This is a genomic window from Klebsiella sp. GG_Kp173, from assembly GCF_040062415.1.
Classification (GTDB): domain Bacteria; phylum Pseudomonadota; class Gammaproteobacteria; order Enterobacterales; family Enterobacteriaceae; genus Klebsiella; species Klebsiella quasipneumoniae.
On record NZ_JBEAFZ010000004.1, the window covers coordinates 115,344 to 159,125 of the forward strand.

The following is a 43,782-nucleotide window of genomic DNA, read 5'->3' on the forward strand; positions in this document are numbered from 1 at the left end:
GCAGCAACTACAGCGAGCTGAATGAATACCAGGAACTGAAAACCAGTGAACACGTAAGGAAAGCCTGATGAATAACTGGCCCAACCCCTTTATTGAACAGCGCGCAGATCCCTTTATTCTGCGCCACCTTAATCACTACTACTTTATTGCCTCGGTGCCGGAATACGACCGGCTGGAGATCCGGCGCGCGGCGACCCTTGAAGGATTACGCGATGCGGAGCCGGTAGTGGTCTGGCGCGCACCGCAAAGCGGGCCGATGAGCCAGCTGATTTGGGCGCCGGAGCTACATGAGATAGACGGTAAGTGGTATATCTATTTTGCCGCCACCCATACCCACGATCTGGATGCGCTGGGCATGTTCCAGCATCGTATGTTCGTTATCGAGTGCGCCGACAACGATCCGCTGACCGGCCGCTGGCAGGAAAAAGGCCAGGTGATCACGCCTTTCGATACCTTCGCCCTCGATGCCACCACCTTTATCCATCAGGGCAAACGCTGGTACCTGTGGGCGCAAAAATCGCCGCATATCGAGGGCAACTCAAACCTGTATCTCGCTGAAATGGCCAACCCGTGGACGCTAAAAGGCGAGCCGGTCATGCTGAGCAAGCCGGAGTTCGACTGGGAGTGTCGGGGATTTAAGGTCAATGAAGGACCCGCGGTGCTGGTGCATGGCGATAAGCTGTTCATCAGCTATTCCGCCAGCGCCACCGACGAAAACTACTGCATGGGGTTGCTCTGGATTGACCGGCAGGCCGATCCGCTGCAGCCGGCAAACTGGCATAAAGCCCCGCAGCCGGTGTTCCGGACCAGCTATGAAAACCGCCAGTATGGCCCGGGCCATAATAGTTTTACCCAAACGCCGGCGGGGGAAGATGTGCTGGTCTACCACGCGCGGAATTACACCGAGATTGAAGGCGACCCGCTGTATGACCCCAATCGTCATACCCGGCTAAAACTCGTCAGCTGGAGAGAGGACGGCATGCCCGACTTCGGCATCCCGCCGGCGGATACGCTGTAGCGGTTCGGTATGCGGCCCGCGGGCACGGATTCTCCAGGCCGGGTCAGGCGAAACCGCCGCCCGGCAACATGCCAGGTACGGCGTCTGATATAGAACCCGGCGCCGCTGTTGCTTGCTGGGCCTGCGCAGTGTGGGTCTCCAGGCCGGATAAGCGCAACGCCATCCGGCAAATAACGCCCCAGATGTAAGGGTATCGTGGCAGGTAGAGTACGAGCGCAGGCCGTTACACCAGGGTGCCGTAAATCGTCAGCAGCGCCATGATCACCACCACCACCAGCGAGGTTTTCTTGGCCATCGACACCGCGGCCTTCGGGGTCGCCACTTTATCCACGTGCGGTTCACGAGCCAGGGAATACTGCGCCAGGCGGGTCAATACCTGATACTGCGACGAATGGCGGTCGCCTAACGATGCAAACCACGCCGGGAGCGCTTTCTCTCCATGCCCCACCAGAGCATAGACAACCCCCACCAGACGCACCGGCAGCCAGTCCACAATATGCAGGATACCATCGATTCCGGACTGCAAACGATGATGCGGCGTCTGGTAGCGCGCCAGCCACGTCTGCCAGGCACGCAGGACGCTATAGGCGATAAGCGTCAGCGGCCCCCACGCCCCACCGACCACAAACCAGAAGAGTGGCGCCAGGTAGTAACGATAGTTAATCCATAGCAGCGCATTTTGCAGTTCGCTAAGGTACTCGCGCTCATCACAGCCCGGGGGGACGCCGTGTATCAACGTCAGCTCGCTAGCCATCGCATCGCAGGCGCGGCTGTCATTGCGCGACGCCGCTTTCAGATAGGCATGATAGTGCAGCCGAACCTTACCGGCGCCGATGCACAGCAGGCCTAGCAAAATCCAGAACACCAGCAGCGGTACGTTGAACAGCTGCCCCTGCAGCAAGCGCTGAATAATGTAGACCACCGCGACGGCGACCAGGGTCATCAGCAGCGTTCCCGGCAACGAGAAATGTTTTATCCGGCGGAACGCCACCTCCAGCCGATGATCAAGCTGCCAGTGTTCGCCCAGTTTAAACAGGCGTTCAGCGATAAGCACCAGCAGCGTAGTAAACAGCGTCATGAGGTCTCCTTTTCGGACGGCGCGCTGAGCAGCGCACGAAATTTTTTCCAGTCAAAGGCCGGTCCCGGGTCCGTCTTGCGAACGGGCGCGATATCGCTATGGCCCGTGATGTTTGCGGCGATGGCAGGATAAATCGCGATAAGCAGATCCGTCACCGCCGCCAGCTGCTGGTACTGCGCATCGGTATACGCCAGGGTATCCGTGCCTTCCAGCTCTATACCGATGGAAAAGTCATTGCAGCGTTCACGCCCCTGATAGCTGGAGACACCCGCATGCCATGCACGCTTATCGAAAGGCACATACTGCACGATTTCACCATCACGGCGAATCAGACAATGCGCCGAAACGCGCAGATGAGCGATCTCGGCAAAGAAAGGATGCGCGTGAGGATCCAGGGTGCCGGTGAACAGCGCGTCAATCCATGGACCACCAAATTCACCTGGCGGCAGGCTGATATTATGCACCACCAATAAGGAAGGGGCCTCTTCATCCGGACGGCAGTCATGGTGCGGCGAGGGAACCCGCCGCGCGCCGACCAGCCATCCCTCGTTCAACTGCATGCGGGATCTCCTTTCGCGAACTCATGCTTCCGGGCCACACGCCGGCCCAAAGGATGAAGTGTGTATGGTACTGAAACGTCGTTCAGGTTAGCATGTTTCCCACTTCTGAATCTTATCTATCTGGAGCTTTATCATGTCGCCTCGTCGTTACAACCCCGACCGCCGCCGTGACGTGCTGCTGGAACGTATTAATCTCGATATTACCGATGCTGTCGCACACTCCCTGCGGGAAGATTTGGGCGGCGAAGTCGACGCCAGCAACGATATTAGCGCACAATTATTGCCGCAGGATGCACGCTCCCATGCGGTGGTCATTACCCGCGAAGATGGCGTCTTCTGTGGTAAACGCTGGGTGGAAGAGGTCTTCATTCAGCTCGCCGGTGACGACGTGAATATCACCTGGCACGTCGCCGATGGCGATGCGGTCAAAGCCGATCAACCCCTGTTCGAGCTGGAAGGCCCATCGCGCATTCTGCTCACTGGCGAACGTACGGCGCTGAACTTTGTACAAACCCTCTCCGGCGTCGCCAGCGTTGTCCGCCGCTATGTCGACCTGCTGGCGGGCACCAAAACCCAACTCCTGGATACGCGCAAAACGCTGCCAGGGCTGCGTACCGCTTTGAAATACGCGGTTCTCTGCGGCGGCGGCGCCAACCACCGCCTGGGGCTGTTCGACGCTTTCCTGATTAAAGAAAACCACATCATCGCCTCCGGCTCGATCCGTCAGGCGGTGGAAAAGGCGTTCTGGCTGCATCCTGATGTGCCGGTGGAAGTGGAAGTGGAAACGCTGGATGAGCTGGAGCAGGCGTTAAAAGCCGGGGCCGATATCATTATGCTCGATAACTTCACCACCGACCTGATGCGCGAGGCGGTGAAAATCACCGCTGGCCAGGCGGCGCTCGAGGTCTCCGGCAACGTCACCTTTGACACCATCCGCGAATTTGCCGACACCGGGGTCGACTATATCTCCGTCGGGGCCCTGACCAAACATGTGCAGGCGCTCGACCTGTCGATGCGTTTTCGCTGAAGATTGGGCCTTCACGTTTCCGGCGTGAAGGCCTGAATTTGCGACCCGACTCGCAGCCGCTCTTGCTCACCATGCAATCCCGCTAAAAACCCTGGAACCCGGTTTCCCGGATCGTTTTCGTCTCCTCGCCTGTCCCCCTGAATCCCGTCACAGTGCTTCTGTCACAACAAGGAGCGACTTATGGATAAACAACGAGGTTTTACCCTGATTGAACTGATGGTGGTCATCGGCATCATCGCCATTCTCAGCGCCATCGGCATCCCGGCCTACCAGAACTACCTGCGTAAAGCCGCCCTCACCGACCTGCTGCAGACCTTTGTCCCCTACCGGACGGCAATTGAACTTTGCGCGCTCGATCATGGCGGCCTGACGACATGCGACGGCGGCAGCAATGGCATCCCCTCGCCAACCACCACGCGCTACCTCTCCGCCATGAGCGTGGCAAAAGGGGTCGTTACCCTCACCGGCCAGGAAAGTCTCAATGGACTGGGCGTCACCCTAACCCCGACCTGGGATAACGCCGAGGGCGTCACCGGCTGGCAGCGGGTCTGCACTATCACCGACAACAGCGCGCTTCAGCAGGCCTGCGAAGACGTCTTCCGCGTGAAGTGAGGGCGACAACATGAAAACAGAACAGCTGCTCCCTCTCTGTCGTCGCCATCACGCCCTGCTGCTGCACAGCGATGAGCAGACGATATCCATTGCGGTGGTCGATACCCCGCCGACGGAGCTAATGGAGGCGCTACGTTTCGCGACGCAAAAACGGATCGATATTGAATGCTGGAGCCAGGAGCAGATGGATAAGCGCCTGCAAGTCCAGGAAAAGCAGGCGCTGCTGGCGCAAAATGCAGGCCCGGAAAACATCGCCGAACGGGTCAATCAGATCCTCGAGCAGGCCCTGCGTCAGCGGGCCTCCGATATTCATATCGAACCCACGGAAACGCACTTACGGATCCGCCTGCGTGTCGATGGCGTGCTACACGCCCTGCCGCTGCTGGCGCCCGAGCTGGCCGCGCCGGTTATCGCACGACTCAAAGTGATGGCCAGTCTCGATATCGCCGAGCATCGTTTGCCGCAGGATGGTCAGTTCGCGCTGAACCTCGCCGGACGGCCGCTCTCCTTTCGCATCGCCACTCTGCCCTGCCGCTATGGCGAGAAAATTGTCCTGCGCCTTCTGCATCAGGTTGACCAGGCGCTGGATCTGGAGGCGCTCGGCCTCTCATCCTCTCAGCTGGCGGCCTTCCGCCAGGCGCTGAATCAGCCGCAGGGGCTGCTGCTGGTCACTGGCCCAACCGGAAGCGGGAAAACGGTGACCCTCTACAGCGCTCTGCAGGTGCGAAACCGGGAGCAAGTGAACATCTGTAGCGTCGAGGATCCTCTGGAGATCCCCATCGCCGGGATGAACCAGACGCAAATCAACCCGCGCGCCGGGCTGACCTTTCACAGCGTACTGCGCGCCCTGTTACGTCAGGACCCGGATATTGTGATGGTGGGTGAAATCCGCGATGCCGAAACCGCTGAAATCGCGCTGAAAGCCGCCCAAACGGGTCATCTGGTGCTCTCTACTCTGCACACCAATTCCACCAGCGAAACCCTCACCCGCCTGCAGCAAATGGGCATCGCCCGCTGGATGATCTCCTCTGCGCTCTCGCTGGTTATCGCCCAGCGTCTGGTCCGCAAGCTGTGCCCCCACTGCCGGCGCAATGCCGGCAGTGCCGCCGACCTGCCGCACAGTCTGTGGCCCCGCCCGCTGCCGCGCTGGCAGGCTGCGGGCTGCGAACACTGTTATCACGGGTATCACGGCAGGCTGGCGCTGTTCGAGGTCTTGCCTGTCACTCCGGGGCTACGTCAGGGGATAGTCCAGGGGCTCAACGCCATTGAGATCGAATCTCTGGCGCGAGCCGCGGGCATGATGACGCTCTTCGAAAGCGGATGTCAGGCTATCGAACAGGGCTTGACCAGCCTCGAAGAGGTGGTGCGGGTGCTGGGGATCCCCCATGGCGACTAAGCGTCTCTGGCGCTGGCGAGGCGTTGATGCGCAAGGCGCTCCTTGTCAGGGGATGCTATGGCAAGCCAGTCGTCCGGAGGTGCTGCATCACCTCCAGCAGCAGCGCATCCTGCCGCTGGCTATACGCCGCTGTACGGTGAAGCAAAGCCTGTGGCACCCGCGCTACAGCAGCGAAACAATCCGCCAGCTGGCTACCCTGCTGCAGGCCGGGCTACCGCTGGCGGAAGGGTTATCGCTGCTGGCTCAGCAGCAACCGCATGCGCAGTGGCAGGCGCTGCTTGAGGCGCTGGGCCGCGAACTGGCCCAGGGCGTGGCTTTCTCTGCCGCACTGGCGCAGTGGCCGCAGGCTTTTCCGCCACTGTATCTGGCGATGATTAGCACTGGCGAACTGACGGGCAAGCTCGATATTTGCTGCCAGCAGCTGGCCAACCAGCAGCAGGAGCAGCAGCGGCTCGCCGGCAAGGTCAAGAAGGCGCTGCGCTACCCGCTGATCGTGCTCACACTGGCGCTGCTGGTGGTGCTGGGGATGCTTTATTTTGTCCTTCCTGAATTCACTGCCATCTACCAGACGTTCAATACGCCGCTGCCGTTATTAACGCGAATGGTTATTGCGGCAGGGGACATGCTGAGCCGCGGCTGGCCGTTACTGCTGGCCTTTCTGCTGGGCCCGCTGCTGCTCAACCAGCTGGTCCGGCAGCGCGCCGACTGGCTGCTGCGTCGCCAGCAACTGCTTAACGCGCTCCCTCTCATCGGCCCCCTGATCGGCGGCCAACAGCTAAGCCTGATATTCACCGTTCTGGCGTTAACCCAAAGCGCCGGCATCAGCTTTCTACAGGGGCTGCAAAGCGTTGAAGAGACCCTGTCGTGCCCGCTGTGGCGCCAGCGCCTGGCGCAGGCCCGCGCGCTGATCGTTCAGGGGGATCCGATCTGGCAGGCGTTAAGCCGCTGCGGCGGTTTTACACCGCTGTGTCTGCAGCTCATCCGCACGGGGGAAAGCGCGGGGGCACTGGATCAGATGCTGGAAAACCTGGCGCATCATCATCGTGAGCAGACCCATCAGCGAGCCGACAATCTGGCTGCGCATCTGGAACCCCTGATGCTGGTGATAACCGGCTCGCTGGTCGGGATCCTGGTGGTGGCGATGTATTTGCCCGTTTTTCATCTGGGCGATGCCATTGGCGGGGCGGGAGGATAAGCAACGCTGGCACCGCGCAGGCGCCAGCGCAGCCGGTTACAGGCTATTGAATACCCGGTTCTCTTGTTCCTGAACGCGGATAAAGGTGGTGCGTTTGGTCAGCTCTTTCAATCGCGAGGCGCCAACGTAGGTGCAGGCAGAGCGCAGGCCGCCGAGAATGTCGCGCGCGGTATTGTCCACCGGGCCACGCAGCGGCAGCTTAACGGTTTTCCCTTCCGCCGCGCGGTATTTCGCGACACCGCCCACGTGGCGGGTCATCGCCGATTCGGAGCTCATACCGTAAAACAGCATGAATTTTTCACCGTTCTCTTCAACCACAGTACCGCCGCTCTCTTCGTGGCCCGCCAGCATACCGCCGAGCATCACGAAATCAGCGCCGCCGCCGAAGGCTTTCGCCACATCGCCCGGCATGGTGCAACCGCCATCGCTGATGATCTGGCCGCCAAGGCCATGTGCGGCATCAGCACACTCGATCACGGCGGAGAGCTGCGGGTAGCCGACCCCGGTTTTGACGCGGGTGGTGCAGACGGAGCCCGGGCCAATGCCAACTTTGACGATATCGGCGCCGGAGAGGATCAGCTCTTCACACATCTCACCGGTGACCACGTTCCCGGCGATAATGGTTTTTTGCGGCCAGGCTTCGCGCGCCTTCGCCACAAACTGGACGAAGTGTTCAGAGTAGCCATTGGCGACGTCAATGCACACAAAGTTCAACTGTGGGTTCTGAAAGAGGATCTGTTGCGTTTTATCGAAATCCGCATCGGAAGTACCGGTGGAAACCATCACATGCTTGAGAACGTCTGCGGATACGCTCTGGACAAACGCCTGCCATTCTTCCGCGGTGTAGTGCTTGTGTACTGCCGTCAGAATGCCAAAAGTGGCCAGCGCTTTCGCCATGCTGAAGGTGCCGACGGTGTCCATGTTAGCCGCAATAATCGGCACACCGGACCAGGTCAGGCCTGAATGTTTAAAGGTGAATTCACGTTCCAGCTCAACATCAGAACGGCTTTTGAGGGTAGAGCGTTTCGGGCGGATAAGAACGTCTTTGAAACCAAGCTTCAGATCTTCTTCAATACGCATGTGCGAATTCCTGGGGTTAATGGCATTAATGTGAGAGCACAACTCCAGTGACGTTATCATACGCACGAATCAGGCCCGCGCAAGACTGCGATTTTCACTTTTTTTACGCTACAATCGTATAAATTTACCTGGTGAATGGAGAAAAAAGCGCTTATATCTCCACCCGCCAGCGCATTATTTTTAACCATTTGATTTGCTTGATTAAAAGAAACAGAATAGCGGACGGCGCTCCCGGCTGGCACGGGGCCATCACGATAAGATCGCTGTCGCCTCTCCGGCATACTGCCCGTCCTCGCTGTCTGAATACTAAAAATACGAGCAATCCGTTTCAGGGTCAGAAGATATGGGGTACACAGTCGCGTTAACAGGCGGGATTGGCAGCGGTAAAAGTACGGTCGCCGACGCCTTCGCGCAGCTCGGGATTAAGGTTATCGATGCCGATGTTATCGCCCGCCAGGTGGTCGAACCCGGCACCCCGGCGCTCCAGGCCATTGCTGACCACTTCGGGCCACAGATGATTGCCCCCGACGGCACGCTAAACCGCCGTCTGCTGCGGGAAAAAATTTTTGCTCAGGTGGAGGAAAAAGCCTGGCTCAACGCGCTGTTGCATCCGCTGATTCAGCAGGAAACGCGCCGCCAGATGCAGGCCGCCACCTCCCCTTATCTCCTCTGGGTCGTACCTTTGCTGGTCGAAAACCGCCTGTCCAGCCAGGCCGATCGCGTACTGGTCGTCGATGTGCCAAAAGAGACGCAAATCGAACGCACCATGCTGCGCGATAAGGTCAGCCGCGAACATGCTGAACATATTCTTGCCGCCCAGGCCACGCGCGAGCAGCGCCTGGCCATCGCGGACGATGTTATTGAAAACACTGGCACGCCGGATGCAGTGGCATCGGATGTTGCCCGCCTGCACGAAAAGTACTTAACGCTGGCATTGCAGGCCGCCTCACAGGAAAACTCGTAATGCATACCCCCGTTCTGTTTGAACATCCTCTTAATGAGAAAATGCGCACCTGGCTGCGCATCGAATTTCTGATCCAGCAGATGGCTTTCCATCCGCAGATTGCCAGCCATGCCGATGCGCTCCATTTTTTCCGTAACGCCGGCGATCTGCTGGATGTCCTGGAGCGCGGCGAGGTGCGCACTGACCTGGTTAAAGAGCTGGAGCGCCAGCAGCGTAAGCTCCAGTCATGGGCAGAAGTGCCGGGAGTCGATCAGGAGCGCATTAACGCGCTGCGCCAGCAGCTCAAGCAGTCTTCCAGCACCCTGATGGCCGCGCCGCGCATTGGTCAGTTTCTGCGTGAAGATCGCCTGATTGCGCTAGTGCGCCAGCGCCTGAGTATCCCTGGCGGCTGCTGCAGCTTCGATTTACCGACCCTGCATATCTGGCTCCATATGCCGCAGGCGCATCGTGACGAGCAGGTGGCCAGCTGGCTTGCCAGCCTCGATCCATTGGTCCAGTCCCTGAGCCTGATCCTCGATCTGATTCGTAACTCCGGACAGTTTCGCAAACAGACCAGCCTCAATGGCTTTTATCAGGATAATGGCGAAGATGCCGATCTGCTGCGCCTGCGTCTCGATCTGGCCCACCAGCTTTATCCGCAGATCTCCGGCCATAAGAGCCGTTTCGCCATCCGCTTCCTGCCGCTGGACAGTGAGTATGGGATCGTGCCGGAGCGCTTTGATTTTGAACTGGCCTGCTGTTAAGGAGATAACATGTCAGAAGAGACCATCGTCAATTGTCCGACCTGCGGCAAAAACGTGGTATGGGGCGAACAAAGCCCCTATCGTCCGTTTTGTAGCAAACGCTGCCAGCTGATCGATTTGGGAGAATGGGCAGCAGAGGAGAAGCGCATCCCCAGCGCGGGCGATCTCTCCGACAGCGATGACTGGAGCGAACAGCAGCCCTGATTTGACGGCACGCTAACCCAACGCCAGTTGGGTTAGCCTCCCAACCTGGGGTTCAGCCCTGGGCGATAAGTTTGCGGATAACCGGTTCATTCGCCGGGGGAAACGCTTCCGGATCCAGCGCCTGCCGCGTCATCCACTGTCCCGGCTGCCCCTCTTTACCCCAGGGCTCGCCTTCCCAGCTTTCCACGAGGAAAAACCACAGCGTAATGTGGCGATCGGGGAACTGATACTCCAGCTTATCAAATAGTGAAAAGGTAGTGGCCGTAATTCCCACCTCTTCCTGCAGCTCGCGGATCAACGCCTGCTCCGGCGTTTCATCAGATTCAATCTTCCCGCCCGGGAACTCCAGCTTATTCGCCATATGGGCATCCGCGGCGCGCTGGGTAATAAAGATGTCGCCTTCTGGATTGCGAATTATCCCTACGGCGATTTGCAGTTTTTTCATTGAATCAGCTCCATAAAAAAGGCGCAGAACTCTGCGCCTTTGTTTTTTTATCAGCCCTTAGCTCAGACGGCCATGGCACTGTTTGTATTTTTTACCGGAACCGCACGGGCAAGGATCGTTACGCCCCACTTTACGTTCGCCGGTTTGTGCCGCCAGATCCTGTGCAGCGGCTTCATCATCGCTCTGATGGCTGAGCTGCTGCATCTGCGCCAGGCGCTCGGCCTCTTCACGACGTTGCTGCTCCATCGCCTCGACTTCTTCCGGCATCCGCACCTGCACTTTGCTCAGGGTGCTGATCACTTCATACTTCAGTGACTCCAGCATCGCGGCAAACATAGAGAACGATTCGCGCTTGTACTCCTGCTTCGGATCTTTCTGCGCATAGCCGCGCAGGTGGATACCCTGGCGCAGGTAGTCCATCGCCGCCAGATGTTCTTTCCACAGTGAATCCAGAGTCTGGAGCATCACGCCTTTCTCGAAGTGGCGCATCATTTCAGCGCCGACCACTTCTTCTTTACGCTGGTAGGTCTCTACCGCGCTCTGCAGAATACGTTCGCGCAGGGTCTCTTCATGCAGCTCCGGCTCTTTATCCAGCCACTCTTTGATTGGCAGGTCGAGGTCGAAGTCGTTTTTCAGACGCTCCTGCAGGCCTTCGATATCCCACATCTCCTCCAGCGACTGCGGCGGAATATGGGCATCGATAGTCGCCTTAAACACGTCTTCGCGGATGCTGTTGATGGTTTCGCTGACGTCAGACACGTCCAGCAGTTCGTTACGCTGGGTGTAAATTGCCCGGCGCTGGTCGTTGGCCACATCATCATATTCCAGCAACTGCTTACGAATATCGAAGTTACGGCTCTCGACTTTACGCTGCGCGTTGGCGATAGCCTTGGTGACCCACGGGTGCTCAATGGCTTCGCCGGGTTTCATTCCCAGTTTACGCATCATGCCGGAAACGCGATCGGAGGCGAAGATACGCATCAGGGCGTCTTCCATCGACAGGTAGAAGCGGGAAGAACCGGCATCCCCCTGACGACCGGCACGGCCGCGCAGCTGGTTATCGATACGGCGTGATTCATGACGCTCGGTACCGATAATGTGCAGGCCGCCTGCGGCCAGTACCGCATCGTGGCGCACCTGCCAGTCGGCTTTGATTTTTTCAATCTGCTCAGGCGTTGGATTTTCCAGCGCCGCGACTTCCGCCTGCCAGCTACCGCCGAGCATAATATCGGTACCACGGCCCGCCATGTTGGTAGCGATGGTCACCGCGGAAGGATAGCCTGCCTGAGCGACGATATCCGCTTCGCTGGCATGGAACTTGGCGTTCAGAACGTTGTGCTTAATGCCGGCTTTGGTCAGCTCACGGGAAACCACTTCCGATTTTTCGATCGAGATTGTCCCCACCAACACCGGCTGACCGGCTGCGGTACGGGTTTTGATATCTTCGATAATCGCCTGAATTTTTTCCGCTTCGGTCATATAGACCAGATCCGCCATGTCTTTACGGATCATCGGACGGTTGGTCGGCACGACCACGGTATCCAGCTTATAGATAGAGCTGAATTCAAAGGCTTCGGTATCGGCGGTACCGGTCATCCCCGCCAGTTTCTCATATAGACGGAAATAGTTCTGGAAGGTGATAGAGGCCAGGGTCTGGTTCTCGTTCTGGATCTCCACGCCCTCTTTGGCCTCAACGGCCTGGTGCAGACCATCGGACCAGCGGCGGCCCTGCATTGTACGACCAGTGTGCTCATCGACGATGATAACTTCGCCATCTTTAACAATGTAGTCAACGTCGCGGGTGAACAGCGCATGGGCGCGCAGCGCGGCGGTGACGTGGTGCATCAGCATAATGTTGGTCGGGGAGTACAGGGACTCACCTTCATCCATAATGCCTTCCTGTACCAGTAGCTCTTCAATCAGCACCAGACCACGTTCGGTCAAGTTAACCTGACGCGCTTTTTCATCCACCGAGAAGTGGCCTTCGCCGGTGAAGGTGTCCGAATCTTCTTTTTCCTGACGGATCAGGTGCGGAATGATCTTGTTGACCTTACGGTACATTTCAGAGCTGTCTTCCGCCGGGCCGGAAATGATCAGCGGCGTACGCGCCTCATCGATCAGGATGGAGTCCACCTCATCCACCAGCGCATAGTGCAGTTTACGCTGAACGCGCTCTTCCGGGCTGAAGGCCATGTTGTCGCGCAGGTAGTCGAAGCCGTATTCGTTGTTGGTGCCATAGGTGATATCGGCAGCGTAGGCTTCACGCTTCGCCGGCGCCGGCAGGCCGGACATGTTGATGCCAACCGTCATGCCGAGGAATTCAAACAGCGGGCGGTTATTTTCGGCGTCACGCTGCGCCAGATAGTCGTTGACGGTCACCACGTGAACGCCTTTGCCGGTCAGCGCATTGAGGTAGGCCGGCAGGGTCGCGGTCAGGGTTTTACCTTCACCGGTACGCATCTCGGCGATGCAGCGATCGTTAAGCACCATACCGCCCAGCAGCTGGACGTCGAAGTGGCGCATGCCGAACACACGCTTACTGGCTTCGCGAACGACGGCGAACGCTTCAGGGATCAGGTTTTCCAGCACTTCGCCTTTTTCCAGGCGCGCGCGGAATTCAGCGGTTTTCGCTTTCAGCTCGTCATCAGAGAGTTTTTCCATCGCCGGTTCCATACCGTTGATGATATTGACGACTTTGCGCATACGACGCAGCGTACGGTCGTTACGGCTGCCGAAAACCTTAGTTAACATTTTAATAAGCATAATAAAATCTCAAACGCCCCGCGGTGCGGAGTCACAAAAAATAGGATGGTCCGTGGTTATTTTCAGCTGAGACGTTGAGGGCCTGCGCGGATCCCCGCTACCTGGCTTATCCAGGCGCTGACGCGGAAGGCAGAATATGAGGAAGGGATATACGCCGCCTGGCGGATCACTACCGGCGGCGTACTGTCCTGCGTCAGCAGCGCGCTGAGCGTGTCGAGCAGCGCCAGATGCTGCGCCTGCAGCGGAGACGCTTCTTCCACCACCGGCAACGCCTGCGGCGCCATGGCGAAAGAGAGATGACGAATAACGGTGCGAATGGCATGCTGATGCCAGTAGTCGACGGTAAAGTTGGGCCGGCGATTCGTCTCCAGCAGCGCCAGCTGGGAGAAATTAACTTTACTCGGGTTGTGGTTGCTGGCGGTCGCCTTTGCTGGCGTCGCGGTCTCATGGCCGTTGCTAAGCGCAGGCAGGCCGAGGCTGGCCGCGACCATCCCCAACAGGAGATGCGGCCAAAAATACCGTCTGCCAAACTGTCGCCAGCGCGTCAGCAATCCACTCACGTTCATTACCTTTCTTTGGTATACCCGTCGTCGTTCAGGCTGTCTCTTTATTGACGTTTTTCGCAGGACAACCTGATGTCCACGGGGTAAAGCAACCCGGAGAAATAATTTTGCGCTCAAATACTAACATTAATAGCGCGCTGAGGCAGCATGAATGAAGGCCGTTGCCCTGGGAAAACGCTTAATAAAGCAGCGAACGCGCGCTAATTATTACCCAGCGATCGCAGCGAAAAATAACGGGAAGAGGCTATAAAAGAAAAACGACTGGTTCCCTGGTCGGAGAGAGTACCAGGTTACCAGTCGAATTTACTGAATGGTCAGGCTTACGCCAGAACCATCGACGGTGCGCGGAACGCCATTGGCAATTTTGCGTCGTCTTCGAAGGTCACATACTCCCAGGCTTCCTGTTTTGCCAGAACAGCCTGCAGCAGTTTGTTGTTCAACGCGTGACCCGATTTGTACGCCGTGAATGCGCCGATAATGTTGTGACCACACATAAACAGGTCACCGATCGCATCCAGCATTTTGTGGCGAACAAATTCGTCTTCAAAGCGCAGACCGTCTTCGTTCAGTACGCGATAATCGTCAACAACGATGGCACAATCGAAGCTGCCGCCCAGGCACAGGCCACGGGACTGCAGATATTCGATATCGCGCATGAAACCGAAGGTACGCGCACGGCTAATCTGACGCATGAACGCATCGGCCGAGAAGTTCAGCGTATAGCGCTGGGTGCTGGCATCAATCGCCGGATGGTTAAAATCGATGGTGAAGTCCAGCGAAAAACCATTGTACGGTTTGAATTCAGCCCATTTGTCGCCATCTTCGACGCGAACCGTCTCTTTGATACGTACAAATTTCTTGGCGCAGTTCAGTTCATCGATGCCGGCGTCCAGCAACAGATAAACGAACGGAGCCGCACTGCCGTCCATAATCGGGATTTCCGGTGCATCGACTTCAACAATAATGTTGTCGATACCCAGGCCAGCCAATGCGGCGTTCAGGTGTTCAACCGTAGAAATCCGCACGTCATGCTCATTAACCAGGCAAGTACAGAGCATGGTATCACGCACAGATTTGGCATCAGCCGGAAAATCTACCGGTGGATTCAAGTCGGTGCGACGATAGATGACCCCGGTATTTGCCGGCGCAGGGCGTAACGTCAGTGTTACTTTCTTGCCGGTATGCAAACCGACACCAGTCGCCTGAACGATACGTTTAAGAGTCCTTTGTTTGATCATCGTATAATCTCGCCAATTTACCTATCCAACCGAAGTGTACAACACTATCGGGAGGCCAGTTTAGCACAAAGAGCGCAGATGCCCAACTTCCAGTCGATTCTTAATCGGCTTGCTTACGCAGGAAGGCTGGGATATCCAGATAATCCGGCTCTTTCGCGGTTTGCGGCGTATTGTCGTTCACCACTTTTGCCGCCGGCTTCTGCTCTTGCGTCAGCGGGGACATACCGTGCTGCTGGTAGCGATCCATCACCGGCTGCTGAACCTGTTTGTTGGTCACCAGGGTAATTTCCGGACGCTTGTCCATGCCGATACCGGTCGCCACTACGGTGACGCGCAGTTCGTCGTTCATATCCGGGTCCAGAGAGGTACCGATAACCACGGTGGCGTTATCCGAGGCAAATGCGCGGATAGTGTTACCCACGGTTTCGAACTCATCCAGACGCAGGTCGAAGCCCGCGGTGATGTTAACCAGCACGCCGCGCGCACCGGACAGGTCGATATCTTCCAGCAGCGGAGAAGAGATGGCCATTTCAGCCGCTTCTTCCGCACGGTCTTCACCGCTCGCCACGCCGGAGCCCATCATCGCGTAGCCCATTTCAGACATCACGGTACGGACGTCCGCGAAGTCAACGTTCATCAGACCCGGACGGGTGATCAGTTCAGCGATACCCTGCACCGCGCCTTTGAGGACGTCGTTTGCCGCGCCGAACGCGTCAAGCAGAGAAATACCGCGGCCAAGTACTTTCAGCAGCTTGTCGTTTGGGATGGTGATCAGTGAGTCAACGTGCTTGGACAGCTCGGTGATCCCCTGCTCAGCAAACGCCATGCGCTTCTTACCTTCAAAATTAAACGGCTTAGTGACCACCGCAACGGTGAGGATCCCCAGATCCTTAGCCACTTCGGCAACAACAGGCGCCGCGCCGGTACCGGTACCGCCGCCCATGCCTGCCGCGATGAACACCATGTCTGCGCCATCAAGGGCCGCACGCAGCGCTTCACGGTCTTCGTCCGCCGCATTACGGCCGACTTCCGGGTTCGCGCCAGCGCCCAGACCTTTGGTAATACCGCTACCGATCTGGATAGTCTGGCCAACAGCCGTTTTACGCAGCGCCTGCGCATCGGTGTTCACCGCGAAGAATTCAACACCCTCAATGCGCTCGCGCACCATGTGTTCAACGGCATTACCGCCGCCGCCACCGACGCCGATGACTTTAATCACCGCGTCGTTGGTCAGTTCCATAGGTTCAAACATAGTTTCTCTCCGTCTTGTGCCTGTCGCCTGAGAACGCTAATTGTCTGCGTTCTCTTAAAAAATTAAAACTCTTTTCGCAGCCAGCTGTTGAGTCGCTTAATCCACGAGCCCACCGACGCCGTCACGCGTTTTTCGACTTCCGCTTCACCACTCAGATGTGACTCTTTTCCGTAGTGCAGCAGCCCCACCGCCGTCGAATAATACGGCTCCTGGGCATAGTCCGTTAAACCGGTGATGTTCAGCGGCGCGCCAATGCGCACCTGGGTATGGAACACGCGCTGCGCACAGGCCGCCAGACCTTCAATTTGCGCCGCGCCGCCGGTTAACACAATCCCCGCCGCCAGATGGTGTTTCACCCCCTGCTGGCGGAGCTGTTCCTGCAGCTGCAGGATCTCTTCATTGACCAGATTAAGCAGTTCGGTATAGCGCGGTTCAATCACCTCAGCCAGCGTCTGACGTTGCAGGCTACGCGGCGGCCGTCCGCCTACGCTCGGTACTTCGACGTTTTCGTCCTTACCGACGATGGAACCCAATGCGCAACCGTGACGAACCTTGATGGCTTCGGCGTCGCTCGGCGGCGTCCCGAAGGCATAGGCGATATCGCTGGTCACCACGTTGCCCGCGTACGGGATCACTTTGGTGTGACGCAGCGCGCCGCCGGTATATACGGCGATATCCATTGTACCACCACCAATATCCACCACGCAGACGCCCAGCTCACGTTCGTCTTCTGTTAATACGGAATAACTGGCCGCTAAACCGGCGAAAATAAGTTGGTCAACTTTCAGACCACAACGTTCCACCGCTTTAACAATGTTTTTCGCCATATCGTTATGGCAGGTAATCAGATGCACCTTCGCCTGCATGCGCACGCCGGACAGCCCAACCGGGTTTTTAATCCCTTCCTGGTAGTCAATGGCGTATTCCTGCGGAATCACGTGCAGGACGCGATGCTCATCGCGGACGCGAACCGACTTCGCGGTATGGACCACGTTTTCGACGTCGTCCAGCGTCACTTCTTCTTCCGAAATCGGTACCATCCCGATTTCATTCTGACAGCTTATATGTTTACCCGAAAGAGCCAAATAAACTGATGAAATCTGGCAATCAGCCATCAGTTCGGCCTGGTCGATGGCGCGCTGTACGCATTTCACCACCGACTCGAGGTCGTTCACACCGCCTTTATCCATACCACGCGATGGGCAACTGCCCACGCCGATGATATTAATCATGCCGTCGGGCAGAACTTCCCCTACTAAAGCGGCCACCTTGGCGGTGCCAATCTCCAGTCCAACTACCAGTTTTCTGTCCGTCGCCTTGATCATTGTTGTTCTGCCTGTGCCTGATTCTGTTGTTGATTAGTTTCCTCTGCGGGAGCAGGTACCCAGCCCACTGCCGCACCCGAGTCATAACGCAAATCAACGTAGCTAATCCGTTTGCCGTCGGTCTGCGCCTGCTGCTGAAGAACCGGGTAGAGTTCCATAAAGCGCTGAAGCCGTTTCATGGTGTCGCCACGACCAAGGTTGAGCTTAATGTCATTATTAAGCGTCAACTGCCAGGAGCGACGGGCGGTCATCGCCGCCACTTTCAACGTGAATTTATCCTTTGCCAGCACCTGCCCCATGTCACGATACCCTTGCAGCACTTCGTTCTCGCTGCCTTCCGGGCCGTATAACATCGGTAAATTCTGTTTGCTGGTGCGATCCGCCGGCACGCTGAAGGCATTTCCCTCTGCATCCACCATATGTTGATCATTCCAGCGCGCAATCGGCACATATTCAACCAGATGAATCTTCAATTCATCGGGCCACTGCTTTCGGACGCTCGCCTGCTTAATCCACGGCAGACGTTCAATCTGACTCTGAATGATGTTCACGTCCTGAGTCATAAAGGTGCCCGGCGAACCCAGCGCCAGGATCGCCTGGCGGATGTCATCATTGCGCGTATAGTGACGCTCGCCGGTCACCACCATCTTCGACAGCGGTAAACGCTGCGCGTCTTCCATCCAGCCAAGAACCATCCACCCGCTGACCAGCACGGTAAACAGCACCGCCAGCAGGAAAACGATCCCTGCCAGCCGCGTTCCATTACTCCGACGCGAAGAAGAAACGTCCTCTTCATGGTTCCGCGTATTCAGCGCAGCCTGCGACATATCACCCCGCCAGGTCCAGAATTCGTACAACAAGCTGGGAGAAGCTCATTCCTGCCTGACGCGCCGCCATCGGTACAAGGCTATGGCTGGTCATGCCCGGAGAAGTATTCGCTTCCAGCAGATAAAACTGGCCATCGCTGTCCAGCATGACGTCAATACGGCCCCAGCCTTTGCAACCCAGAACATTCCAGGCTTTAAGCACCAGGCTTTGAATGGCTGCCTCACGCGCTGGATCCTCCAATCCTGGGCAGAAATATTGCGTCTCATCAGAGAGATACTTCGCCTCATAATCATAGAAGGTTCCAGCCGTCTGGATACGTATTGACGGTAAAATTTCTTCACCGACGATGGCGACGGTAAATTCCGGCCCACTGAGCCATTTTTCGACTAAAACTTCATCATCATGCTGAAAAGCCAACGCCAGTGCACTCGCTAAATCACAGCTTTCGCTGACTTTCGACATCCCAACGCTGGAGCCTTCGCGGCTGGGCTTGATGATGAGCGGCAGACCCAGCGCCGCAATCTGCTGTTCGACATCAGCAGACAATCCGGCGCTAAACTGGCCGCGGCTCAGCGCCACCCACGGCGCGACCGGTAATCCGGCCCCCTGCCACAGCCATTTGCTGCGCAGTTTATCCATTGAAATCGCCGAAGCCATCACGCCGCTGCCGGTATAAGGCAGCTGGATCAGATCCAGCAGCCCCTGCAGCGTGCCATCTTCCCCGCCGCGGCCGTGGAGGGCAATAAACGCTTTCTTAAAGCCCAGCTTTTTCAACTGGGTAATATCGACATCGCGCGGGTCAACCGGATGGGCATCCACCCCGGCTTCACGCAGCCCGGCCAGCACCGCGGCGCCTGAATTCAGCGACACTTCACGTTCAGCGGAGGTTCCACCGAAAAGCACCGCGATTTTATCAGCCATGGCGCTCCTCCTCCGTTTTTTGCGGGATCAGTTTGATTTCAGCCAGGTGACGGGCGATTTTTCCAATGTTTCCGGCCCCCTGCACCAGCACTAAATCGTTGCCGGTCAGCACCGACGCCAGCATCGCCGCGGCCTGCGTCGGGTCGGACACCAGAATCGGGTCAACTTTACCGCGACCACGGATTGTACGGCACAGCGAGCGGCTGTCGGCACCCGGGATCGGCGCTTCGCCTGCCGGGTAGACATCGAGCATCAGCAGCGCATCGACCTGGGTCAGCACGTTGGCGAAATCATCGTACAGATCGCGAGTACGGGTATAACGGTGCGGCTGGAATACCATGACCAGATTTTTATCCGGCCAGCCGGCACGCGCCGCTTTGATAGTGGCGTCGACTTCCGTCGGGTGGTGGCCATAGTCATCGATCAGCATCGCGCTGCCCGCTTTGCCGTTGACTTCCGTCAGCGGATATTCGCCAAGGAAGTCGAAACGACGGCCGGTACCCTGGAAGCTTTCCAGCGCGCGCAGGATAGCCTGATCGTCAATCCCCTCTTCCGTCGCCACGGCGACCGCCGCCGCCGCGTTCAGCGCGTTATGGCGTCCCGGGGCATTGAGCGTCACCTGCAGCAGTTCTTTATCCTGACGCACCAGGCGGAAATGCCCCTGCGCTCCAACCTGACGGTAGTCTTCTACGCGGACGTCGGCGTCGTCGCTAAAACCGTAGGTGGTGATCTGCCGGCCGACGCGCGGCAGCAGTTCTCGGATCACCGGGTCATCCACACACATCACCGCGCGTCCGTAGAACGGCAGGTTGTGCAGGAAGTTAATAAAGGTCTGCTTCAGATTCTCGAAATCGCCATGGTAGGTGTCCATGTGGTCGGCTTCGATGTTGGTAACAATGGCCACCATCGGCTGCAGGTGCAGGAACGATGCATCGCTCTCATCCGCTTCCGCAATCAGGTAACGGCTATGGCCGAGGCGCGCATGGACGCCCGCCGCTTTCACCAACCCGCCGTTGACGAAAGTCGGGTCCAGCCCGGCTTCGGCGTAAATACTGGATACCATCGCGGTGGTGGTGGTTTTGCCATGGGTCCCGGCAATGGCGATCCCGTGACGGAAGCGCATCAGCTCCGCCAGCATTTCCGCACGACGGATCACCGGGATACGCGCCTCGTGCGCGGCGACGATTTCCGGGTTATCGGCGGAAATCGCGCTGGAAACTACGACCACGCTGGCATCGCGCACGTTTTCCGGGCGATGGTTGAAATAAATAGTGGCGCCAAGCTGCGACAGCTGCTGGGTCACCGGATTCGGCGCCAGGTCGGAGCCGCTGATCTGATAACCTTCGTTAGCCAACACTTCGGCAATACCGCCCATACCGGCACCGCCGATGCCGACAAAGTGAATGTGCCGGACGCGACGCATCTCGGGCACTATGGAACGCAGTTTTGCCAAATCTTGTGTATTCATTCTTTACGCCATCAACTTCTGTATTCGGGCGGTGAAAATCACCGCAATTAGCGCGCCAAAGCTACGGCGCTGACCTCTTCTGCTACCCGCTCGGTAGCGTCCGGAATCGAAGCGCCACGCGCTCGTTCCGCCATATCCAGCAAGGTTTCCCGATCCCAGCTCGCCAGAGTAGAGGCTACCGCCTCAACCGTGAACGCCGGCTGTTCGAGAATTTTCGCCGCGCCGGCTTTCTCCAGCGGCAGCGCATTCCAGTACTGCTGACGATCTTTGTGCTGGAACGGTACAAACAGCGCCGGTAAGCCCGCAGCCGCGATTTCGCTAACCGTCAGGGCGCCGGAACGGCATACCACAACATCTGCCCAGGCATACGCCGCGGCCATATCATCAATAAATTCCGTCACTTTATGCTGCGGCTGCCCCGCGGCGGCATAGGCCTGCTGTACGGTTTGCTGGCCGCCTTTACCGCTCTGATGCCAGATGGTCACCGTATCGCCGAGCTTCGCCGCCACCTGCGGCATGGTCTGGTTCAGGACGCGCGCGCCCTGAGAGCCACCGACCACCAGCACGCGAATCGGCCCCTGACGGCCCACCAGACGCTGCCCCGGCAGCGGCAGCGCCAGCACATCTGTGCGCACCGGATTCCCGACCACGTCCGCATGCGGAAAGGCGCCGGGAAACGCCTGCATCACTTTCTTCGCAATCTTCGCCAGCCATTTGTTGGTCAGGCCGGCAATGCCGTTTTGTTCGTGGAGGACCACCGGGATCCCCAGCGACCACGCCGCCAGGCCGCCAGGCCCGGACACATAGCCGCCCATGCCCAGCACCACGTCCGGCTGGAAACGCTTCATGATCGCCCGCGCCTGACGCCAGGCGTTGAAGATCCGCACCGGCGCCAGCAGCTGTGCTTTAATCCCTTTGCCACGCAGGCCGGAGATACGGATAAAATCAATCTCGATGCCGTTTTTCGGCACTAAATCCGCTTCCATACGATCGGCGGTACCCAGCCAGCGAACCTGCCAGCCCTGGTCCATTAGATAGTGTGCGACCGCCAGTCCCGGGAACACATGCCCGCCGGTACCGCCCGCCATCACCATCAACCGCTTTTCCTGACCGCTCATCGAACACCCCGTGTAAACGCCTGGGCTTTTTCCAGACGCGTTTCATAATCAATTCGCAACAACAACATGATGGCCGTCGACATAATCAGCAGACTGGAACCACCATAACTGATCAGCGGCAGCGTCAAACCTTTCGTCGGCAGCATCCCCGCCGCCGCCCCGACGTTAACTAACGCCTGGAAGCTAAACCAGATACCAATCGCACAGGCGAGGAAGCCGGAGAAGCGATGATCGATCTCCAGCGCTTTTCGGCCAATCGACATGGCGCGGAAAGCGACGAAGAATACCATTAAAAGCGCCAGTACCACACCGATATAACCGAGTTCTTCGCCGATGATGGCGAAGATAAAGTCAGTGTGCGCTTCCGGCAAATACTCCAGTTTTTGCACCGAGTTGCCGAGTCCCTGCCCCCACATCTCGCCGCGGCCAAAGGCCATCAGCGACTGGGTCAGCTGATAGCCGCTGCCGAACGGGTCTTCCCACGGGTTCCAGAAGGAGGTCACGCGGCGAATACGGTACGGTTCGGCGAGGATCAACAGGACCACCGCCGAGATGCCCATGCCGATAATAGCGATGAACTGCCACAACTTGGCGCCGGCGAGGAACAGCATCGCCAGCGTGGTGACGAACAGCACCACCACCGTACCGAGGTCAGGCTGCGCCAGCAGCAGGATCGCCAGCACGAAAATCACGCCCATCGGTTTTAAGAAGCCGCGCAGATTGTTGCGCACTTCGTCGGCTTTGCGCACCAGATAGTTGGCGATGTAGCAGAACAGCGACAGCTTGGTGAACTCCGCCGGCTGGATGCGCAGCGGACCGAGGGCGATCCAGCGCGATGCGCCGTTTACCGAGCTACCCACCACCAGCACGATCAGCAGCATGACGATCGAGGCGATCAGCATCGCGGTACTGTGGCGCTGCCAGAAATCCATCGGCAGGCGCAGCGTCACCAGCGCGAGGACAAAGGCCAGCACAATGTACAGGCCGTCACGTTTGGCGAAGAGGAAAGGATCGTTCGCCAGGCGCTGTCCCACCGGCATTGACGCCGAGGTCACCATAATAAAGCCGATCGCCGCCAGGCCGAAGGTCAGCCACAGCAGCATCCGGTCATACATCACCAGACTGTCGTTATCTTTTGGGCGCGAGCCCATCACCCAGCCTTTCAGCGCGGCGAACAGCCAGGCGAAGATAAACATCCCCGGCAGTCGCGGCAGTCTCAACCGAGGCAAGCTCAGCTGCGGCATTCTCAGGCGTGGGAGAGAGAAACGCATCAACCTAACTCCTTCGCCAGGCGGGCAAACATCTCGCCCCGTTGTTCAAAGTTCTTAAACTGATCCAGGCTGGCACAGGCTGGCGACAGGAGAACCATATCGCCCGCCTTCACCAGGGGCGCTATCTGACGCATCGCCTGCTCCATGGTTTCAGTTTGTACCGCCACCTCAGGACGCAGCTCGGCGAGCTCGGCGCCGTCGCGACCAAAGCAGTACAGACGGATACGATCGCCGCCAAGGTAGCGCTTCAGCGGAGTGAAATCAGCGGACTTGCCGTCGCCGCCCAGCAGCAGATACAGCGTGCCATCAAGCTGCAGGCCGTTCAGCGCCGCCTCGGTACTGCCGACGTTGGTTGCCTTCGAGTCGTTAATCCAGCGCACGCCGTTGTGATCCAGCACCAGCTGGAAGCGATGCGCCAGGCCGGTAAAGGTGGTCAGCGCCTTCAGGCTGCTGGCACGCGGCAGACCCGCGGCATCGGCCAGCGCCAGCGCCGCCAGGGCGTTGCTGTAGTTATGCTGACCCGTGATAGACATCTCTTTCACATTGAGGACTTTCTCACCTTTTACGCGCAGCCAGGTCTCGCCCTGCTGACGGTTAAGGTGATAGTCACCGACGTCGATACCAAAGCTGATGCAGCGATCGTCCGCGCCGCGTACCGGCATGGTGAGCGCATCGTCCGCGTTGACCACGCAGGTCTTCGCATTCTCGTAAATCCGCAGCTTCGCCGCGCGATACTGCTGCAGCCCCAGCGGATAGCGGTCCATATGGTCCTCAGTCACGTTGAGGATGGTTGCCGCCACCGCCTGCAGTCTGGAGGTGGTTTCCAGCTGGAAGCTGGAGAGCTCCAGGACATACAGCTCACGATCGGTATCCAGCAGCATCAGCGCCGGCAGGCCGATATTGCCGCCCACGCCGACGTTAATCCCGGCCGCTTTCGCCATCTCGCCCACCAGGGTGGTGACGGTGCTTTTGCCGTTCGAGCCGGTAATGGCGATGATCGGCGCCTGCGCTTCGCGGCAGAACAGTTCGATATCGCCAACGATCTCTACACCAGCGTCTGCCGCCGCACTCAACGAAGGATGGGCCAGCGCGATGCCAGGACTGGCGACAATCAGATCCGCCGCCAGCAGCCAGGTATCATTGAGGCCGCCGACATGGCATTCGACCGATTCAGGCAATTTATCCAGCCCAGGAGGCGCGACGCGGGTGTCCATCACGCGCGGGGTTACGCCGCGCGCCATGAAAAAGTCCACGCATGACAGGCCGGTCATGCCCAGCCCAATAATGACGACTTTTTTACCCTGATAATCTGCCATGATTAACGTACCTTCAGCGTCGCCAGGCCAATCAGCACCAGCATCAGCGAAATAATCCAGAAGCGCACGATAACGCGCGGCTCCGGCCAGCCTTTCAGTTCATAGTGGTGGTGGATCGGCGCCATGCGGAAGATACGCTGACCGCGCAGCTTAAAGGAGCCAACCTGCAGGATCACCGACAGGGTCTCCACCACGAAAACGCCGCCCATAATCACCAGCAGGAATTCCTGACGCAGCAGCACGGCGATAATGCCCAGCGCGCCGCCGAGCGCCAGCGAACCGACGTCGCCCATAAAGACCTGCGCCGGGTAGGTGTTAAACCACAGAAAGCCCAGCCCCGCGCCGACGATCGCCGTACAGACGATCACCAGTTCGCCGGCGTGGCGCAGATAAGGAATGTGCAGGTAGTTGGCGAAATTCATGTTACCGGTCGCCCACGCCACCAGCGCAAAACCCGCCGCGACGAAGACGGTGGGCATGATCGCCAGGCCGTCGAGACCGTCGGTCAGGTTAACCGCGTTGCCGGTGCCGACGATCACGAAGTAGGCCAGCAGGATATAGAACAGCCCCAGCTGCGGCATGACGTCTTTAAAGAACGGCACCACCAGCTCGGTCGCCGGGGTGTCTTTCCCCGCCAGATACAGGGCAAAGGCGACCCCAAGGGCAATCACCGACATCCAGAAGTACTTCCAGCGGGCGATCAGGCCTTTGGTGTCTTTGCGCACCACTTTACGGTAGTCATCAACGAAGCCGATGATGCCGTAGCCGATCAGCACCGTCAGCACACACCAGACATACGGGTTGGACGGGTAAGCCCACAGCAGCACCGACACGGTGATCGCGGTGAGGATCATGATCCCCCCCATGGTCGGGGTACCGCGCTTACTGAAATGAGACTCCGGACCGTCGTTACGAACCACCTGGCCGAAGGAGAGTTTTTGCAGACGGGCGATCATGCGCGGGCCCATCCACAGAGAGATGAACAGCGCGGTCAGCAGGCTGACGATGGCGCGAAACGTCAGATACGAAAAGACGTTAAAGCCGGAATAATATTTGACCAAATGTTCGGCCAGCCATACTAACATGTCCCAGTCTCCTGTAATGCGCGTACTACCTCTTCCATGGCGGCACTACGTGAACCCTTCACTAAAATGGTCATTATCATATGCTCAGCCAGCAGCTCGCGCAGGCGAGCCACCACGGCGGCTTTATCGTTAAAATGTTCGCCCACGCCGCTGGCGTGGCTGATATCCGCGCTCAAGGCGCCGACGCTGAGAACGCGATCCAGGCCTGCCGCTTTCGCCGCTTCGCCGACTTCACGGTGGCAAGCCGCGCTTTCCGCGCCAAGTTCGGCCATATCGCCGACCACCATCGTCCGGAAGCCGGGCATCTCTGACAGGACCTGCACCGCCGCGGTCATCGAACCGACGTTAGCGTTATAGGAGTCATCCAGCAGCAGCTGGCTCTCGGTCAGGCGGATCGGGAACAGACGTCCCGGAACGGCCTGCAGCTGCGCCAGACCGGCTTTCACCGCCGCCAGATCGGCGCCTACCGCCATCGCCAGCGAGGTCGCCGCCAGCGCGTTAGCGATGTTGTGGCGTCCCGGCAGCGGCAGCAGTACATCAACGTTACCGGTTGGAGTCTGCAGCGTAAATTCGGTGCCGTGGCTGGTGATCTGCACGTTAGTCGCAGTGAAATCGCTGTTGGCCGCATTCGGTGAGAAGCGCCACACTTTGCGATCGCCAATCACTGCCTGCCAGTTCAGCCAGTCGTTGTTGTCGGCATTGAGAATGGCGATGCCGTTTTCCGGCAGACCGGTATAGATTTCGCCCTTCGCCTTCGCCACGCCCGCCAGCGAGCCGAAACCTTCAAGGTGCGCGGCGGCAAGGTTGTTGACCAGCGCCGCTTCAGGACGCGTCAGGCTGACGGTCCAGGCGATTTCGCCCTGGTGGTTGGCGCCGAGCTCAATCACCGCGTACTGATGTTCTTTGGTCAGACGCAGCAGAGTCATCGGTACGCCGATATCGTTGTTCAGGTTGCCGGCGGTATACAGCGTGTTGCCGCACTGGCTGAGGATCGCCGCGGTCATCTCTTTGACCGAGGTTTTACCTGACGAGCCGGTTAGGGCGACGACGCGGGTCGGCACCTGCTGACGGACCCAGGCGGCTAACTCGCCGAAAGCCTGCCGGGTATCTTTCACGATCACCTGCGGGAGATCGCAGGCCAGCGGACGGCTCACCAGCAGCGCGCCGGCGCCTGCCGCTTTCGCCTGTTCGGCAAAATCATGGGCGTCGAAACGCTCGCCTTTTAGCGCCACAAACAGGCAGCCCGCTGTGACTTTACGGGTGTCGGTGGTCACCTCATCGATAGCGATATCGCTACCCTGCCGTTCGCCATGGGCGATCGCGGCGAGCTGGCTTAACGTAAAGCGAATCATGCTACCGCTCCCAGCAGACGCGCGACGGTGACGCGGTCGGAATAATCCAGACGACGGTTACCGACGATCTGGTAATCTTCATGGCCTTTACCCGCCACCAGCACCACGTCGTTCTCCTGCGCCTGCATCACGGCGTTGGTCACCGCTTCCGCACGGCCTTCCATCACTTTTGCATGACCTGCATCGAGCATGCCGGCCAGAATATCGTTGATAATCGCCCGCGGTTCTTCGGTACGCGGGTTGTCGTCAGTGACGACCACGATATCGGCGAACTCTTCTGCAATCGCCCCCATCAGCGGACGCTTGCCTTTGTCACGGTCTCCGCCGCAGCCGAAGACGCACCACAGCTTGCCGCTGCAGTGCAGGCGCGCGGCCCGCAGTGCTTTTTCCAGTGCGTCAGGGGTATGGGCATAATCCACCACCACCGCCGGTTTACCGGGCGCGCTGAACACTTCCATACGGCCGCATACCGGCTGTAAACGCGCCGCAGTTTTCAGCAGATCGGCCAGCGGATAGCCCAGCGCCAGCAGCGTGGCCAGCGCCAACAGGAGGTTGCTAACGTTAAAGGCGCCCATCAGGCGGCTTTCGATTTCACCGTTGCCCCAGCTGGAGTCAAACTGGATGGTGGCGCCGCTGTCGTGATAGTTGACCGCGGTGGCCTTCAGCCAGCGGCCGTGGCAGTTCGGATTGATATGATCTTCCATCGACACCGCCACCGCGTCCGGCAGCTTCGCCAGCCAGCGACGACCGACTTCATCGTCAGCGTTGACGATGGCCTGACCGCAATGGTGGGTGGAGTACAGCAGCCATTTTGCCGCTTCGTAGTGCGCCATGTCGCCATGGTAGTCGAGGTGGTCGCGGCTCAGGTTGGTAAATACCGAGGCGGCAAACTGCAGGGCCGCCACGCGGTGCTGCACCAGCCCGTGGGAAGAGACTTCCATCGCGCCGAAGGTTGCACCCTGCTCGACCAGGCCGGAAAGCACGTGCTGAACATCGACCGCAGAACCGGTGGTGTTTTCGCTCGGCACCACTTTATCCAGCAGGCCGTTGCCGACGGTCCCCATCACCGCGCTGGTTTCGCCGAGCAGTTTCGCCCATTGCGCCAGAAGCTGGGTGGTGGTGGTTTTGCCGTTGGTACCGGTCACGCCCACCAGACGCAGTTGCTGCGACGGCTGATGATAAAAACGCCCGGCCAGCGCCGATAAGCGTTCGTTAAGCTGGCTCAGGTAGATAACCGGCACGCCGTGCATTTCACGGATCTCACCGTCTTTAGCTTCGCCCTGGGCTTCAGCAATAATGGCAGCCACACCTTGCGCTATCGCCTGCGGGATATAACGACGCCCGTCCGCCTGATGACCCTGTACCGCGATAAAGAGATCGCCGGAAGCAGCCACCCGGCTGTCCAGCGTCATCTCTCGCAGAATGCGCTCCGGTGCGTTTGGCACCCATGGAGCGAGAAGGTCGCGCAAATTACGATCTGCCACCTGTTCCCTCGCCTTGATTAATTACAAATTCACTTTTTTCGCCCGTTGCCAGCGCATCAGGCTCGATGTTCATGGTGCGCAATACGCCGCCCATGATGGCACCGAACACCGGCGCGGAAACGGCACCACCGTAGTATTTACCTGCCTGCGGGTCGTTGATCACCACCACCAGCGCAAAGCGCGGATGGCTGGCGGGCGCAACGCCTGCGGTGTAAGCAATATATTTATTGATGTAGCGGCCATCCGGCCCCACTTTTTTCGCCGTACCGGTTTTAATCGCGATGCGATAGCCTTTGATCGCCGCCTTCACGCCGCCGCCGCCAGGCAGCGCCACGCTTTCCATCATATGAACGACGGTACGAACGAGTGATTCCGGGAAGACACGTTCGCCCGGAACCGGTGGATCAACTTTGGTAATCGACAGCGGGCGATAGATGCCGTAGCTGCCAATCGTTGCGTAGACTCGCGCTAACTGTAACGGGGTTACCATTAGCCCGTAGCCGAAAGAAAAGGTGGCCCTCTCTATGTCAGACCACCGTTGTTTTTGAGGATATAAGCCACTGCGTTCTCCGACCAACCCCAAATTGGTCGCCTTTCCAAGCCCAAAACGTGAGTAAGTATCTACTAACGCTGAGGACGGCATCGCTAACGCCAGCTTAGAAACACCGACGTTACTCGACTTCTGTAGCACCCCGGTCAGGGTCAATTCGCTGTAGCGCGCCACGTCTTTAATTTCGTGGCCGTTAATTCGATAAGGCACGGTATTGAGCACGGTATTTTCGTTGACGATACCGCGCTGCAGCGCCGTCATCACCACCATCGGCTTCACCGTCGAACCCGGTTCGAACACGTCGGTGATGGCGCGGTTACGCATGGTGTCTTTCGCCGTGCCGGCAAAGTTGTTTGGGTTGTAGGACGGGCTGTTGGCCATCGCCAGCACTTCGCCGGTGTTCACGTCCACTAACACCGCGCTGCCGGACTCGGCTTTGTTAAAGGCCACGGCGTTGTTCAGCTCACGATAGACCAGCGCCTGCAGGCGCTCGTCGATGCTCAGCGCCAGGTTGTGCGCCGCCTGGCTGTCGGTGGAAGAGATGTCTTCAATTACCCGGCCATAGCGGTCTTTACGCACGATACGCTCGCCCGGCTGGCCGGTAAGCCATTTATCAAAGCTCTTTTCGACCCCTTCAATCCCCTGGCTGTCGACGTTGGTAAAGCCGATGAGGTGAGCGGTCACTTCCCCGGAAGGATAGTAACGACGGGATTCTTCACGCAGATGAATGCCCGGCAGCTTCAGTTTTTTGATGTAGTCGGCCATGTCAGGGTTAACCTGACGCGCCAGATAGATGAAACGCATCCGCGGATTGGTATTGATGCGCGTCGCCAGCTGATCCAGCGGCATATTGAGGGCATCCGCCAGCGCCTTCCAGCGCGTATCCAGGGTTACCCCGCCGGCATCATGAAGTTCTTTTGGATCGGCCCAGATAGCCTTCACCGGCACGCTGACCGCCAGCGGACGACCGGAGCGGTCGGTAATCATCCCGCGCGCGGTGGATACTTCCTGTACGCGCAGAGAACGCATATCGCCCTGGCGCACCAGCATGTCCGGGCTGACCACTTGTAGCCAGGCAACCCGCCCCAGCAGAAAAGCCAGCGCCAGTAGAATACAGCCGCACAGCAACGCAAAACGCCAACTGATAAAGTTGGCCTGTTCTTCCTGACGTTTTGCTTTAGGCGTTTTTGGCGCTGCTTTCATCCGTCGCAATAATCCTTATTTCTGTACAACGATATTTTCTTGGGATGGATCGACGTGCTGCATCTGCAACTTCTCGGTCGCGATCCGCTCAACCCGACTGTGATCGCCGAGCGCGTTCTCTTCGAGGATCAGGTTGCGCCATTCAATGTCCAGGGCGTCGCGTTCCAGAACCAGTTGTTCACGCTGCGCGGTCAGCAGGCGCGTGTGGTGCGCGGTGGTGACCACGGTAATCGCCGTAATAATGATGCAAATGAACAGGCAGAGTGGCAGTTTCCCAAACCGCAGAAGGTCGTCCCCGATCACGCCAGGCAAAGCATGGCGCTCGTTGCTTCCAATCGACCCTTTAACCTTGCTTAAGGCCTCTGTCACTCTGCCGATCATGCGTTCGTCCTCTCTGCAATACGCAGCACTGAACTACGGGCGCGTGGATTCTCTGCCACCTCTTCTTCGCCCGGCATCAACTTGCCTAGTGCTCGTAACTCACGGCCGCCCAGTTTTTTGAGCTGCGATTCGGTCATCGGTATTCCCGCCGGAACCTGCGGACCGCGGCTTTGCTCGCGCATAAAGCGCTTTACAATGCGATCTTCCAGCGAATGAAAACTAATGATCGACAGCCGCCCGCCCGGGGCCAGCACGCTGAGCGAGCTTTTTAGCGCCTGCTCTATCTCCTCCAGTTCACTGTTTACCCAAATGCGCACCGCCTGGAAGGTACGGGTCGCGGGATGTTTGTGCTTATCTTTTACCGGCATAGCCGCGGCGATGACCTCCGCCAGCTCTTTGGTGCGAGTCATCGGTGCAATGCGATTACGTTCGACGATCGCGCGGGCGATCCGTTTGCCGAAACGCTCTTCGCCGAAGGTTTTAATCACCCAGGCGATATCCGCTTCTTCAGCGGTCTGCAACCATTCGGCCGCAGACTGACCGCGCGTCGGATCCATGCGCATATCCAGCGGTCCGTCGCGCATAAAGGAAAAACCGCGTTCCGCATCGTCAAGCTGTGGGGAAGAGACGCCGAGATCGAGCAGAATGCCGTCGATCTTACCGGTAAGATTGCGCTCGCCGACATAATCAGCAAGCTGTGAAAATGGACCATGTACGATGGAAAAGCGGGGATCATCGATGGTTTGCGCGACGGCAATCGCCTGTGGATCGCGATCGATTGCCAGCAAGCGTCCTTCCGCTCCCAGCCGGGAGAGGATCAGGCGCGAGTGACCGCCGCGACCAAAGGTACCATCAATATAGATACCGTCTGGACGAATATTGAGGCCGTTGACGGCTTCATCCAGAAGTACCGTAGTGTGTTTAAAATTTTCCATCATTTTTATAAAGACAAATCCTGCAGGCGCTCCGACAGTTCACCGGTCGCGGACTGCTCAGCGTCGATATCTTCCTTGACCCGTTGATACCAGGTCGTTTCGTCCCACAGTTCAAATTTATTAAACTGCCCGACCAGCATCACTTCTTTTGTCAGCCCGGCATGCTGCCGTAACACCGGCGCAATCAGCAAGCGACCGGCATTATCCATCTGACATTCGCTGGCATGACCCAGAAGCAAACGCTGTACGCGCCGCTCAACGGGATTCATGCTCGATAAACGCGACAATTTCTGCTCGATGACTTCCCATTCAGGCAATGGATAAAGCAGCAGGCACGGGTGATGAATGTCAATGGTGCATACCAATTGACCGGCAGCGTCCTCGATCAGCCCATCGCGATAACGCGTTGGCACGGCCAGGCGGCCTTTGCTGTCGAGATTGACTAACGTTGCTCCACGGAACATGCCAGCCTCACCCCTTTTCGCCACTTTATCCCACAAATTCCCACCAGAAGGAGTTTACGGAGCGGAGGAAAAGCTTGTCAAGCCAGCACGAATGCCAACGGAGCTCAAAAACCCATTATTTACAGCCGACATTAGCCCTGATGAAAAAATCATCAACAGGCGAGGCAAATTAACGTTATGAATACGTGTAAGAAAATAACCAACAAACTCGTAACAGTTATAAACAACAAAATATCTTCGGCGGGAAAATATAAAGTGTCAGTTTGCGACGCGAGCGGCATTTTAGGCCATTATGCCGGCCGTTAACAGTACCTGTTGCTGCCTGAGGGGTGGACCAGGCGCGGGATAAGGCAGGGGAGAACGGTAGTGGCGAACAAAATGGGTGTTAATTCAGCAATTAACCTGGTGAATGTAACAAAATAATACAATTAAAGCCTGCACAATCATTTTTTGTGTCCCGTTTTGAGTCACAAAACGATTGCCAGGGAATAAAACAAAATAACGCGTAAAGAAGTTTAGGGATTTGTCTGAAATATATTCAGTTTTGCATTCTGGACGTCAGTTGCCTGATTTATCGCCAGCGGCCTGCTCTCTGGCAGGCCTGCCAGGAATAATCCTGGATGCTGACGATATTGCGCCCTTAACGGCGATTCAGGCTGCCGCGGCGATAAAGATTACGACGAATACGGCTGAGGCCTGGCTTCGGCTTGCGCGGTTCATCGAGGCTAGCGAGGACGATCTCGAGCACCCGCTCAGCAACATCACGATGGCGCTGGGCCACGGCCAGTACCGGACACTGCAGGAAATCGAGCAGCTCATTATCGCCGAAGGTGGCGATCGCCAGCTCGGAAGGCAGTTTACCCTCACGGCGCAGCGTCACATCCATGACGCCCTGCAGCAGCGGGAAAGAGGTGGTAAACAGCGCCTGCGGCATCGGATGGGTTTCAAGCCATTTTTCAAACAGCTGGGCCGCCGCTTCTCGCTCATAGCTGTTGGCATAGAGATAATGCACCTCACGCGGATCGTCCTGCCAGGCTTTACGGAAGCCTTGCTCGCGCAGGAAGCTCACTGACAGTTCCGGCAGCGCGCCAAGATAAAGCACCGTTTCGCCTGGAAAAGTCCGCAGCTCGGCGGCGAGCATCTCGGCGTCATCCTGATCAGCGCCGACGACGCTGGTGAAGTGCTCGCGATCAAGGGCGCGGTCGAGGGCGACAATCGGAAACGGATCGTTAGCCCAGCGCTGGTAGAAAGGGTGCTCCGGCGGCAGCGAGGTGGAAACAATGATGGCGTCCACCTGGCGCTGTAGCAGATGCTCGATACAGCGCATTTCGTTATCGGGCTGATCCTCCGAGCAGGCAATCAGCAGCTGATAGCCGCGCTGGCGCGCCTGCCGCTCCAGATAATTTGCAATGCGGGTATAGCTGGTGTTTTCCAGATCCGGGATCACCAGACCGATAGAGCGTGTGCGTCCTGCACGCAGGCCAGCAGCGACCGCATTCGGATGATAGTTGTGCTCTCGCACGACAGCCATCACCTTTTCGACCGTCTTGTCGCTTACGCGGTACTGCTTCGCTTTGCCATTAATCACATAGCTCGCGGTGGTTCTTGAAACACCGGCCAGCCGGGCGATTTCATCCAGTTTCACAATTGCCCCTTGGGTAAGAAGTGCCAAACATAACCATTATTCAGGTATGGAACCCTTTTTATAACATCTAAACGCAGAATAGTTAGCGCAGCAACCGCTTTCGCTTACAGTTCCTACTGATTTCGCAAAAAAAAAGCCCGACAGTCGCTGCCGGGCTATTTTTGCATCAATTCCCGATCCTCAGCGCATGATTTTATCACCGCGAGACAGGCCGACCACGCCGGAGCGAGCCACTTCCACGATCCGAGCGACATCGCGCAGCGAGGCCAGGAAGGCGTCGAGCTTATCGCTGGTGCCGGCGAGCTGGACGGTATAGATAGAAGGCGTCACGTCGATAATCTGTCCACGAAAGATTTCGGTGTTGCGCTTCACTTCTTCACGGCCGTAACCGCTGGCCTGGACCTTCACCAGCATGATTTCACGTTCGACATGAGCCCCCTGCCCCAGTTCGCTGACCCGCAGGACATCCACCAGCTTGTGCAGTTGCTTTTCAATCTGCTCGATCGCTTTTTCATCGCCCACGGTCTGGATGGTCATCCTGGAGAGGGTCGGATCGTCTGTCGGCGCGACAGTCAGGCTTTCTATATTATAGCCGCGCTGGGAAAAGAGGCCGATAACGCGGGACAATGCGCCCGATTCGTTTTCCAGTAATACCGATAATATCCGGCGCATAATCAGGTCCTCTCCGTTTTGCTCAACCACATTTCATCCATGCCGCCGCCGCGGATCTGCATGGGGTACACATGCTCACTGCCGTCGACGGTGACATCGACAAACACCAGCCGGCGCTGTCGCACCTGCTCCAGGGCTTCAGCAAGCTTCGTCTCCAGCTCCTGTGGCTCACTGATGCGGATGCCAACGTGGCCATAGGCTTCCGCCAGACGCACAAAGTCCGGCAGCGACTCCATATAGGACTGCGAGTGGCGCCCGGAATAGAGCATATCCTGCCACTGCTTCACCATCCCCAGATAGCGGTTGTTGAGGTTAAGCACCAGGACCGGCAGTTCATATTGCAGCGCGGTAGAAAGTTCCTGAATATTCATCTGGATACTGCCGTCACCGGTCACGCAGACGACCATTTCGTCCGGCAGAGCCATTTTGACCCCCAGCGCTGCCGGTAGGCCAAAGCCCATGGTGCCGAGACCACCGGAGTTAATCCAGCGCCGCGGTTTGTCGAAGGGGTAATAAAGGGCGGCGAACATCTGGTGCTGACCCACATCGGAAGTGACATAGGCATCGCCCTGGGTCAGTCGCCAGATCGTTTCAATCACCGCCTGCGGTTTGATCTTATCGCTCTGGTCGTCGTAGCGCAGACAATGGCGGGCGCGCCACTGCTCAATCTGCAGCCACCAGTCGCGAATATCGTCCAGCGGCTGCTGCGCCTCTTCCTGTTCCAGCAGCTCCAGCATCTGTTCCAGCACCAGCCGGGCATCGCCGACGATCGGCACATCTGCCGGCACGGTTTTCGAGATTGAGGTCGGATCGATATCAATATGCAGCACAGTCGCGTTCGGACAGTATTTGGCCAGGTTATTGGTGGTCCGATCGTCAAAGCGAACGCCGACGGCAAAAATCACGTCTGAATGGTGCATGGTCATGTTGGCTTCATAGGTGCCGTGCATGCCCAGCATCCCCAACGCCTGCGAGTGCGTCGCCGGGAAAGCGCCCAGCCCCATCAGGGAGGAGGCCACCGGCAGCTTCAGCTTTTCCACCAGTTCGCGCAGCTGTGGTTCGCATTGCGCATTGATCGCCCCGCCGCCGACGTAGACGACCGGCTTACTCGCCGCCACCAGGGTCTGCAGGGCGCGTTTAATCTGGCCTTTATGGCCGCTGGTCGTCGGGTTATACGAGCGCATGCTGACCGCGTCTGGCCAGACGTACGGCAGTTTCTTCGCCGGATTGAGTATATCCTTCGGCAGATCGACCACCACCGGCCCGGGGCGACCGCTGGCCGCTAACCAGAAGGCTTTCTTCAGCACGCCGGGAATATCTTCGGTCTGCTTCACCAGGAAACTGTGCTTCACCACCGGGCGGGAAATCCCCACCATGTCGCACTCCTGGAAGGCATCGTAGCCGATAAGCGATGTCGCCACTTGCCCTGAGAGGATCACCAGCGGGATAGAGTCCATATAGGCCGTCGCGATACCGGTGATGGCGTTCGTCGCCCCAGGCCCTGAGGTCACCAGCACCACACCTACCTCCCCGGTCGCTCGCGCCAGACCATCCGCCATATGCACCGCCGCCTGCTCGTGGCGAACCAGCACATGATCGATACCGCCAAGGGTATGTAACGCATCATAGATATCGAGGACTGCGCCTCCGGGATAGCCGAATACTTGCTTGACGCCCTGATCGACAAGCGATTGGACGACCATCTCGGCTCCTGACAACATCTCCATGGTTTGCCTCCAGGCTTATTGTTTTACGACAGCGGAACTCAATTTCCGCGCGCTCGCACGATGCGAAGGGGTACCCCTCCGCACTGAGGTGAATGGACTGCATGCCACTACCATAACTGCTCGCCAGCAGGCAGGCAATTCGCCACGACAGGGGCTTTCTAAGTGGAATAAGAAGAAAAACAAGCGGAGAGAGGAAAATATGGTGGAATGCTTCAGAGATAAGAAAAGAGAATAGTAAATACTCGGAGAAAAGGCGCGATAGCAGGAATTGATCCATTTTTTGTTAACGGGAGGAGAGCAACTGAAAGAGTAAACAGCATAAAATTCTGCATTCTTGTAATTCAATCATATAAAAAAAGGAGCCGAAGCCCCTTTCATGATCATTGCCATCGGCTCAGCGCTGACAAATATCCACCAGCAGCTCTTCCATCCACTGATGGCCTTTATCGCGACCCGCCGCTTCGTGCCAGGAGAGATAGCAGGTCCGGCTATTCACCTTCAGCGGTAGAGGTAATATTTGCAGCGCTAACTTATCGGCAAACTCATTTGCCAACCAGCGCGGCGCAATGGCCACCATCTGTGTTTGTGACACCACGTTTAATACGCTGACCATCGCATTACCTTGATATGCGATGCGCGCTTGTTTATCGGCCGTGTCATACCACGGCAGACTGAATGAGGCATACCGATCGAGAGCCACCGCGGCATGCTCCTCGCGATAAATATCAGCCTCCATCACCGGTCCGGAGATACGCGGATGGTTGCGACTGGCCACCAGAACCATTTCATCTTTGAATAGCGGCACACAGGCAAACTCAGGGCGACGGAACTCTTCATAACCGATCACAAATTCCGTTTCCTGATAACGTAGCTGATGTTCCGTATTTTGATTAAGCGCTGATTTAAAGACTAAATGAATATTGGGCGCGATTTCAGCGACTTTATTAAATATCACCGACGTCAGGATGTTATCCAGCGGGCTACAGACGCACAGATTGAAAACACGCTCACTGCTCAGTGGTTCAAAACCGGAGCCTGGCAATTCGTTTTGCACCAGCTGCAGCGCCTGGCGCACTGAGCCAAAGAGCTGATAGGCCCGCGCCGTCGGCTGAATACCGCGACCATAGCGCACAAACAGTTCATCATTAAACATCACTTTCAGACGTGAAACCGCGTTGCTCACCGCCGGTTGAGACATGCCGAGCGTATGGGCGGCACGGGTAATATTCTGTTCCTGCATAACCGCATCAAAAACGGTAAGCAGATTGAGATCAACCATCCGTAGTTGAGGTTTTACGACTTCCTGTCCGGGGGCTGATTTATATTCTGGACTTTCAATTAACATATCTAGTTCCGCCGTCACGATGAATTCCCTTTACTAAACCGCTATGATTAGCGGCGAAAATATCATTTATCATGCTAATGACATTTGCAAAATAGCAAAGGTGTATTTTAGGAATATATCAAGGCTATGAGTGGCAGTGTAAATCCGGTACCGCCGGAATAGGTGAACTGCTCAAACCATACTAGTTACTTAATGATGATGAGTTTAACCATAATTCAGAAAAATAAAAACAACACCAATGATTAACTGTAACTTAAGCAATAATAAAGCATTTTATTTTCCACCCCATAAAATTAACAACCATTTATCATTGAAAAAAGAGCCGCTAAGGGGTGGAGATATTCACACGAAAAATAAATATAATCTTTTCATTTAGATAGCGATTTTTTGCCGCCTCGCTCGCGGCGCATCGTGAGCGAAGCCTTTAATGCAAAGTACATTGTCAAATGAAACATATCCCAGTGCGCTCCCGCAGGGCCAAAAAAGGATCTTCGGCAAAAAAGGGCAAACATCAGCACAATTAGCTAATTCACGCCGTGGACCAAAAACGCTTTTTCCATGCCAGGGGTTGACTTTGAAACGGCTATCCAGTAACTCTAAAAGCATAACGATTTCATCTGGAGTTTGACGCAATGATTCGCACCACTCGTATCACCAGCCTACTACTACTAAACGCATGCCATTTGCGCGGTAGGCTGTTGGGCGACGTTCAGCGTTAAGTCATCTTCCAGCAAGACTATAAAACCCGCGCCTTGGCGCGGGTTTTTTTATGCTCGTCAACAAGGCGCCAGGACACAGACTAAGGATCCAAACCATGAGCCAGCAAGTCATTATTTTCGATACGACCTTACGTGATGGCGAACAAGCGTTACAGGCAAGCCTGAGTGTCAAAGAGAAGCTGCAGATCGCTCTGGCCCTCGAGCGCATGGGTGTTGACGTGATGGAAGTCGGTTTCCCGGTTTCTTCTCCGGGCGATTTTGAATCCGTGCAGACTATCGCGCGCACCATCAAAAACAGCCGCGTATGCGCTCTGGCGCGTTGCGTTGAGAAAGATATCGACGTGGCGGCGGAATCCTTAAAGGTGGCCGAAGCGTTCCGTATCCACACCTTCATCGCCACCTCGCCGATGCATATCGCCACCAAACTGCGCAGCACCCTGGATGAAGTCATTGAGCGAGCGGTTTATATGGTGAAGCGGGCGCGCAATTACACTAACGATGTCGAATTCTCCTGTGAAGACGCCGGCCGTACGCCAATAGCTGACCTGGCTCGCGTCGTGGAAGCAGCGATTAACGCTGGCGCCACCACCATAAATATTCCGGATACCGTCGGCTACACCATGCCGTTCGAGTACGCCAACATTATCAGCGGCCTGTATGAGCGCGTACCGAATATCGACAAAGCCATTATCTCCGTTCACACCCATGATGACCTGGGCATTGCCGTCGGCAACGCCCTCGCCGCGGTCCACGCCGGAGCTCGCCAGGTAGAAGGCGCGATGAACGGTATCGGCGAGCGCGCCGGCAACTGCGCGCTGGAAGAGGTCATCATGGCGATTAAAGTGCGCAAAGACATCATGAACGTGCACACCAATATCAACCACCATGAAATCTGGCGCACCAGCCAGACCGTCAGCCAGATCTGCAACATGCCGATCCCGGCGAACAAAGCCATCGTCGGCACCGGCGCCTTCGCACACTCCTCCGGTATCCACCAGGACGGCGTGCTGAAGAACCGCGAAAACTACGAGATCATGACCCCGGAATCCATCGGTCTGAACCAGGTGCAGTTGAACCTGACCTCCCGTTCCGGCCGCGCGGCGGTGAAACACCGGATGGAAGAGATGGGCTACCAGGAGAGCGATTACAACCTGGATCATCTGTATGACGCGTTCCTGAAGCTGGCGGACAAAAAAGGACAGGTCTTCGATTACGATCTGGAAGCGCTGGCCTTTATCAACAAGCAGCAGGAAGAGCCAGAGCATTTCCGCCTGGATTACTTCAACGTTCAGTCCGGCTCCAGCGATATCGCCACCGCCTCGATCAAACTGGTCTGCGGGGATGAGATCAAAACTGAAGCCGCCAACGGCAACGGTCCGGTCGATGCTATCTACCAGGCGATTAACCGCGTCACCAATTACAACATTGAATTAGTGAAATATGGCTTAAGCGCGAAAGGCCACGGCAAAGACGCCCTGGGCCAGGTGGATATCGTCGTTGACTACAACGGCCGCCGTTTCCACGGCGTTGGTCTGGCAACGGATATCGTAGAGTCGTCAGCCAAAGCGATGGTTCATGTGCTGAACAACATCTGGCGCGCCGCCGAAGTCGAAAAAGAATTGCAACGCAAAGCTCAGAATAAAGAGAACAATAAGGAAACCGTGTAATGTCGAAGAATTACCATATTGCCGTTTTGCCGGGTGATGGCATTGGCCCGGAAGTGATGAACCAGGCGATGAAAGTACTGGAAGCCGTGCGCCAACGTTTTGCCATGCACATTACCACCAGCCAGTACGACGTCGGCGGCGCGGCCATCGACCGCCAGGGAACTCCCCTGCCGCAGGCGACGGTCGCCGGATGCGAGCAGGCGGACGCGATCCTGTTCGGCTCCGTTGGCGGCCCGAAGTGGGAACACCTGCCGCCCGCTGAACAGCCAGAGCGCGGCGCCCTGCTGCCGCTGCGTAAACACTTCAAACTGTTCAGCAACCTGCGCCCGGCCAAACTGTATCAGGGGCTGGAAGAGTTCTGCCCGCTGCGCGCCGACATCGCCGCCAACGGCTTCGACATTCTCTGCGTTCGCGAACTGACCGGCGGCATCTACTTCGGCCAGCCGAAAGGCCGCGAAGGCAGCGGTCAGCATGAGAAAGCTTTTGATACCGAGGTGTATCACCGCTTTGAAATCGAACGAATCGCGCGCATCGCTTTTGAATCCGCCCGTAAACGTCGTCACAAAGTGACCTCCATCGATAAAGCCAACGTTCTGCAGTCCTCTATTCTGTGGCGCGAAATCGTCAGTGAGATCGGCAAAGAGTATCCGGACGTTGAGCTGGCGCATATGTATATCGATAACGCCACCATGCAGCTGATTAAAGATCCGTCTCAGTTCGACGTGCTGCTGTGCTCCAACCTGTTCGGCGACATCCTCTCCGACGAGTGCGCAATGATCACCGGCTCGATGGGTATGCTGCCGTCCGCCAGCCTTAACGAACAAGGTTTCGGCCTGTACGAGCCTGCAGGCGGCTCGGCGCCGGATATCGCTGGCAAAAATATCGCTAACCCGATCGCGCAGATCCTCTCCCTGGCGCTGCTGCTGCGCTATAGCCTTGACGCTGACGAGGCGGCGAGCGCAATTGAAAGCGCGATTAACCGCGCTCTGGAGGAAGGGGTTCGTACCGGCGACTTAGCGCGCGGCACGGCGGCGGTCAGCACTGATGAAATGGGCGATATCATTGCCCGCTATGTCGCAGAAGGGGTGTAATCATGGCGAAGACGTTATACGAAAAATTGTTTGATGCGCACGTGGTGTATGAGGCGCAAAACGAAACCCCGCTGTTGTATATCGACCGCCATCTGGTGCATGAAGTTACCTCCCCGCAGGCCTTTGACGGCCTGCGCGCCCACGGCCGCCAGGTGCGCCAGCCGGGTAAAACCTTCGCCACCATGGATCACAACGTCTCGACGCAGACCAAAGACATTAACGCGTCCGGCGAGATGGCCCGCATTCAGATGCAGGAGCTGATTAAGAACTGTAAAGAGTTCGGCGTTGAGCTGTACGACCTGAATCACCCGTACCAGGGCATCGTTCACGTAATGGGCCCGGAACAAGGGGTGACCTTGCCGGGGATGACCATTGTATGCGGCGACTCCCATACCGCCACCCACGGCGCGTTCGGCGCGCTGGCCTTCGGCATCGGCACTTCCGAAGTGGAACATGTGCTGGCGACCCAGACCCTGAAACAGGGTCGTGCGAAAACCATGAAAATCGAAGTGCAAGGCAAAGCGGCGCCGGGCATCACCGCCAAAGATATCGTGTTGGCGATCATTGGTAAAACCGGCAGCGCCGGCGGCACCGGCCACGTGGTGGAATTCTGCGGCGAAGCGATCCGCGATCTGAGCATGGAAGGTCGCATGACCCTGTGCAACATGGCGATCGAGATGGGCGCCAAAGCGGGCCTGGTCGCGCCGGATGAAACCACCTTCAATTACGTACGCGGCCGTCTGCACGCGCCGAAAGGCAAAGATTTTGACGATGCGGTGGCGTACTGGAAAACCCTGAAAACCGACGACGGCGCCACATTTGACACCGTGGTGACGCTGCAGGCGGCGGAAATTGCTCCGCAGGTGACCTGGGGCACCAACCCAGGCCAGGTGATTTCGGTCACCGATAATATCCCCGATCCTGCGTCATTCAGCGACCCGGTGGAACGCGCCAGCGCTGAGAAAGCGCTGGCCTATATGGGACTGAAATCCGGCATCCCGCTGACGGAAGTGGCTATCGATAAAGTGTTCATCGGCTCCTGTACCAACTCGCGTATCGAAGATTTGCGCGCCGCGGCGGAAATCGCCAAAGGGCGTAAAGTGGCGCCGGGCGTCCAGGCGTTGGTGGTACCGGGTTCCGGTCCGGTGAAAGCGCAAGCGGAAGCGGAAGGCCTGGATAAGATCTTTATCGAAGCCGGCTTTGAGTGGCGCTTACCGGGCTGCTCGATGTGTCTGGCGATGAACAACGACCGCCTGAACCCGGGCGAGCGCTGCGCCTCCACCAGCAACCGTAATTTTGAAGGCCGTCAGGGCCGCGGCGGACGCACGCACCTGGTGAGCCCGGCAATGGCCGCGGCGGCGGCTGTAACCGGCCATTTCGCCGATATCCGTAATCTGAAGTAAGGAGACCATCATGGCAGAGAAATTTACCCAACATACCGGCCTGGTGGTTCCGCTGGATGCTGCAAACGTCGATACCGACGCGATCATTCCCAAGCAGTTTCTGCAGAAAGTGACCCGCACCGGCTTTGGCGCGCACCTGTTCAACGACTGGCGCTTCCTCGATGATAAAGGTCAACAGCCGAACCCGGAGTTCGTGCTGAACTTTCCTGAGTACAAAGGCGCCTCTATCCTGCTGGCGCGGGAAAACTTCGGCTGCGGCTCCTCCCGCGAGCATGCGCCGTGGGCGCTGACCGATTACGGTTTTAAAGTCGTTATCGCCCCAAGCTTTGCCGATATTTTCTACGGCAACAGCTTCAACAACCAGCTGCTGCCGGTGACGCTGAGCGATGAGCAGGTCGACGAGATGTTCAGACTGGTGCAGGCCAACCCGGGCATTACGTTTGAAGTGGACCTGGAAGCGCAGGTGGTGAAAGCGGGGGATAAAACCTACAGCTTTAAGATCGACGATTTCCGTCGCCACTGCATGCTTAATGGCCTGGATAGCATCGGCCTGACGCTGCAACATGAAGCGGCGATTTCCGACTATGAGCACAAGCTGCCGGCGTTTATGAATTAAGCTTCGCGCCCGGTCATTTGGCCGGGCTTTTTAATTTATTGCGGCAGAAAATTGAGATCTCACGCACAAAAAACAATATTAATTCTTCGAACGTCAGCCCTTGACGTTGGCCTGCCCCACGCGATAAAGACGAATGATTTCGCTTTCTTCCCCCTGACCTGCGCGGTTTATGTATTAACCCTTCACTGCAAGTAAAAATAAGGTATGAGTGTTTAATATAAAAATATAACAATGTGAAAGAAGCGTTAATCTCATAGAGAACCCCTATAGCTCACAGCAAAAAAAAGCATTATTTTTCAATTTTTCCCCTCGCTATCTTTTCCCACAGAGAAATATTAACTAAGGACACGCCCGGGCCCCCGCATAGCGGCCTCCCGGCCTCCTGGGGAGAGAAGAGATGAGCCACTATCCGCACCTTTTCAGTCCGTTGACCATCAACGGCATGACGCTAAAAAACCGCATTATTATGCCCCCGATGGGCACCAATATGGCTACGCTCAATGGCGAGGTCTCGCAGGAACAGCTGGAATACTACGAACTGCGGGCCAAAGGCGGCACCGGTCTTATCACCATCGAAAATATCTGTATTGATTTCCCTTTCGCTTCCAACGGCACCACCCAACTGCGGATCGATAACGATCAATATATCCCGCGGCTGTTTAAATTAACCGAGACCCTGCATAAACACGGCGCCTGCGTATCCATTCAGTTAAATCACGCTGGCGCTTCCGCTTATGCCTACCGCCTCGAGGGTCAGACACCGCTCTCCTCCTCGACGACGCCCTCGAAAAAGCACGGTAATATTCCGCGGCCAATGACCCATGAGGAAATTTATCACGCGGTGGAAAAATTCGGGGACGCCGCAGAGCGCGTTCGTCGCGCGGGTTTTGACTGCGTCGAAATTCATGCCGGCCACTCCTATTTAATTAGCCAGTTTTTATCGCCGTTATTTAACAAACGCACCGATGAATTTGGCGGCAGCGTCGAAAACCGCACTCGAATATTAGGGAAGGTGCGAATAAGCAGGTCATTTCTTCCCAAGCTGACTCGCTGATTAA

Annotated in this window: 40 protein-coding genes and 1 pseudogene (1 of these 41 cut by a window edge); 15 read left to right on the plus strand and 26 right to left on the minus strand. The window is 57.3% G+C overall.

From position 1 onward, the window contains the following. A protein-coding gene (locus ABLU50_RS04690; RefSeq protein ID WP_017901173.1) for an MFS transporter crosses the window boundary here: on the plus strand, positions 1–68 show its 3' end. The gene continues 1,339 nt to the left of window position 1, outside the view; the window shows 68 of its 1,407 coding nt (coding positions 1,340–1,407); its start codon lies beyond the left edge, outside the window; the stop codon is at positions 66–68. Then, entirely contained in the window at positions 68–1,018 is a 951-nt protein-coding gene (locus ABLU50_RS04695) for a family 43 glycosylhydrolase (RefSeq protein ID WP_004204362.1), read from the plus strand. The genes ABLU50_RS04690 and ABLU50_RS04695 overlap by 1 nt, the downstream gene beginning before the upstream one ends. A gap of 223 nt (positions 1,019–1,241) precedes the next feature. Here the strand turns inward: ABLU50_RS04695 and ampE are convergent, their stop codons facing one another. Continuing rightward, positions 1,242–2,096 carry a beta-lactamase regulator AmpE gene (ampE, locus tag ABLU50_RS04700; RefSeq protein ID WP_004204361.1) on the minus strand — a complete coding sequence of 285 codons (855 nt, stop codon included), beginning with the start codon at positions 2,094–2,096 and terminating at the stop codon, positions 1,242–1,244. Further along, a complete protein-coding gene (gene ampD / locus ABLU50_RS04705) occupies positions 2,093–2,656 on the minus strand; it encodes a 1,6-anhydro-N-acetylmuramyl-L-alanine amidase AmpD (RefSeq protein WP_023319732.1) in 564 nt (187 codons plus the stop codon). Before ampD ends, ampE begins: the two co-directional genes overlap by 4 nt. Before the next feature lie 133 nt (positions 2,657–2,789). Between ampD and nadC the strand changes: the two genes are divergently transcribed. From nadC to hofC, 4 genes are all read left to right on the plus strand, one after another. Further along, positions 2,790–3,683: a carboxylating nicotinate-nucleotide diphosphorylase gene (gene nadC / locus ABLU50_RS04710; protein ID WP_017901176.1), complete on the plus strand. Its 894-nt coding sequence runs from the start codon at positions 2,790–2,792 to the stop codon at positions 3,681–3,683. Positions 3,684–3,863: 180 nt separating this feature from the next. Further along, entirely contained in the window at positions 3,864–4,295 is a 432-nt protein-coding gene (gene ppdD, locus ABLU50_RS04715; protein ID WP_004204358.1) for a prepilin peptidase-dependent pilin, read from the plus strand. A gap of 10 nt (positions 4,296–4,305) precedes the next feature. After that, positions 4,306–5,691 carry a type II secretion system protein GspE gene (gene gspE / locus ABLU50_RS04720; protein WP_087833101.1) on the plus strand — a complete coding sequence of 462 codons (1,386 nt, stop codon included), beginning with the start codon at positions 4,306–4,308 and terminating at the stop codon, positions 5,689–5,691. After that, complete coding sequence (hofC, locus tag ABLU50_RS04725; RefSeq protein WP_087833102.1) at positions 5,681–6,886, plus strand: protein transport protein HofC; 1,206 nt, start codon at positions 5,681–5,683, stop codon at positions 6,884–6,886. The genes gspE and hofC overlap by 11 nt, the downstream gene beginning before the upstream one ends. Positions 6,887–6,922: 36 nt before the next feature. Here the strand turns inward: hofC and ABLU50_RS04730 are convergent, their stop codons facing one another. After that, complete coding sequence (locus ABLU50_RS04730; RefSeq protein ID WP_087833103.1) at positions 6,923–7,966, minus strand: GMP reductase; 1,044 nt, start codon at positions 7,964–7,966, stop codon at positions 6,923–6,925. Positions 7,967–8,309: 343 nt separating this feature from the next. Between ABLU50_RS04730 and coaE the strand changes: the two genes are divergently transcribed. Genes coaE through yacG form a run of 3 tightly spaced genes read left to right on the plus strand, consistent with a single transcriptional unit; the run spans position 8,310 to position 9,877 of the window. Further along, on the plus strand, positions 8,310–8,930 hold the full coding sequence (coaE, locus tag ABLU50_RS04735) for a dephospho-CoA kinase (RefSeq protein ID WP_023319728.1): 621 nt from the start codon (positions 8,310–8,312) through the stop codon (positions 8,928–8,930). After that, complete coding sequence (gene zapD, locus ABLU50_RS04740; protein ID WP_087833104.1) at positions 8,930–9,673, plus strand: cell division protein ZapD; 744 nt, start codon at positions 8,930–8,932, stop codon at positions 9,671–9,673. Before coaE ends, zapD begins: the two co-directional genes overlap by 1 nt. 9 nt (positions 9,674–9,682) lie before the next feature. Continuing rightward, complete coding sequence (gene yacG / locus ABLU50_RS04745; protein WP_004204348.1) at positions 9,683–9,877, plus strand: DNA gyrase inhibitor YacG; 195 nt, start codon at positions 9,683–9,685, stop codon at positions 9,875–9,877. 52 nt (positions 9,878–9,929) lie between these two features. Here the strand turns inward: yacG and mutT are convergent, their stop codons facing one another. The 23 genes from mutT to leuO all read right to left on the minus strand — a co-directional run bounded on the left by mutT (position 9,930) and on the right by leuO (position 37,246). After that, entirely contained in the window at positions 9,930–10,322 is a 393-nt protein-coding gene (mutT, locus tag ABLU50_RS04750; RefSeq protein WP_017901183.1) for an 8-oxo-dGTP diphosphatase MutT, read from the minus strand. Positions 10,323–10,379: 57 nt separating this feature from the next. Next, a complete protein-coding gene (secA, locus tag ABLU50_RS04755) occupies positions 10,380–13,085 on the minus strand; it encodes a preprotein translocase subunit SecA (protein ID WP_004204346.1) in 2,706 nt (901 codons plus the stop codon). A 62-nt stretch (positions 13,086–13,147) separates the two neighbouring features. Continuing rightward, positions 13,148–13,645 (minus strand): secA translation cis-regulator SecM, encoded by a 498-nt coding sequence (gene secM, locus ABLU50_RS04760; protein WP_205425892.1) that lies wholly within the window; start codon positions 13,643–13,645, stop codon positions 13,148–13,150. Between the two features lie 323 nt (positions 13,646–13,968). Further along, entirely contained in the window at positions 13,969–14,886 is a 918-nt protein-coding gene (gene lpxC / locus ABLU50_RS04765; RefSeq protein WP_002888632.1) for a UDP-3-O-acyl-N-acetylglucosamine deacetylase, read from the minus strand. Between the two features lie 100 nt (positions 14,887–14,986). After that, the gene (gene ftsZ / locus ABLU50_RS04770; protein WP_002888628.1) at positions 14,987–16,138 is read right to left on the minus strand and encodes a cell division protein FtsZ; all 1,152 of its coding nucleotides are present in this window, start codon (positions 16,136–16,138) and stop codon (positions 14,987–14,989) included. A gap of 62 nt (positions 16,139–16,200) precedes the next feature. After that, on the minus strand, positions 16,201–17,463 hold the full coding sequence (gene ftsA / locus ABLU50_RS04775; RefSeq protein WP_004204343.1) for a cell division protein FtsA: 1,263 nt from the start codon (positions 17,461–17,463) through the stop codon (positions 16,201–16,203). After that, complete coding sequence (gene ftsQ, locus ABLU50_RS04780) at positions 17,460–18,290, minus strand: cell division protein FtsQ (RefSeq protein ID WP_004204342.1); 831 nt, start codon at positions 18,288–18,290, stop codon at positions 17,460–17,462. The genes ftsA and ftsQ overlap by 4 nt, the downstream gene beginning before the upstream one ends. Position 18,291: 1 nt before the next feature. After that, positions 18,292–19,212, minus strand: a complete 921-nt coding sequence (locus ABLU50_RS04785; RefSeq protein ID WP_087833106.1) for a D-alanine--D-alanine ligase — start codon at positions 19,210–19,212, stop codon at positions 18,292–18,294. Beyond that, entirely contained in the window at positions 19,205–20,680 is a 1,476-nt protein-coding gene (gene murC, locus ABLU50_RS04790) for a UDP-N-acetylmuramate--L-alanine ligase (RefSeq protein ID WP_017901185.1), read from the minus strand. The genes ABLU50_RS04785 and murC overlap by 8 nt, the downstream gene beginning before the upstream one ends. A 47-nt stretch (positions 20,681–20,727) precedes the next feature. After that, positions 20,728–21,798, minus strand: coding sequence for an undecaprenyldiphospho-muramoylpentapeptide beta-N-acetylglucosaminyltransferase (gene murG, locus ABLU50_RS04795; protein ID WP_017901186.1), 1,071 nt, complete (start codon positions 21,796–21,798; stop codon positions 20,728–20,730). Then, the gene (gene ftsW / locus ABLU50_RS04800; RefSeq protein ID WP_004204337.1) at positions 21,795–23,069 is read right to left on the minus strand and encodes a cell division protein FtsW; all 1,275 of its coding nucleotides are present in this window, start codon (positions 23,067–23,069) and stop codon (positions 21,795–21,797) included. Before ftsW ends, murG begins: the two co-directional genes overlap by 4 nt. Beyond that, positions 23,069–24,385: a UDP-N-acetylmuramoyl-L-alanine--D-glutamate ligase gene (murD, locus tag ABLU50_RS04805; RefSeq protein WP_087833107.1), complete on the minus strand. Its 1,317-nt coding sequence runs from the start codon at positions 24,383–24,385 to the stop codon at positions 23,069–23,071. The genes ftsW and murD overlap by 1 nt, the downstream gene beginning before the upstream one ends. Positions 24,386–24,387: 2 nt before the next feature. Beyond that, positions 24,388–25,470, minus strand: coding sequence for a phospho-N-acetylmuramoyl-pentapeptide-transferase (mraY, locus tag ABLU50_RS04810; RefSeq protein WP_004204335.1), 1,083 nt, complete (start codon positions 25,468–25,470; stop codon positions 24,388–24,390). After that, positions 25,464–26,822 (minus strand): UDP-N-acetylmuramoyl-tripeptide--D-alanyl-D-alanine ligase, encoded by a 1,359-nt coding sequence (gene murF, locus ABLU50_RS04815; RefSeq protein WP_087833108.1) that lies wholly within the window; start codon positions 26,820–26,822, stop codon positions 25,464–25,466. The genes mraY and murF overlap by 7 nt, the downstream gene beginning before the upstream one ends. Continuing rightward, positions 26,819–28,306, minus strand: a complete 1,488-nt coding sequence (murE, locus tag ABLU50_RS04820; RefSeq protein ID WP_087833109.1) for a UDP-N-acetylmuramoyl-L-alanyl-D-glutamate--2,6-diaminopimelate ligase — start codon at positions 28,304–28,306, stop codon at positions 26,819–26,821. The genes murF and murE overlap by 4 nt, the downstream gene beginning before the upstream one ends. Continuing rightward, entirely contained in the window at positions 28,293–30,059 is a 1,767-nt protein-coding gene (locus tag ABLU50_RS04825) for a peptidoglycan glycosyltransferase FtsI (protein WP_004204330.1), read from the minus strand. Before ABLU50_RS04825 ends, murE begins: the two co-directional genes overlap by 14 nt. A gap of 15 nt (positions 30,060–30,074) precedes the next feature. Continuing rightward, positions 30,075–30,440, minus strand: a complete 366-nt coding sequence (ftsL, locus tag ABLU50_RS04830; RefSeq protein WP_002888550.1) for a cell division protein FtsL — start codon at positions 30,438–30,440, stop codon at positions 30,075–30,077. After that, positions 30,437–31,378: a 16S rRNA (cytosine(1402)-N(4))-methyltransferase RsmH gene (rsmH, locus tag ABLU50_RS04835; protein ID WP_017901189.1), complete on the minus strand. Its 942-nt coding sequence runs from the start codon at positions 31,376–31,378 to the stop codon at positions 30,437–30,439. The genes ftsL and rsmH overlap by 4 nt, the downstream gene beginning before the upstream one ends. Positions 31,379–31,380: 2 nt before the next feature. Continuing rightward, a complete protein-coding gene (mraZ, locus tag ABLU50_RS04840; RefSeq protein WP_004204327.1) occupies positions 31,381–31,839 on the minus strand; it encodes a division/cell wall cluster transcriptional repressor MraZ in 459 nt (152 codons plus the stop codon). 640 nt (positions 31,840–32,479) lie between these two features. Then, positions 32,480–33,484 (minus strand): catabolite repressor/activator, encoded by a 1,005-nt coding sequence (cra, locus tag ABLU50_RS04845; RefSeq protein WP_004145952.1) that lies wholly within the window; start codon positions 33,482–33,484, stop codon positions 32,480–32,482. Between the two features lie 180 nt (positions 33,485–33,664). Next, complete coding sequence (gene ilvN, locus ABLU50_RS04850) at positions 33,665–34,156, minus strand: acetolactate synthase small subunit (RefSeq protein ID WP_002888536.1); 492 nt, start codon at positions 34,154–34,156, stop codon at positions 33,665–33,667. 2 nt (positions 34,157–34,158) lie between these two features. Continuing rightward, positions 34,159–35,883, minus strand: a complete 1,725-nt coding sequence (gene ilvI / locus ABLU50_RS04855) for an acetolactate synthase 3 large subunit (RefSeq protein ID WP_017901190.1) — start codon at positions 35,881–35,883, stop codon at positions 34,159–34,161. A gap of 394 nt (positions 35,884–36,277) precedes the next feature. After that, positions 36,278–37,246, minus strand: coding sequence for a transcriptional regulator LeuO (gene leuO / locus ABLU50_RS04860; protein ID WP_072140386.1), 969 nt, complete (start codon positions 37,244–37,246; stop codon positions 36,278–36,280). A gap of 614 nt (positions 37,247–37,860) precedes the next feature. Here leuO and leuL point away from each other — a divergent pair. The 6 genes and pseudogenes from leuL to ABLU50_RS04890 all read left to right on the plus strand — a co-directional run. Further along, complete coding sequence (gene leuL / locus ABLU50_RS04865) at positions 37,861–37,947, plus strand: leu operon leader peptide (RefSeq protein WP_017901192.1); 87 nt, start codon at positions 37,861–37,863, stop codon at positions 37,945–37,947. A 95-nt stretch (positions 37,948–38,042) separates the two neighbouring features. Next, positions 38,043–39,614: a 2-isopropylmalate synthase gene (gene leuA / locus ABLU50_RS04870; protein WP_004204323.1), complete on the plus strand. Its 1,572-nt coding sequence runs from the start codon at positions 38,043–38,045 to the stop codon at positions 39,612–39,614. Next, entirely contained in the window at positions 39,614–40,705 is a 1,092-nt protein-coding gene (gene leuB, locus ABLU50_RS04875; protein WP_004204322.1) for a 3-isopropylmalate dehydrogenase, read from the plus strand. Before leuA ends, leuB begins: the two co-directional genes overlap by 1 nt. A 2-nt stretch (positions 40,706–40,707) precedes the next feature. After that, positions 40,708–42,108 carry a 3-isopropylmalate dehydratase large subunit gene (gene leuC / locus ABLU50_RS04880; RefSeq protein WP_004177417.1) on the plus strand — a complete coding sequence of 467 codons (1,401 nt, stop codon included), beginning with the start codon at positions 40,708–40,710 and terminating at the stop codon, positions 42,106–42,108. Positions 42,109–42,118: 10 nt separating this feature from the next. Continuing rightward, the gene (gene leuD / locus ABLU50_RS04885) at positions 42,119–42,724 is read left to right on the plus strand and encodes a 3-isopropylmalate dehydratase small subunit (RefSeq protein ID WP_057213395.1); all 606 of its coding nucleotides are present in this window, start codon (positions 42,119–42,121) and stop codon (positions 42,722–42,724) included. 397 nt (positions 42,725–43,121) lie between these two features. Next, positions 43,122–43,730, plus strand: a pseudogene (locus ABLU50_RS04890) (NADH:flavin oxidoreductase); the annotation flags it as partial. Positions 43,731–43,782: the final 52 nt, after the last annotated feature.

Excerpts from the sequence above, each read along its gene's own strand:
- ilvN (WP_002888536.1), bottom strand. The coding sequence starts at position 34,156 with ATGCGCCGGATATTATCGGTATTACTGGAAAACGAATCGGGCGCATTG.
- coaE (WP_023319728.1), top strand. The coding sequence starts at position 8,310 with ATGGGGTACACAGTCGCGTTAACAGGCGGGATTGGCAGCGGTAAAAGT.
- ABLU50_RS04825 (WP_004204330.1), bottom strand. The coding sequence starts at position 30,059 with ATGAAAGCAGCGCCAAAAACGCCTAAAGCAAAACGTCAGGAAGAACAG.
- ABLU50_RS04730 (WP_087833103.1), bottom strand. The coding sequence starts at position 7,966 with ATGCGTATTGAAGAAGATCTGAAGCTTGGTTTCAAAGACGTTCTTATC.
- zapD (WP_087833104.1), top strand. The coding sequence starts at position 8,930 with ATGCATACCCCCGTTCTGTTTGAACATCCTCTTAATGAGAAAATGCGC.
- secA (WP_004204346.1), bottom strand. The coding sequence starts at position 13,085 with ATGCTTATTAAAATGTTAACTAAGGTTTTCGGCAGCCGTAACGACCGT.
- hofC (WP_087833102.1), top strand. The coding sequence starts at position 5,681 with ATGGCGACTAAGCGTCTCTGGCGCTGGCGAGGCGTTGATGCGCAAGGC.
- mraY (WP_004204335.1), bottom strand. The coding sequence starts at position 25,470 with ATGTTAGTATGGCTGGCCGAACATTTGGTCAAATATTATTCCGGCTTT.
- ABLU50_RS04785 (WP_087833106.1), bottom strand. The coding sequence starts at position 19,212 with ATGGCTGATAAAATCGCGGTGCTTTTCGGTGGAACCTCCGCTGAACGT.
- ilvI (WP_017901190.1), bottom strand. The coding sequence starts at position 35,883 with ATGGAGATGTTGTCAGGAGCCGAGATGGTCGTCCAATCGCTTGTCGAT.
- mraZ (WP_004204327.1), bottom strand. The coding sequence starts at position 31,839 with ATGTTCCGTGGAGCAACGTTAGTCAATCTCGACAGCAAAGGCCGCCTG.
- ABLU50_RS04695 (WP_004204362.1), top strand. The coding sequence starts at position 68 with ATGAATAACTGGCCCAACCCCTTTATTGAACAGCGCGCAGATCCCTTT.
- murG (WP_017901186.1), bottom strand. The coding sequence starts at position 21,798 with ATGAGCGGTCAGGAAAAGCGGTTGATGGTGATGGCGGGCGGTACCGGC.
- leuD (WP_057213395.1), top strand. The coding sequence starts at position 42,119 with ATGGCAGAGAAATTTACCCAACATACCGGCCTGGTGGTTCCGCTGGAT.
- rsmH (WP_017901189.1), bottom strand. The coding sequence starts at position 31,378 with ATGATGGAAAATTTTAAACACACTACGGTACTTCTGGATGAAGCCGTC.
- leuC (WP_004177417.1), top strand. The coding sequence starts at position 40,708 with ATGGCGAAGACGTTATACGAAAAATTGTTTGATGCGCACGTGGTGTAT.
- ftsA (WP_004204343.1), bottom strand. The coding sequence starts at position 17,463 with ATGATCAAGGCGACGGACAGAAAACTGGTAGTTGGACTGGAGATTGGC.
- ampE (WP_004204361.1), bottom strand. The coding sequence starts at position 2,096 with ATGACGCTGTTTACTACGCTGCTGGTGCTTATCGCTGAACGCCTGTTT.
- ftsZ (WP_002888628.1), bottom strand. The coding sequence starts at position 16,138 with ATGTTTGAACCTATGGAACTGACCAACGACGCGGTGATTAAAGTCATC.
- gspE (WP_087833101.1), top strand. The coding sequence starts at position 4,306 with ATGAAAACAGAACAGCTGCTCCCTCTCTGTCGTCGCCATCACGCCCTG.
- yacG (WP_004204348.1), top strand. The coding sequence starts at position 9,683 with ATGTCAGAAGAGACCATCGTCAATTGTCCGACCTGCGGCAAAAACGTG.
- nadC (WP_017901176.1), top strand. The coding sequence starts at position 2,790 with ATGTCGCCTCGTCGTTACAACCCCGACCGCCGCCGTGACGTGCTGCTG.
- lpxC (WP_002888632.1), bottom strand. The coding sequence starts at position 14,886 with ATGATCAAACAAAGGACTCTTAAACGTATCGTTCAGGCGACTGGTGTC.
- murD (WP_087833107.1), bottom strand. The coding sequence starts at position 24,385 with ATGGCAGATTATCAGGGTAAAAAAGTCGTCATTATTGGGCTGGGCATG.
- ftsW (WP_004204337.1), bottom strand. The coding sequence starts at position 23,069 with ATGCGTTTCTCTCTCCCACGCCTGAGAATGCCGCAGCTGAGCTTGCCT.
- mutT (WP_017901183.1), bottom strand. The coding sequence starts at position 10,322 with ATGAAAAAACTGCAAATCGCCGTAGGGATAATTCGCAATCCAGAAGGC.
- leuL (WP_017901192.1), top strand. The coding sequence starts at position 37,861 with ATGATTCGCACCACTCGTATCACCAGCCTACTACTACTAAACGCATGC.
- leuA (WP_004204323.1), top strand. The coding sequence starts at position 38,043 with ATGAGCCAGCAAGTCATTATTTTCGATACGACCTTACGTGATGGCGAA.
- ppdD (WP_004204358.1), top strand. The coding sequence starts at position 3,864 with ATGGATAAACAACGAGGTTTTACCCTGATTGAACTGATGGTGGTCATC.
- ftsQ (WP_004204342.1), bottom strand. The coding sequence starts at position 18,290 with ATGTCGCAGGCTGCGCTGAATACGCGGAACCATGAAGAGGACGTTTCT.
- murC (WP_017901185.1), bottom strand. The coding sequence starts at position 20,680 with ATGAATACACAAGATTTGGCAAAACTGCGTTCCATAGTGCCCGAGATG.
- ampD (WP_023319732.1), bottom strand. The coding sequence starts at position 2,656 with ATGCAGTTGAACGAGGGATGGCTGGTCGGCGCGCGGCGGGTTCCCTCG.
- leuB (WP_004204322.1), top strand. The coding sequence starts at position 39,614 with ATGTCGAAGAATTACCATATTGCCGTTTTGCCGGGTGATGGCATTGGC.
- ftsL (WP_002888550.1), bottom strand. The coding sequence starts at position 30,440 with ATGATCGGCAGAGTGACAGAGGCCTTAAGCAAGGTTAAAGGGTCGATT.
- murF (WP_087833108.1), bottom strand. The coding sequence starts at position 26,822 with ATGATTCGCTTTACGTTAAGCCAGCTCGCCGCGATCGCCCATGGCGAA.